The organism is Albimonas marina, from assembly GCF_029223255.1.
Lineage (GTDB): Bacteria > Pseudomonadota > Alphaproteobacteria > Rhodobacterales > Rhodobacteraceae > Albimonas.
Genome location: NZ_JARHUC010000006.1, coordinates 114,378 through 171,348 on the forward strand (window position 1 = coordinate 114,378; position 56,971 = coordinate 171,348).

Here is a 56,971-nt window from a genome sequence, read left to right on the forward strand (position 1 = left end):
CCCAGCGCGGCGAAGGTCTTCATCAGGCCGAAGGTGCCGCCGGTATCGGTGTTGAAGGTCCCGTCGAACAGGGTCAGCACCGAGGTGCTGAAGTCGCCCTCGACCGTCGAGACGTAGAACTGGACGTTCGTGCCCTCGGTCGCGTCGTAGAAGAACGAGTCGATGGTGACCCAGTAATCAAGGTCATAGGGCGACGGGGTGGCGCCGGTGTTGTCGAACTGCCAGCTGCGGAAGAACGGCGCGGTCAGACCCTCGGCGACGCTGCCGTAGTCGCTCGCGTCGAAATCCTGCGTCTCGTCGAGAATCGGCACCTGGTAGATCGCGGTCGGAGCGGCCGCGGCCAGAACCGGCGAAAGCGCCAGGAAAACAGCGATGAACGCTGAACGGATCGTCAAGGCCCCACTCCTTTTCGATGTGCGGGGTGATGATAGCAGCGTCGGATGACGTTAGGCAACCGTCATGCATCGACGCCGGGGTCGCGAAACCCCGACGGACGCGCGGCATCGCGCCCGCCGGGGCGGTCCTCACATCATGTAGTCTTCGCAGCTTTCGAGATCGAAGCCGATGATGAAGGCCTGACCGTTCTCCTCGCCGGCCGAGTCGACCGGAAGGAAGATCATGCCCTTCACGTCGGCGTCCGGGTTGTGCTGGTCGACCACGAAGCCGTCGTGCAGCAGCGCCTCGGTGTAGATCGCCTGGGCGCCCGCGCTGAGCTGCACGCCGGCCTGGCGCGGAAGCACGTCGACGCCGCCGGCGTCGTCGATCAGGGCCCAGATCGCCGACTGCACGTCGGTGAGCGAGTAGGTGCTCTCGAAGTCCTGGTTCAGGACCCAGTTCACCTCGTCGAGCATGTCGGGCTTGTCGACCAGCCCGGCCGGGAGCGAGCCCGGATCGGTCGAGTCGTACACCTGCGCGCCGGTCAGCAGCAGGTTCGCCGGGGTCGTGCGGTCGACGCAGTAGGCGTGGGTGTAGACGCCGTCGAGCCCGTCGAGCGCGCCCGAGAAGTCGAGCGTGACGATGTTGGTCAGCCGCCCGGTGATCGACGAGATCACCTGGTCGATGTCCATCGTGACCAGCGCCGGGTCGGCGTTGCCGATGGTGTCGACCAGGTTGAGGTTGCCGCCGATGGTGACGGTGACGTCCGCGAAGCCCGGCGCGCCGTCCGAATCGATCACCGCGTAGGTGAAGGTGTCGGTCGTGGTCGTGCCGACCAGCAGGTCGTCGAAGGCGCCGGCCGAGTCGTAGACCAGCTGGTCGCCCGAAAGGGTCACCCGCGCGCCGCTGGCGAGCGTGATCCACTCGCCCTCGACGAGGTTCACGGGCACGTCGTTGGCGTCGTAGACCGCGGTCAGGGTCAGGCCCCAGTTGTCCTCGGGGCCGAAGTCGGTCTCGCCCGGGTCGGTGTCGTTGGCCAGCACGTCGATCGTGGTGGTCTCGCCGGCGCAGACCATGCCCGCGTCGTCGAAGGGCACCGGGGACGATTCGTTGTTGAACGTGTCGCAATCCAGGTCGCCGGTCTCGCCGACGATCTTGATCGAGTCTTCGCGGGAGCCGCCCTCCTCGCCGACCGAGGTCAGGCGCGCGGCGACGTCCTGGTTGGCCAGGTCCGCGAGGCTGAGCGTGCCCGAGCCGTTGGCGAGGATGAAGCTGGTCGAGCGGATGTCGTCCTTGCCGATGCCGGAGGTCCCGAACTCGACGCCGACGTCGTAGCCGCCGCCCGGGCCCTTCACGTTCACGCCGTTGCCCAGGTCGTTCACGCTGCCGTGGCCGAACTTGGAATCCGTCACGTCGTCGCCGGAGTAGACGAACAGGTCGCCCTCGACGGAGTCGTCGACGTTGAAGAAGATGCCGCGCAGGTCGCCGATGCGGGCGCTGTCGTCGGCCACGGCGATGTCGAACTTCAGCGCGTTGTCGCCCATCTCGGTGACGGTGACGATCAGGGTCACGCCGCCCGAAGAGATGGTGAAGTGGCAGGAGGCGCCCTCCTCGCCGATCTCGACGCCGCCGCTGGGGGGCGTGTCGTCAGGGGCGCAGCCGCCCTTGGAGCCGCCCCAGCCCCAGTCCTTGGATCCGCCCCAGGAGTGGTCCTTCGAGCCGCCGTAGCCGCCCTTCGAGCCGCCCCAGCCGTACTCCTTCGACCCGCCGTAGCCGCCCTTGGAACCGCAGTAGTCGGAACCGCCCCAGCCGTAGTCCTTGGAGCCGCCCCAGGAATAGTCCTTGGACCCGCCCCAGCCGCCTTTCGACCCGCCGTAGCTCGACCCATGTCCGCCATAGCCGGAGCCATAGCCCGAGTAGGACCCGCAATAGCTTGAAGAAGACCCCCAGGAGGAGCCGTATGAATGATAGCCGTAGGTCACAGCAGATCCCCGTGATCGCTATGCCGCGCCGAGCGATTCAGACCATCAGCCAGCAGCGCAAGCATGTCCCCAGCCCCGACGGGACCCCCCCGACGGTGCGAACTCGACTCACTGACGCTGACGCTTGACACCCCACAGTCGACGCCTGGATCCAAACCTGCCCCAGTATGGATCGGGCGTCGCCGCGTTACTCGACAACACGACTAGGGCACCATTCATAGCCGCGATTAACAGAAAATGAAATGGCCTTCTGTTCCTGGACCGGGGCCGACGACGTTAACGGGGCCCCATTCGATGACGTTGGGGAAGCAATTGGCGCATTTCGGATCAAGGCCTTGCAGGCGCCGACGACCCATCGCCCGGAGCATTGCAAATAGATGACGACGTTGCGGCAGGAAACGTCTGGAAGGGGGGAATCCGCCCGGTCCGCGGGCCGTGTCGGGGGCTTCGGCGACTCGCCTGCGAGGCGTCGCCGCGGGCAGGGCGCGCGGTCCCGGCGTCGCCGGGGGCGCGGCCCTCGCGGGAATGCGATAAGGCGTCAGGAAGAATGCGCTTGCCGCGGCGCCGCGGACCGCGCTTGATTCGACCCCGCGCCGGGCGGAATCGCCGCCCGCGGCGCCCGTCTCCTCTCCGGACTTCGTGAATGGCCTCGATCGCAAGACAGCTCCTCGTTCTCGCCGTGCTCGCCGGCGGCGCAGGCTGGTTCATCCACCAGCAGTCGCAGCAGGAGCAGGCCGAGGCGCAGTCCCGCGCCCGGCCCGCCCCCGGCGTGGTGGTGGCCGAGGCGCAGGCCGGCGAGGTCGAGCGCGTGGTCTCGGCCGTCGGCACCGGGCGCGCGCTGCGCTCGGTCGAGCTGCGCTTCTCGGTCGGCGGGCGGGTCACCGCCATCCAGTTCCGCGACGGCGACCCGGTGGAGGCCGACGAGCCCCTCGCCACCCTCGACGACGGCTCCGAGCGCGCGGCGCTGGCCGTCGTGCAGGCCGAGCTCGCCGAGGCCCGCGCCGCCTTCGACCGCGCCGTGCAGCTGCAGGACCAGGGGCGCATCACCGCCTCGACCTACGACAGCGCCAAGGCCGAGATGCTGCGGGCCGAGGCGCGGCTCGACTCCGCGCGCGCCGACCTGGGCCACATGATCCTGCGCGCCCCCTTCGGCGGGGTGATCGGCTTCTCCGAGATCGAGGAGGGGGCCGTCGTCTCCTCCTCCACCCCCGTCGCCACGCTCGACGACATCTCCCAGCTCGACGTCGAGTTCATGGTGCCCGAGCGCTTCTTCGGCGACGTCCGCGCCGGCGCCCCGGTCCGCGCCCGCACCCGCATCTTCCCCGACGAGACCTTCGAGGGCGTGGTCGAGGCCATCGACCGCCGGGTGGACGAGGTCTCGCGCGCCTTCCTGGTGCGCGCGCGCTTCGACAACCCCGGCCTGCGCCTGCCGGCCGGCGTCTTCATGCAGGTCGACCTGGTCCTCGGATCCCGCCCCGGCGTGATCGCGCCGGAGGAGGCGCTGGTGACCGAGGCGGGCGAGGTCTACCTCTACGTGGTCGGCCCCGACGACAAGGTGCAGCGCCGGGCGGTCACGCTGGGCGGCCGCCGGGCGGGGGAGGCCGAGATCCTCGAGGGCCTCGTCGCCGGCGAGCGGGTGGTGGTGCGCGGCGTGCAGAAGGTGCGCGACGGCGCGCCCGTGCGGGTGCTGGGCGAGGCCCCGCGCACCGATGCCGGCCCCGCCGCGCCCGAGGCGCGCGCCGCCGATCCCACCTCCGCCGGCTGAGGGCGCGCCCATGTCCCTTCCCGGCTTCTTCATCCGCCGCCCGGTCTTCGCCGCGGTCCTGTCGCTGCTGGTGGTGGTGATCGGCCTCGTCTCGCTGACCCGCCTGCCGGTGCGCGAGCTGCCGGACGTGGACGCGGCCACCGTCACCATCTCGACCAACTGGCGCGGCGCCGCGCCCTCGGTCATCGACACCCAGATCACCGAGGTGATCGAGAGCGCGGTGGCGGGCGTCGCCGGCGTCGAGCGCATCGCCTCCTCGTCCGAGCGGGGCGACAGCCGCATCGTGGTGACCTTCGTCACCTCCCGCAACGTGGACGAGGCGGCCAACGACATCCGCGGGGCCGTGGGCCGGGTGATGAACCGCCTGCCGGAGGAGGCCGAGGAGCCGCGGATCTACAAGAACGACTCCGACGCCGACCCGGTGATGCGCCTGTCCATCGTCTCGGACCGGCACACGCCCCCGCAGATCACCGACTATGCCGAGCGCTACATCATCGACCGGCTGGCGACGCTGGACGGCGTCAGCTCGGTCAACATCTGGGGCAACCGGCGCTACGCGATGCGCGTGGCGCTCGACCCCACGGCGATGGCCGCCCGCCGCCTGACCGCGACCGAGATCGCCACCGCCCTGCGCACCAACAACGTCGAGCTTCCGGCAGGCGAAGTCGTCTCGATCTGGCGCCGGTTCCAGGTCCGCGCCGCCACCCGGCTGGAGACCCCGGACGAGTTCCGCCAGCTGGTCGTCGCCATGGTCGACGGCACGCCCGTGCGCCTGGGCGAGGTGGCCGAGGTCTCCGTCGGCTCCGAGAACGACGAGACGCTGGTCCGCTCCGAGGGGCGCAACGCCATCGGCCTGGGCGTCGCGCGCCAGAGCCAGGCGAACACCATCGCCATCTCCCAGGCCGTGCGCACGGAGCTGGAGCACATCCAGTCCACGCTGCCCGAGGGGATGGAGATCTTCGTCAGCTCCGACGACGCCGTCTTCATCCAGTCCTCGATCGAGGAGGTGCTGAAGACGCTGGCCATCGCCGTCGGGCTGGTCGTGCTGGTGATCTTCTTCTTCCTCGGCAGTCCCCGCGCCACGCTGGCGCCGGCCGTGGTAATCCCCGTGGCCCTGATCGGCGCGGTGGCGGGCATCTATGCCTTCGGCTTCTCGGTCAACATCCTGACCCTCTTCGCCCTGATCCTCGCCATCGGCATCGTGGTCGACGACGCCATCGTGGTGCTGGAGAACATCCAGCGCCGGGTGGAGCGCGGCGAGCCCCCGGCCGCCGCCGCGCTGCGCGGCTCCAACCAGGTGGTCTTCGCGGTCATCGCCACCTCGGTCACGCTGATCTCGGTCTTCGTGCCGATCTCCTTCCTCGACGGGCAGGTCGGGCGCCTGTTCACCGAGTTCGGCATCGTCATGGCGGTGGCGGTCGCCTTCTCGACCCTCGTCGCCCTGACGCTGACCCCGGTGCTCTGCCACCGCGTCCTGCGCCAGGGCTCCGGCGGGGCGCTGGAGCGGGGGGTGAACTGGCTGCTGGGCCGGACCGAGGCCGTCTACCGCGGCGCCCTGCGCGCGGTGCTGGGCTATCCGCTGGTGGTGGTGGCGCTGGCGCTCGCCATCGCCGGCTCGGCGGCCTGGTTCAGCGGCCAGGTGGCGCGCGAGCTCTCGCCCCGCGAGGACCGCGGCGTGTTCTTCGTCGCCGTCACCGCCCCCCAGGGCTCGACCGTCGCCTACACCGACCGCGAGGTGCGCGAGGTCGAGAAGCGCCTCCAGCCCCTGCTCGACAGCGGCGAGGCGACCCGCATCTTCTCCATCGTCGGCTTCCGGGGCGAGACCCACCGCGCCTTCGTCGTGGTGCGGCTGGCGGACTGGAAGAGCGGGCGGCGGTCCTCCCAAGATATCGTCTCCAGCCTGATCGGGCCGATGGTCTCGATCCCCGGCGCCCGCGCCTTCCCGATCCAGCCCTCCGGCCTCGGCCTGCGCGGTTCCCGCACGCCGTTGCAGGTGAAGGTGCTGGGGCCCGACTTCCTCTCCGTGCAGGAATGGAGCGCCACGCTGCTGGAGGCGATGCAGAACATCGAGGGCCTCGAGAACCTCGAGACCGACTACGAGGAGACCCAGCCGGAACTCCGCATCGAGGTCGACCGGGCGCTGGCCGACGACCTCGGCATCTCGATCGAGGACATCGGCGCCACGCTGCAGACCTTCTTCGCCGGCCGCGAGGTGACGGGCTGGATCGAGCGGGGCCGCGAATACCCGGTGATCCTGCAGGCGCGCGAGGACGTGCGCCGCACCGCCGAGGACCTGGGCTCGATGTACGTGCGTTCCGGCTCCACCGGCGCGCTGGTGCCGATCTCGGCCCTGGTGCGCTCGTCCGAGGGCGCGGCCTCGCCCGAGCTCGCCCGCTTCAACCGCCTGCCGGCCATCGAGATCTCCGGCTCGCTGGCCGAGGGCATGGACCTGGGCGCGGCCATCGACGCGGTGCAGGCCGCCGCCGCGCAGGTGCTGCCGCCCGAGGCCCAGATCGCCTTCGACGGCCAGAGCCGCGAGTACCAGGAGACCTCCGGCGGCGCGGTGTGGACCTTCGTCTTCGCGGTGCTGGTCGTCTACCTCGTGCTCGCCGCCCAGTTCGAGAGCTTCGTGGATCCGCTGGTGATCCTGATGACGGTGCCGCTGGGCCTGTCCGGGGCGCTCGCGACCCTGTGGCTGACCGACCAGTCGCTGAACATCTACACCCAGGTCGGATTGGTCTTGCTCGTAGGATTGATGGCCAAGAACGGCATCCTCATCGTCGAGTTCGCCAACCAGCTCCGCGACGAGGGCATGTCGGTGCGCGAGGCCGCGCTCGAGGGCGCGGTGGCCCGCCTGCGCCCGGTGATGATGACGGTGATCTCGACCCTGCTGGGCGCCCTGCCGCTGGTGGTCTCGACCGGCGCGGGGTCCGAGGCGCGCTCGGCCATCGGCTGGGTGATCATCGGCGGCTTCGGCGCGGCCTCGGTCCTGACCCTGTTCCTGACCCCGGTTCTCTACGACCTGCTGGTCCGCTTCACCCGCCCCCGCACCGCCGTGGCGCAGGAGCTGGAGGCGGCGCTGGCCCAAGACCCCCGCACCCCCGCCGAATAGGCGGGGGCGCCCCCTCGCGCCCGCCCCCGGTTTCGGCGCATCCTCCCCGCAAACGGGAGGACCGACATGACCATCACCACCCTGCGCGACGGCCCCGCGACCGTCATCGCCATCAACCGTCCGGAGCGGCGCAACGCCGTCGACGCCGCCACGGCGCTCGCCCTGCACGACGCCTTCGCGGCCTTCGAGGCGGACGAGACCGCCTCGGTCGCGATCCTCACGGGGGAGGGCAGCTGCTTCTGCGCGGGCGCCGACCTCAAGGCGCTGGCCGAGGGCGACCGGCGTGAGATGCGCGCCGACGGGCCCGGCCCGATGGGGCCCACGCGCATGACCCTCTCCAAGCCCGTGATCGCCGCGATCGAGGGGCCGGCGGTGGCGGGGGGGCTCGAGCTCGCCCTGTGGTGCGACCTGCGGGTGATGGCCTCGGACGCGGTGCTGGGCGTCTACTGCCGCCGCTTCGGGGTGCCGCTGATCGACGGGGGGACCTTCCGCCTGCCGCGGCTGATCGGCCACTCCCGCGCCATGGACCTGATCCTGACCGGCCGCCCCGTGCATGCGCCCGAGGCGAAGGAGATCGGCCTCGCCAACCGCGTCTGCGAGCCTGGCCGGGCCCTGCCCACGGCGCTGGCGCTCGCCCATGAGATCGCCGCCTTCCCCCAGGCCTGCCTGCGCGGCGACCGCGCCTCGGCGCTCGCGCAATGGGGGCTGGACGAGGCCGGCGCGCTGGCGCGCGAATTCGAGATCGGCCTCGCGACCATCGCCACCGGCGAGACCGTCGCCGGCGCCGGCCGCTTCGCCGGCGGCGAGGGGCGGCACGGAAAGTTCTGAGCCGCGCGGTCGCGAGCCTCGGGCGGGCGGCCGTCGGGCGCCCCAGTGGCGGGCCCGGCCGGGTCGCGCTCAGAACGGGCAGGGCGCCTCCAGCGTCAGGGGCGCGCCGCCCACCGGGTGGCGCAGCTCCAGCCGCCTCGCGTGCAGCATCAGGCGGGGGGCGGCGGCATAGGCGGCGTCGTCGGCATAGAGCGCGTCGCCCAGGATCGGGTGGCCCATCGCCAGCAGGTGCGCGCGAAGCTGGTGGCTGCGCCCGGTCAGCGGCCGCAGGGCGAGCCGCGCCGCGCCGCGCGGGGCGGCGTTCGGATCGCGCGCCAGCACCTCCCATTCGGTGATCGCCCGCCGCCCCTCGGGCGTCGGGCGCTGGCGCGGGCGCTCGGGCCAGTCGGTGGCGAGGGGCAGGTCGACGGTCCCCGCCTCCTGCGTCGGCAGGCCGGCGACGACCGCCTCGTAGAGCTTCGCCGCATGGCGCCGCTCGAACTGCAGGCCCAGGTGGCGCTGGGCCTCGGGCGTGCGGGCCAGCACCAGGACGCCGGAGGTGTCCATGTCCAGCCGGTGCACGATCCGCGCGCCGGGAAAGGCGGCCTCGGCCCGCGCCGCCACGCAGTCGGCGAGCGCCGCCTCCCGCCCCGGCACCGTCAGCAGGCCCGAGGGCTTGTCCACCGCCAGCAGGTGCGCGTCGACATGGATCACCGGCAGCCCCGGCGGCGGCGCATAGTCGAGCGGGCGCAGCGGCGGCAGGACGAAGCCGCTCACCGCGCGACCCGCCAGCGCGACTGCACGAGGCCGGAGGGGAAGGCCCGCGTGCCGAGATGCTCCAGCCGCACCTCCGCCCCCGGTCCGAGCAGCGGCCGCCCCGCGCCCAGCAGCACCGGGATGCGGGTCAGGACCAGGTCCTCGATCAGCCCCTCGGCCAGGAACGCCTGCACCAGCCGCCCGCCGTCCACATAGGCCCGCCGCCAGCCCTCGGCCGCGACCGCCTCCAGCGCCTCGCGCGGGGGCAGGGGCAGGAGCTCGACCCGACCCGCCAGCGCCGCGGGCAGGTCCGCCGGGCGCAGGCTGCGGGAAATCACGCGCACCGGCTTGGCGTAGGGCCAGGCGCCGAGGTCCGGGCCGCTGAAGCCCAGCACCGTGCGGAAGGTCTCGGCCCCCATCAGCAGGCCGTCGATCCCGGCCATGAACGCGTCGTAGCCATGGTCCTCCGCCTCCGCGCCCGGAACCTCCAGCCAGTCGACCGAGCCGTCGGGCCGGGCGATGAACCCGTCCAGGCTCGCGGCGACGAACACGTGGCCGGAGGCGCGGGGCGCGCGCGCGTCGGAGGCGGAAGGGACGGCGGACATCGGCGGATCCCGGGCGGGAGGGAGAGAGGGGGCGGCGATCGCCCCCTCTCTCCCTCCCGCGCCCCGCGGCCGTCAACCCTGCGCCCGGCCCCGGAACCCCGGAACCGGGTTCCCGCCTGCGGTTCGCGCGACGCGCCCCGCCGACCCTGCGGGGCGGACGCCCCGGCCGCCCTTCCTGCACGACGGCCGCCGCAGGCCCCGGTCGCCCCGTGCGCGCGGCCCGCCCTGCGCCGCGGGCGGAACCGGGCGGCCGGCGCGCGGCCCGACGCGGCGCCTCCCCGCCGGCGGCGTCCCCGCGGCGGCGGCGCCCGGCCGCCCTTGATCCCCGCCCGCCCCGTCGCCATTATCCGCCCTAGACAACATACGCGCGAGTATGCCGCGCGAGCCCCAGGGAGATCCTCATGTCCGCCATGAAGCGCATCGTGCTCGCCAGCCGCCCCAAGGGCTGGCCGACCACCGACAACTTCCGCCTCGAGGAAGCCGAGACCCCGACCCCCGGCGCCGGCGAGTTCCTCGCCCGCACCGTGTGGCTCTCGCTCGATCCCTACATGCGCGGGCGGATGGACGACGGCCCCTCCTACGCCAAGCCCGTCGAGATCGGCGGCACCATGGAAGGCGGCACCGTCTCCGAGGTCGTCGAGTCCAACCACCCCGACTACGCGCCCGGCGACATCGTCGTGGGCCGGCTCGGCTGGGCGACGCACGGGCTCTCGACCGGCGAGGGCGTGCGCAAGGTCGATCCCTCCATCGCGCCGATCTCCACCGCGCTGGGCGTGCTGGGGATGCCGGGCCACACCGCCTACGTCGGCCTCAACCGGATCCTCGCGGCCAAGCCGGGCGAAAGCCTCTGCGTCTCCGCCGCCTCGGGCGCCGTCGGCGCGCTGGTCACCCAGCTCGCCAAGATCAAGGGCATGACCGTGGTCGGCGTCGCCGGCGGGCCCGACAAATGCGCCTACGTGACCGAGGAGCTCGGCGCCGACGCCTGCATCGACCACCGCGCCGCCGCCGACGGCAAGGAGATGGCGAAGCTGCTGAAGGAGGCCGCGCCGAACGGCTTCGACTGCTATTTCGAGAACGTCGCCGGCAAGACGCTGGAGGGCGTGATCCCCAACATGCGCGAGTTCGGGCGCATCGCCATCTGCGGGATGATCTCGCTCTACTCCGGCAACACCATGGGCGACGAGAACCAGCTGCCGTGGATCTGGCGCTCGCTGCTGGTCAAGAAGATGCGCGCCCAGGGTTTCATCGTCACGGACCACATCGACATGCTGCCCGACTTCCTCGCCGAGGTCGGCCCGCTGGTGAAGTCCGGCAAGGTGAAGTTCCGCGAGACCGTCACCGACGGGCTCGAGAACGCGCCCGAGGCCTTCCTGGGCCTGCTGCGCGGCGAGAACTTCGGCAAGCAGCTGGTGCGCGTGGGCGCGGACCCCTCGTGATCGCGGCGCAGAGGGAGACCCGCGCATGAGCCACGTCTGGCTGATCCGCCACGGTCAGGCCTCCTTCGGGGCCGACGACTACGACAAGCTCTCCGACCACGGGATCCGCCAGGCGCGGATGCTGGGCGAGTGGCTGGCCGCCCGCGACCTCCGCCCGGTGCGGATGATGGTCGGCACGCTCAAGCGCCAGCGCGAGACCGCGGAGGCCCTCGCCGAGGGCCTCGGCGGCGCGCCGGAGCCGATCGTGCACTCGGGCTTCAACGAGAACGACGCCGACAGCCTGATCCGGGACTGGATCGAGCGCGGGAACCCCGCGCCCGACAAGGCCGACCGCAAGACCTACTACCGCACCATGGTCCAGGCGCTGATGGCCTGGCACCGCGGCGAGATCGACGGCTCGCAGTCCTTCAAGGACTACGAGGCCAACGTCGCCGACGCCCTGCGCCAGGCGGCGGAGGGCACGGACCGGCCGGTGTTCTGCGTCTCCTCGGGCGGCACCATCGGGCAGATGGTGCGCACGATCATGCACGCGCCCCCCGAGATGGCGGCGCGGCTGCAGATGCAGGTGAAGAACAGCTCCTACACGCGCCTCGCCGGACGGGCGGAGCGGCTGAGCCTGCTGAGCTTCAACGAGACGCCGCACCTGGACGACCAGCCGGACCTGATCACCTGGTCGTAAGGCCGGGGAGGCGGAGAGGAGGCGCCCTGCGGGCGGGCTTGGGCCTGTCGCAAAGGCGCGCTTTTCTTTCGAAGGGAGGGAGCCTCCGGCGGGCTCCTGACTCACCAAAGAACAGGGGCCCGCGCCTGTCCTCCGGATCCGTCTCTCGCTGTTGATGCCTGAGCGACTCGCCCGCCGGGGTCAAGGACAAGCCCCGCGCAGGCGCGGGGTCGCTTCGCGATCCCTGACCCCGGCGGACGAGTCGCTCTTTACGGCATCAGCGAGAGACGGCTCCGAAGAACAGGCGCTTCGCGACGGCCGCCGGCCGCGCGCCCGGGCGCGTGGGGCGGCCGGCGCGTCGGATGGCGAGGGGCACGGGGCGGCGGCGTCGGGGGGAGGCCCCATGCGCCGGCGCCGGGGCGCGCCGCGGGCGGGGCGGCGGCGACGGGCGCGAGGGGCGACGCGGCGCCTGCGCTCGGAGGCAGGCGCCGCGCGTGGGGGTCAGGCGAGGGCCGGCGGGGCCTGGCGGGTCCAGGTCGCCTCGGCCTCGAAGGCGGCGGCGGCGCGCAGGACCTCGAGGTCGCCGCGCGGGGCGCCCATCAGCTGCAGGCCTATCGGAAGGCCGGCGCCGGGGGAGCCCTCCGGGCCGAAGCCCGCCGGCACGCAGACCGCGGGGCGCCCGCCCAGCGAGGTGGGCAGCACGCACTCCATCCAGCGGTGGTAGGTGTCCATCTTCACGCCCGCCACCTCCTGCGGCCAGCGCTGGTCGGCCGGGAACGGCCAGACCTGGGCGGACGGCATCGCCAGCAGGTCCACGCTCTCGAAGATCTGCAGCAGCTTGCGGTGCCAGCGGGCGCGCTGGACCGTGGCGCGGTGCACGTCCATCGCCGAGAGCGCCAGGCCGTTCTCGATCTCCCAGATCGCCTCGGGCTTGAGCAGCTTGCGCCGCTCGGGGTTCTCGTATTCCGCGGCCGAGCGGGCGGCGACGCCCCAGTGGCGCAGGGTCTTCCAGCTGTCCCACATCTCCTCGCGGGAGTGGTCGGGGACCAGGGGGACCACTTCTGCGCCGAGGCGGGTGAAGACCTCGAGCGCCGCCTCGCAGGTCTCGAGGATGCCGGCCTCCATCGGCCAGCCGCCGTTCCAGTCGCCGATCCAGCCGATGCGCAGGCCCTTGGCCCAGTCGCGCGGCTCGTCCGCGGTCAGGCCCGGCACGAACACGTCGCGCTTGCCGTGGGAGAGCGGCGCCTCGGGCTGGTAGCCCGCCTGCACGTCCAGCAGCAGCGCCATGTCGGCGACCGAGCGGCCCATCGGCCCCTCGGTCGACAGCTGGTGGGCGTAGAGGTCGAAGCTGGAGTCGTTCGCCACCCGTCCCCAGGAGGGGCGGAAGCCGAAGACGTTGTTCCACCCCGCCGGGTTGCGCAGCGAGCCCATCTGGTCCGAGCCGTCGGCGATCGGCAGCATCCGCATCGCCAGCGCCACCGCCGCCCCGCCCGAGGAGCCGCCGGCCGAGCGGCTGCGGTCCCAGGGGTTCAGCGTCGTGCCGAAGATCGGGTTCATGGTGTGCGAGCCGAGCCCGAACTCCGGCGTGTTGGTCTTGCCGATGATCAGCGCCCCGGCGGCGCGGATGCGGGCGACCATCGGCGAGTCCGCCTCCGGCACCAGGTCGGCGTAGAGCGGCGAGCCCATCGTGGTCAGCAGGCCCTTGGTCGCCGTCAGGTCCTTGATCGCGATCGGCAGGCCGTGCAGCGGGCCCAGGGGCTCGCCGGCCGCGCGGGCGGCGTCGGCGGCGCGGGCCTCGGCGAGGCACGCCTCCGGGTCGCGCTGGGAGATGATCGCGGTCACGCCCTCGTTCACCGCGGCGATGCGGTCGAGATGGGCCTGCATCACCTCCACGGCGGAGATCTCGCCCGCCCGGATCATCGGGGCCAGCGCGGCGCCCCCCGCCTCGAGAATGTCGGTCATGTTTGTCCTGCCAAGGGTTCGTGGACCTGCGTCGCGGGCCTGAGTGCGGGCCCGCATCGGGGCCTGCGCGTCAGGCGCGCCGGACGAGGTTGATGATCACCAGAAGCGCCACCGCGCCCGCCGTGGCGGTGGCGAGCGCGCCGAAGAAGTCGTTGCCCAGGTCCACGCCCAGGACGCCGAACAGGTACGCGCCCAGGTAGGCGCCGACGACGCCCACGAGCAGGTTCGTCAGCAGGCCGTGATTGCGCTTCAGCACCTTCTCGGCGATCCAGCCGGCGGCGATGCCGACGATCAGGAAGGCGAACCAGCCGATGTCTCCCATGAGGGTCTCCTGCGCTTGCGCCGCCGCTCCGCCGGGTCGGGAGGGGGCGCCGGGCCGCCCCGCGCGACTGCGCGGCGGGCGTCCGGCGCCAAGACCATCCGTTCCGCCGCGGCCGGGGTCAAGGCGGCGCGGTCCCGAAAACGGACGGCGGGGGGCGGGGATGCAGGTCCGCCGCGCCGGCCTCATGATGCGTTAACCTTTTTCCGCGATGGTCCGTCCTGCAGGCGCGACATGGGCTGCGCCTGCACTCCTCCCTGTCGAACTGGCCGCGCCCTCGGGCGCGGCTTTTTTTCGGCCCCCGCGCCCGGGGGCGGGCCGGGGGGCGAAGGCGCCGAATCCGTTGACGGAAACTCGCTTTCCGTTAGCAACTTTCGCTACGTCAGGGCTTGCAACTAAAAGTTGCATTTGCTCTGGTTTCGCCATCCGAGGTGGATACCCATTTCGTTTCAAAGAAAACGCTGGCCTGCGAGAGGGAATCGCGCTAGACATAAATGAACGTCAGGTGAATTTCTGTCAGCGGCGACGCCGACGGGATCGTCTGGCGGCAGCGGACGGAACAGGATGATCGAGGCTGCGGACCCTGTCCGGCGCCTCGATCCTCGCACCGGAACGCCGGGCTTTCAGATCTCCGCCGTGGCGGCAAGACGGCGAAGCACTGAAGTTCGGCTCAGGTCCCGCGGGCTAGGGGAAGCCCGCGGGACCGCCTCCTTCCGACCGGACCCTGTTCGGGGCGCGGACGCCGGCGAGTATTTGGCGCCCCCCGGACCGGCGACGGTTCTCAGGACCGGATCATCGAGCCGGCGCGCGCCGCGTTCCAGGTGGAGCGCGGCGCGCGGGTTTTTGGGGCGTCTTCCCGAAGAGCTTCGTCCACGCCCGGGCCGCGCCCTCGACCCTCCCGCATCGTCCCGACAGGCGCGCCGGCGGCCGGCGCGCCAGGCCGGCTCAGACGCCGCGGTAGGGGGCCACGTACTGCAGCGCCATGTCCCAGGGGAAGAAGATCCAGGTGTCCTGGCTGACCTCGGTGATGAACGTGTCCACCATCGGCCGGCCCTTGGGCTTGGCGTAGACGGTGGCGAAATGGGCCTTGGGGTAGAGGCGCCGGCACAGCTCCAGCGTCTTGCCGCTGTCGACCAGGTCGTCGACCACCAGGATGCCCTCGCCGTCGCCCATCAGCTCGGCGTCGGGGGCCTTCAGGACCAGCGCGTCCATCTGGGCCTGGTGGTTGTAGGATTTGACCGAGATCGTGTCGACGATGCGGATGTCGAGCTCGCGGGCCACGATCATCGCCGGCGCCATGCCGCCGCGGGTGATCGCCACCACCGCCTTCCAGGCCCCGTCCTCGCCCGGGCCGCGCTTGTCCAGCCGCCAGGCCAGCGCCCGGCTGTCGCGGTGGATCTGGTCCCAGCTGACGTGGAACCCCTTCTCGTGGGGCAGGGGGCTGTGGGTCGGGCTCATGCGCGGATCTCCTGCGGGGCGGGCGATGCGCCGTCCCCTAGCGTCCTGCGCCGATGCGGGCAAGACGTGCGCGTCAGCGGAGGGGCGAGGACCGCCGGCCCGGGCGCCCGGACCCGGACGCGCAGGCGCCGCGCGACGCGCGCGCTTGCGTCGGGCGTCCGGCCCGCGGCGCCGGGCCGAGGTCGCGCCCCGGGCGGCGGCCGCCACGGAGCGCTCCGCCGGGACCGCGCCGCGGGCGCGACGGGCGCGACGGGCGGGCGCTTCGCGCGGCGCTTCCGTGCCGACGTCCGAAGATCCGAAACGAAGCGCGCCGGTCCGGGGGAGGCCGGGACCGGCGCGTGACTTCCGGAAACGCGAGGCGGATGCGCCTCAGTCGGCCGACTTGCGGCCCTGGGTGACGTCGATGTCCGGCGCGTCCTCGGCCTTCATGCCCACCACGTGGTAGCCGGCGTCGACGTGATGCGTCTCGCCCGTCACGCCCGAGCCGAGGTCCGACAGCAGGTAGAGGCCCGACTTGCCAACGTCCTCGATCGTCACGTTGCGGCGCAGGGGCGAGTTCAGCTCGTTCCACTTCAGGATGTAGCGGAAGTCGCCGATGCCCGAGGCCGCCAGCGTCTTGATCGGGCCCGCGGAGATCGCGTTCACCCGGATGTTCTTCGGCCCGAGGTCCATGGCCATGTAGCGCACTGAGGCCTCGAGCGCCGCCTTCGCCACGCCCATCACGTTGTAATGGGGCATCACCCGCTCGGCGCCGTAATAGGTCAGCGTCAGCATCGAGCCGCCGTCGGTCATCAGCTTCTCCGCCCGCTGCGCGACGGCGGTGAAGGAGTAGACCGAGACGTCCATGGTCAGCTTGAAGTTCTCGGGCGAGGTGTCGACGTAGCGCCCGCGCAGCTCCGACTTGTCCGAGAAGCCGATGGCGTGGACCAGGAAGTCCAGCTTGCCCCAGGTCTTCTCGATCTCGGCGAAGGTCGCGTCGATCGAGGCCGCGTCCGTCACGTCGCAGGGCATCGTCAGCGACGAGCCGACCGAGGCCGCCAGCGGCTCGACCCGCTTCTTCAACGCGTCGCCCTGGTAGGTGAAGGCCAGCTCGGCGCCCTGGTCGGCGCAGGCCTTCGAGATGCCCCAGGCGAGCGACTTGTCGTTCGCGACGCCCATGATCAGGCCGCGCTTGCCCTGCATCAGACCGCCCATGCCCCGCTCCTCGCACCGTCTCCTCGTCAGGCCGGAGCCTCTAAGCGAATTCCCATCCCGCGGCAAGGCGCGGTAGGTTTCAGAGTGTTACGGCAGGCCTTCGCGCAGGGCCCTGGGCGACCGCCCGGCGCCCCCGGCCGCGCCGCCGCGGAAAGCGCTGCGCAAGGCGGCTCCGGCGGGCGCGCCCGCCGCTCCCGGCGGTGCGCGAAGGTCGACCCCGCGCCGAGTTGACAGCTGTCAACTCGCGCCGCGCTTGCGGCCGAAGACCGCGCCCCGCCGGAGCCGCCCGCGCTCTGGCGACGGGCGGCGGCCGGCGCTAGGGTCCGCGCCAGGATCGCGATCGAGGACGTCCCCATGGCCCTATTCGACCTGGCGCAGCTCGAGGCCGCGGCCTCGCTGGTTCACGCCGTCATGCCGCCGACCCCGCAGTACGCCTGGCCGCTGCTCTGCGCGCGGGCGGGGACCGAGGTCTGGCTGAAGCACGAGAACCACACCCCCGCCGGCGCCTTCAAGGTGCGCGGCGGGCTGGTCTATCTCGACGATCTCGCCCGTGGCGGCGGCGCGCCGGGGATCGCCACCGCGACCCGCGGCAACCACGGCCAGTCGATCCCCTTCGCCGCCCGCCGCCACGGCATCCCGGTCAAGGTCTGGGTCCCGCACGGCAACTCGGTCGAGAAGAACGCGGCCATGCGCGCCTGGGGCGCCGAGGTGATCGAGCATGGCGAGGATTTCGAGGCCGCCCGCATCGAGGCGATGCGCGTCGCGGCCGCCGAGGGGCTGCACGCCATCGGCCCCTTCCACCCGCTGCTGGTCCGCGGCGTGGCGACCTATGCGCTGGAGCTGTTCACGGCCGTCCCCGACCTCGACGTGGTCTACGTGCCCGTGGGCATGGGCTCGGGCTGCTGCGGCCTGATCGAGACGCGCGACCGCCTCGGGCTGAAGACCGAGGTGGTGGGCGTGGTCGCCGAGGCCGCCCCCGCCTATGCGCTGAGCTTCGCGGCCGGGAAGGTCGTAGGCACCGGAACCGCGCCCACCTTCGCCGACGGCGTCGCCTGCCGCGCCCCCTCGCCCGAGGCGCTGGAGATCCTGCTGCGCGGCGCCGCGCGGGTGATCACGGTCGGCGAGGACGCGGTGGCCGAGGCCATGCGCGCCCTCTTCGCCGACACCCACAACGTGGCCGAGAGCGCCGGCGCGGTGGGCCTGGCGGGGCTGCTGGCGGAGTCGGAGCGGCTGGCGGGGAAGAAGGCCGCGGCGATCCTGACGGGGGGGAACGTGGACAGCGCGCAGTTCGCGCAGGTGCTGGCGGGGCGGACGCCGGTCGTCTGAGGCCGGCGGGGCAGACGCTTCAAGACTCACCAAAGAACAGGGCCCGCGCCTGTCCTTCGGATCCGTCTCTCGCTGAAGATGCCTGAGCGACTCGCCCGCCGGGGTCAAGGACAAGCCCCGCGCAAGCGCGGGGTCGCTTCGCGATCCTGGACCCCGACGGGCGAGTCGCTCTTTACGGCATCAGCGAGAGACGGCTCCGAAGAACAGGCGCTTTGCGAGGTCCGCGGGCGTTGCGCCGGGGCGCCTGGGGCGGGTCGGGGGGCGAGCGGGCGGAGGGAGCGCGCGGGCGCGGCGGGAGGCGTGGGCGCCGGGCGGGCGGCTGGTGCGCGCCGCGGGCGAGGGGGCGGCCCGGGGCGCGACGGAGGACGCGGCGCCTGCGCGGAGGCCGGGCGCGCGCGGCGGCCTTGACGGGGGGCGGGCGGAGGGCGACCTATGGGCCAGCCTGAGGAGAACGCCATGCCCGCCGACGCGCCCGTCGCTTCCAGCCCCTTCACCCTTGAGGAGACCGAGGTCCGCGAGGGCAAGTTCGCCGGGGACGATCCCTTCCGCCTGGCGCAGAGCTGGCTGGAGGAGGCCTTCGCCTCCGAGATCAACGACGGCAATGCGATGACGCTGGCCACCGTCGACGCCGATGGGATGCCGAACGCCCGCATGGTGCTGCTCAAGGAGATCGAGGGCGTGGACGCGCCCTCGGGCGGGGCCTTCGTCTTCTACACCAACTACGGCTCGGCCAAGGGCGGGGAACTCGCCGCCACCGGCAAGGCCGCGCTGCTGCTGCACTGGAAAAGCCTGCGCCGCCAGGTGCGCGTGCGCGGCGTGGTGGAGAAGGAGGAGGGGCCCCAGGCCGACGCCTACTACGCCTCGCGCGGGATCCAGTCGCGGCTGGGCGCCTGGGCCTCGGAGCAGTCGCGCCCGCTGAAGTCGCGCGCCCACCTGATGGCCGAGGTCGCCAAGGTCGCCGCCCGCCATCCGCTGAACCCGCCCCGCCCGCCGTTCTGGGGCGGCTTCCGGGTGCGCCCGGTGGAGATGGAGTTCTGGGCCGACGGCGCCCATCGCCTGCACGACCGCTTCCAGTGGCGCCGCGAGGGGCCGGACGCGAAGACCTGGACCGTGCGCCGCCTCAACCCGTAAGCGTCGCCCCCGGCGCCCGGGCCCCTGCGGCCGGGCGTGGGAGCGGCCGCCCCGTTCATCCGCCGCGGCCCCGGCCGCGGCGTTCCGGTCCCCGCGCCGGCGACGCGCCGCCGCGTCGGCCCCGGCAGGGGTTGCATCGGCGGCGCGGCGCCTGCGTGATCGGCCCGAGACATGCAGGGGCCGACTCGGCCCCGGGAGCCCGATCGACATGCCCGACCGCAAGACCCTGCTGCTGACCGGCGCCTCGCGCGGGATCGGCCACGCCACCGTGAAGCGCTTCGCCTCCGCCGGATGGCGGGTGATCACCTGCTCGCGCCATCCCTTCCCGGAGGACTGTCCGTGGGAGATGGGCGAGGAGGATCACATCCAGCTCGACCTCGCCGATCCGCAGTCCACCATGGACGCGGTCGAGCAGATCCGCTCCCGCCTGACCAACGGGCGGCTGGAGGCGCTGGTGAACAACGCCGGCATCTCGCCGAAAGGCCCGCAGGGGGAGCGGCTGAACACCCTGACCACGGACCTGCGGGACTGGGGAAAGGTGTTTCACGTCAACTTCTTCGCCCCCGTGGTGCTGGCCCGCGGCCTGCGCGCGGAGCTCGCCGCCGCCCAGGGCGCGATCGTCAACGTGACCTCGATCGCGGGCGCCCGCGTGCATCCCTTTGCCGGCGCGGCCTACGCCACCTCGAAGGCGGCGCTGGCGGGGCTGACGCGGGAGATGGCGCATGACTTCGGCCCGCTGGGCGTGCGCGTGAACGCCATCGCGCCGGGCGAGATCGAGACCGCGATCCTGAGCCCCGGCACCGAGAAGATGGCCGAGACCATCCCCCTGCGCCGCCTGGGCAAGCCCGAGGAGGTGGCGCGCACGATCTACTACCTGTGCACGGCCGAAAGCTCCTACGTCACCGGCGTCGAGATCGAGATCAACGGCGGCCAGCACGTCTGAGCCGCCGCCGCGCCGGCGCCGAAACGAGACAGGCCCCGCGGAAGCGCGGGGCCTGTCTCGTTCCGGGACGGGTGCGGCGCGGGGCCTACTCGGCGGCGCGGCTGCGCTCGGTCGCGCAGGATTCCTTCAGCGCCTCGACCATGTGGTCGATGAAGGCGCGCAGCTTGGGCTGCGGGAACCGGCCCTGGGGGTACACCGCGTAGACGCCCAGCGGGGGGCGGCGGGATTCGGGCACCAGCTCGACCAGCTGGCCGGTGGTGATCGCGTCGTCGACGATGAAGTCCGGCAGGAAGGCGATGCCCAGCCCGTCGAGCGCGGCCTGGCGCAGCGCGTCGCCGTTGTTGATCGTCAGCCGGCCCACCGCGCGCACCTGCCGCTCCTGCCCGCCGGGGCCCGACAGGCGCCAGACGTTGCCGGAGCTGAGGTTCGAGTAGTGCAGCAGGTTGTGGGAGGCGAGGTCCTGCACCGAGGTCGGCGTGCCGTGGGCCTCGAGGTAGGCCGGGCTCGCCACCACCAGGGCCTGCGCGTCGGCGAGCTTGCGCGCGCGCATCGAGGAATCCGGCAGGTCGCCGATGCGGATCGCGAGGTCGAACCCCTCGGCCACCAGCTCGACGAAGCGGTCGTCGAGCACCATGTGGACCGATATGTCCGGGTATTTCTTCAGGAAATCCGAGATCGCCGGCGCCAGCGCCCGGATCCCGAAGGAGAAGGGCGCCGAGATCCGCAGCTCCCCGCGCGGGGTGTCCTGCATGGTGGAGACCATGGCGTCGGCCTCCTCGGCCTCGGCCAGGACGCGGATCGCGCGGTCGTAGAAGGCCAGCCCGATCTCGGTCGGGCTGACGCGGCGGGTGGTGCGGTTGAGCAGGCGCGCGCCCAGCCGGTCCTCCAGCGAGGCGACATGCTTGGACACCGCCGATTTCGAAAGGCCCATCTTGCGCGCGGCGTCGGTGAATCCGCCGAGGTCCACGACCCGCACGAAGGCCTCCATCTCGCTCAGACGATCCATTCCACCTCCGCTGCAACGCAAACAGAATCGCGCCGATCGGGGCGTGCGTCAATCGTCTCGACGGGTGTGCGACCATAAACGACGGCGGCGAACTCATTTGAACATAAATGCTTTTTCGTTCATGTCGCGCCGCAATGATGAATACGGCGGCCGCGCGAGGCGAGAGTCGCTTTCCGCGAGAAAATAGCCGGAGGCGGGGTTGTGCGCCGCGGCAGGCGCATGTTTAGCTTGGGGAGCCGGCAAAGGGGCCCGTCAGTGGAGACCGCCGCAAGCGACAGGGAATACGCATGAACGACAGCAACGACGCCTTCGTCGAGTTCGATCGCGTGCAGAAGAGCTATGATGGCGAGACCCTCGTCGTCAAAGACCTGAACCTCGGCATCGGCAAGGGCGAGTTCCTGACCATGCTGGGCCCGTCGGGCTCCGGAAAGACCACCTGCCTGATGATGCTGGCCGGTTTCGAGACCGCCACGCACGGCGACATCCGCCTCGACGGCAAGCCGATCAACTCGGTCCCGCCGCACAAGCGGGGCATCGGGATGGTGTTCCAGAACTACGCGCTCTTCCCGCACATGACCGTGGCCGAGAACCTCGCGTTCCCGCTGCAGGTGCGCAAGCTGGGCCGCGACGAGATCGAGACGCGGGTGAAGCGCGCGCTCGACATGGTGCAGATGGGCGAGTTCGGCGGCCGTCGGCCCGCCCAGCTCTCGGGCGGCCAGCAGCAGCGCATCGCCGTGGCGCGCGCGCTGGTCTTCGACCCCGAGCTGGTGCTGATGGACGAGCCGCTGGGCGCGCTCGACAAGCAGCTGCGCGAGCAGATGCAGTTCGAGATCAAGCACATCCACGAGCAGCTGGGCGTGACGGTGGTCTACGTGACCCACGACCAGTCCGAGGCGCTGACGATGTCCGACCGCATCGCGGTGTTCAACGACGGCAAGATCCAGCAGCTCGCCCCGCCGCCCGACCTCTACGAGCGGCCGGAGAACAGCTTCGTCGCCCAGTTCATCGGCGAGAACAACACGCTGGACGCGATCGTGGACGAGCGCGACGGCGACTACGTGAAGGTGCGCTACAAGGACGGCACCACCTCGACCGCGCTGGCGGTGAACTGCGGCGGCGTGGGCGAGCCCACGCGGCTGAGCCTGCGCCCGGAGCGGGTCTCGATCGCCAACCCCGGCGAGTGGGGCGTGCCTGGAACGGTCAAGGAATTGATCTACCTCGGAGACCATATCCGCGTGCGGATGGAGGTCCTGGGCAACCCCGAGTTCGTGGTCAAGGTTCCCAACGCCTCTCGCCATGCGACCCTCTCGGTCGGCGAGCAGACGAACCTGTCCTGGGCCGCCGACGACTGCCGCGCGCTCGACGCGGCCTGAGCGCGGGGAAGGCGCGCCCGCCTGCCCGAAGGCGCGCCGCGAGAGAGAATCTCGGGCATTGCAACTGGGAGAACCTCAACATGAGCCTCAAGCTCAAGCTGATGATGGCCGGCGCGGGGATCGCCGCCGCGGCGGCGTCCGGCGCGGCTTTCGCCGCCGACGAGCTGCCCGCCTGCGAAGGCTGCGCCGATTCGATGACCGTCGTGTCCTGGGGCGGCGCCTACCAGAACTCGCAGCAGAAGGCCTATTCCGAGCCCTACGCCGCGGAGACCGGCGTCGAGTTCGTGTGGGACGAGTCCTCGAACGAGGCCGTCGCCAAGCTGCGCGCCATGGCCGAGGCCGGCAACATCACCTGGGACCTGGTCGACGTGGTCGCCTCGGACGCGATCCGTCTGTGCGACGAGGGCCTGGCCGAGGAGATCGACTTCGACTCCGAGCTCGCCTCCGCGCCTGACGGGACCTCGGCCTCCGAGGACTTCGGCGACATGATCGTGTCGGAGTGCTTCATTCCGCAGATCGTCTACTCGACCACCTTCGGCTACCGCACCGACGTCGCCGAGTGGAACGGCAAGGCCCCCGACGACATCTGCGACGTGTTCGATCTGGAGAACTTCCCCGGCAAGCGCAGCCTGGAGAAGCGTCCGATCAACAACATGGAGTGGGCGCTGCTCTGCGCGGGCGTCGCCAAGGAGGACGTCTACGACGTGCTCGAGACCGAGGAAGGCCAGGCCAAGGCCTTCGCCAAGCTCGACGAGATCAAGGACAACGTCGTGTGGTGGTCGGCCGGCGCCGAGACGCCGCAGCTGCTCGCCGACGGCGAGGTCGTGATGGGCTCCACCTACAACGGCCGCCTGTTCGCCCTGATCGAGGAGCAGAAGCAGCCCGTCGCCATGATGTGGGACGCGCAGGTGTTCGACCTCGACGGCTGGATCGTTCCGACCGGCCTGTCCGAGGAGCGCAAGGCCCGCGTGATGCACTTCCTGAACTACGCCACCGACACCCAGCGTCTGGCGGACCAGGCCAAGTACATCTCCTACGGCCCGGCGCGCGCCTCGTCGGCCCCGCTGGTCGGCGAGCATGAGGAGCTGGGCATCGCCATGGCCCCGCACATGCCGACCGATCCGGCCAACGCGAAGAACACCTTCCTCTACAACTACGAGTGGTGGGCGGACTATCGCGACGACCTGGACGCCAAGTTCCAGGCCTGGCTGCTGCGCTGAGGCTTCGCGACGCCCCGGGGCCTGACCGGCCCCGGGGCGGACGCGCCTGACGACCATCGGGCGGGCCGCCCGCGGCCCGCCCGTTCCAGTTCTCGACCCACATGACCGACGCTGCGAGGGGATACGCATGGCAGAGGCGACCGCGAACGAGGAGTTCGCCCCGGACGAGAACCGGAGCAGATCCGGCCAGCTTCTCGCCGCCGACGGCACGCCGCTGAAGGCCTCGATCCGCAGGTCCGAGCGTCGCGCCCGCCTGCGCGCCTTCCTGCTGGTGGCCCCGCTGCTGGCGTTCGTGCTGCTCTCATTCATCGCGCCCATCGCGGACATGCTGTTCCGCTCGGTCGAGAACGAGATCGTCGCCGAGACCCTGCCGTTGACCGTCGAGGCGCTGGAGGACTGGGACCCCGCGACCGGCGTGCCCGACGAGCCGGTGTTCAAGGCCTTCTACCAGGACATGCTGGCGGCCACCGACGCGAAGCTGCACACGCGCCTCGGCTCGCGCCTGAACTACGAAGCCTCGGGGATGTCGTCGCTGTTCCGCAAGACGAACGAGCGGCGCCTGGGGCGCATCGACGAGACGCAGCCGATCAAGCCGCAGATCATCGACATCGACAAGGACTGGGGCGACGTCGAGTCCTGGGAGATCATCAAGACCTTCGCCCCCCGCTACACCTGGGGCTATTTCCTTCAGGCCGCCGACATGCGCCTGACCCCCGACGGGGTGGAGCAGGCGCCGGAGTTCGAGCGGATCTACGTCAAGCTGTTCTGGCGCACGATCATCCTGTCGGTGACGATCACCGTGACGACGCTGCTGCTGGGCTATCCGGTCGCCTGGATCCTGGCGAACCTGCCCGCGCGCACCGCGAACCTGCTGATGATCCTGGTGCTGCTGCCGTTCTGGACCTCGCTGCTGGTGCGCACCTCCGCGTGGAAGGTGCTGCTGCAGGAGCAGGGGGTGATCAACGACATGCTGGTCTTCATCGGATTGATCTCGGACGACGGGCGCCTGGTGATGATCAACAACCAGCTGGGCACGGTCATCGCGATGACCCACATCCTGCTGCCCTTCATGGTGCTGCCGCTCTATTCGGTGATGAAGACGATCCCGCCCAGCTACCTGCGCGCCGCGAAATCGCTGGGCGCGACGGACTGGACGGCCTTCTGGCGGGTGTACTTCCCGCAGTCGGTGCCGGGCATCGGCGCGGGGGCGATCCTCGTCTTCATCCTGGCCATCGGCTACTACATCACGCCCGAACTGGTGGGCGGCACCGACGGCACCTTCATCTCGAACCGCATCGCCTTCCACATCTCCAGCTCGCTGAACTGGGGCCTGGCGGCGGCGCTCGGCTCGATGCTGCTGATCCTGGTGCTGGGACTCTACTGGCTCTACGACAAGATCGTGGGCATCGACAACGTGAAGCTGGGCTGAGGAGGACGAGACCATGGCGCTTCAGCCTTACGCGAGCACGGGTCAGCGGATCTGGTACTACACGTTCCGCGTGATCTGCGGGTTGATCTTCTTCTTCCTGATCTTCCCGATCCTGATCATCATCCCGCTCAGCTTCAACGCGCTGCCGTACTTCACCTTCACCCCCGGCATGCTGGCGCTGGAGGCGGACGCCTATTCGCTGGAGCACTACCGCGACTTCCTGAAGGTCACCGGCGAGAACTGGGAATCCGGCTGGTGGGTCCTGGGCCTCGTCGGCGCGATCCTGGTCGGCGGCCTGACCTGGCTGAGCGGCGGGCGCGCCGTGAAGCTGGTGGTGCTGACGCTGGTGGGCGCCGTCGTCGGCGCCGTCATCGGCCGGCTGGCGGGCGTCGAGGGGCCGTGGCTGTCGCCGCTGTCGAACTCGCTGGCCATCGCGCCGGCGGCGACGCTGCTGTCGGTCTCGCTCGGCACGCTGGCGGCCATCGGGCTCAGCTCGGGCAAGACGCCGTTCCGGGGCGCGATCATGGCGATCCTGATCTCGCCGATGATCGTGCCGCTGATCATCTCGGCGGCGGGGATGTATTTCTTCTACTCCCGCATCGGCCTGCAGGGGACCTACTGGGGCGTGGTGCTGGCGCATGCCGCGCTGGGCGTGCCCTTCGTGATCATCACCGTGACCGCGACGCTGGTGGGCTTCGACCGCTCGCTGACCCGGGCGGCGGCGAACATGGGGGCGGGGCCGGTGCGCACCTTCTTCAAGGTGCAGATGCCGCTGATCCTGCCGGGCGTGATCTCGGGCGGGCTGTTCGCCTTCATCACCTCCTTCGACGAGGTGGTGGTGGTTCTGTTCCTCGGCTCCGCGGGGCAGAAAACCTTGCCCTGGCAGATGTTCACCGGCTTGCGCGAGCAGATCAGCCCGACCATTCTGGCGGTGGCCACCCTTCTGGTGACCATGTCCGTGATCCTGCTGGCGACGCTCGAGATCCTGCGCCGCCGGTCCGAGCGCCTGCGTGGAATGAGCCCCGGCTGAGCATGTCCGACCCGCTTCCGGTCCGCCGGTCGACGTCTGCAAATCGAATGCGGCGAGGGCTTTGCGCCCTCGCCGTTCTGGCGTTGGCCGCGCCGCTGTCGGCGGCGGGCGGGGCCGCGCCCTCGGGCGAGGGGGTGCTGGCCGCGGCCTGCCAGGGGCCCGGCGCGCTCGACCTGCTGCTGATGCCGGAGGAGGCCTCGGCGCTCGACGCCGAGACCAACGCGCTGACCGTCACCGGCGCCTACACCGCCACCGACAAGCGCGACGAGACCAAGCCCAAGCCCGTGGGCCTGTTCCTGCACCGGGGCGAGGCGGTGAGCCTCGAGTTCGGGCGCATGGACGGAGTGCTGGTGGTCGAGGCCGACGGCCAGGCCCGCATCGCCGCCGCGCCGGCCGCGGAGGTGGCGGGCGCGACCCATGACCTGACCGGGCTCGAGGGACGGCGCGCCTTCGTGGCCGCGGCGCGGGCGGCCGGCGCCTCCGCCCTGCAGTCGCATCTGCTGATCCGCGATGGGGCGCTGGACCTGCGCCCGGTGGACGACGCGCCGCTGGCGATCCGCCGGATCCTGTTCCAGACCGCCGACGGCGCCCTGGCGATCTGGCAGAGCGGGGCGCGCGCCCTGACCCTGCACGCCGCGGCCGAGGAGCTGGCGCGGCTGCATGCGCCGGTGATGGCGATGAACCTCGACATGGGCAGCTACGATTTCTGCGAGCGGACCGGCGCCAAGGGCCCCGAGGGCAAGCTGGGCGCCTCCTACTCCTGCGGCTTCCTCGACCGCAGCGGGGCCGAGCGGCTGTCGAACCTGATCCGGCTGTTCCCCGGCGCCAACTGCGGCTGAGCGGGCGGCGCGCGCGCCGGCGATCCGGGGCGGCGTTGATCCGGGTCAAGGAACCGTTGCGCCCGGCCAATTAGATGTTGCGGCGCACCGTCCCCAGAGGAAGCCCCCCATGCACGAGAACCGCACCTACGACGAGATCCGGGTCGGCGACCGGGCCGAGATGCCGCGCCTGTGCGCGGCCGACGACCTGTTCGCCTTCGCCCATTGCTCGGGCAACCACAACCCGATGCACCTCGCCGACCGGGACGGCGACGGCGACGGGGTGAACGAGGCGCAGGCGCCGCAGATGTGGGTGGCCTCGCTGATCTCGGGCCTGCTGGGCTGGAAGCTGCCGGGGCCGGGCGTCGCGATGGAGGAGCTGTCGATCCGCTGGATGGGCGTGGCGCAGGCCGGCGACCAGCTGGTCGCCCGCGCCGAGGTGATCGCCAAGGAGGCCGGGAACCGCATCCGCCTGCGGGTCGAGGTCGACCGGGTCGAGGACGGCGTGGCCCTGATGGGCGGCGAGGCGGTGGTGCGCGCGCCCGAGCGCAAGATGAGCTTCGCCGACGAGGAGATCCCGGGCCTCGTCGTCCAGCGCCACCTGCATTTCGACCGCCTGATCGCCGAGGCCCGCGCGCTTGGCCCGGTGACCATGGCGGTGGCGGCGCCGGAGGACGCGGTGTCGCTCGGCGGGGCGCTGGAGGCGGCGGCGGCGGGACTGGCGACGCCGATCCTGGTGGGCGATCCCGCGAAGATCGCGGCGGCGGCGCAGGCGCTGGGCGCCTCGCTCGACGGGTTCGAGGTGGTCGAGGCGATGGGCCACGCCCAGGCCGCCGAGACCGCGTCGATGCTGGTGCGCGAGGGGCGGGCCTCGACCCTGATGAAGGGCGCGCTGCACACCGACGACCTGCTGCGCGCCGTGCTGGACCGCGACCGGGGCCTGCGGGCGGGGCGGCGGCTGACCCATGTCTTCGTGATGGACGTGCCGGGCCTGCCGCATCCGCTTCTGATCTCGGACGCCGCGATCAACATCGCCCCGGATCTCGAGACCAAGGCCGACATCGTTCGCAACGCCATCGACGTGGCCCGCGCCATCGGGATCGAGCTGCCCAAGGTCGGCGTGCTCTCGGCGGTCGAGGTGGTGAACCCGGCGATCCCCTCCTCGGTCGACGCGGCGCTGCTGTCGAAGATGGCCGAGCGGGGGCAGATCACCGGGGGGCTGGTGGACGGGCCGCTGGCGATGGACAACGCCGTGGACCTGGGGGCCGCGCGCACCAAGGGGATCAAGAGCCTCGTGGCCGGGCAGGCGGAGGTGCTGATCGCCCCGAACCTCGACGCCGGCAACATGATCGCCAAGGAGCTCAGCTACATCGCCCATGCCGAGGCCGCGGGCGTGGTGATGGGGGCGCGGGCGCCGATCGTGCTGACCTCGCGCGCCGACGGGCCCAAGGCGCGGCTCGCCTCCTGCGCCGTGGCGGCGCTGTGCCGGGCCTTCGCCGCGGGGGCGCGGTGAGGGCGGGGGCCGCGTAAACCCCGCGCAAAGGTTTGGCCGTCACCTTCGGGCCGCAGGACGACTCGTGCGGAGGAAGGCCTGCCATGCCCGGTCTGCGCCCAACGCCCTGCGCCGCGGCGCTGGCGGCGACGCTGATCGCCGGCGCCGCCGCGGGCGCGCCCCGGCCGGATGCGCCTGTCGATGCGTTCTTCGGAACCGGCGGCTGGACGGGCGCGGCGCGGACCGCCTCGGTCGATCCGGCGCGCGTGCCGGATCGGAAACCTGGAGCGATGGGGGCGGATTGGGGGGCGGCGCGGCCCCCGGGCGCGAACGCGGCGACCGCTGGGCCGGCGAAGATCCCGGCGGCGGAGACGGCGGGGGAGCCTGCTCAGGGGCGCTCAGAAGGCGGCGTTTCGGTTCCGCCTCATAAATGAACGTTGCTTCATCGTCACAATCAAACGCGCGATTGACGATTTCGTGAACACGCTGTTTCGCGCCGCTCCGGTTCTGGCCAATCCTTCGCCGCACGCGCGCGACTCGCGCGCGAGGGGCCGAAGAGAGGGGCGCGGCGGTGACCATCACGCATGCCGGGGGCGAGCCGACGCATTCCGGCCGGGCGCTGGTCGCCCTGCGCGCGCTTCTGGCCGCGGGCGTGGAGCGGCCGGACGGCCGCCTGCCCTCCGAAGCCGCCCTCGCCCGCCAGCTCGGCGTCGGCCGCCGGGCCCTGCGCCGCGCGCTGGAGGTGCTGGAGGCCGAGGGCCAGGTCTGGCGCAACCGCGCCGACGCGCTGTTCGTGAACCTGCCCGCCCATCGCGAACCCGCCCTGGACCTGGTGCGCGGCCTGCTGGAGGCGCGCCTGCGGCTGGAACCTGAGCTCGCCGCCCTCGCCGCCCTGCGCGCGCGCCCCGAGGACCTGCGCCGGATGCGGCTCTGCGCCCAGCGCGAGATCGCGGCCGGGGACGTGGACGCGGCCGAGCTGTGGGGCGGGGCCGTGCATCGCCAGATCGCGCTCGCCGCCGCCAACCCCGGCCTGCTGGCCGCCTTCGACGCGCTCGACGCCGCCCGCGCCGCCTCGACCTGGCGCGACGCGGTCGAGGCGGCGGACTGGCGCGACTTCGCCGGTCCGCACAGCGCCAGCGACCACGACGCGGTGATCGACGCCATCGCCAGCGGCGACGGCGAGGCGGCGGCGGCCGCGATGCGCGCCCACCTGCTGACCGTGGCCGAGCGGACCGAGATCGCCGAGGCGCCCGCGCCGCGCTGAGGCGTCCGCTTCCCTCGATCCCGGCAAGCCTGTAATCGGGTCTCCAGCCGGCGCCGCGCCGGCAGGAGACAGCCGCCGGCGCCGCGCCGGCGCCGGACCGCAGCCGCCCGCGCAGGAGCCCGCCCCATGAGCCTCGCCTTCCAAGACCCGGAGACGGTCGCCCCCCTCGCCGCGCGCATGCTGCTGGAGATCGAGGCGGTCAACTTCCGCGCCGACGAGCCCTTCATCTTCACCTCGGGCCTCGCCGCGCCGGTCTACGTCGACTGCCGCAAGCCGATCTCCTTCCCCCGCGTGCGCTCGGCCCTGATGGACATGGCCGCGGCCCGCGCGCTGACCGCGGGCGGGTTCGAGAAGTTCGACGCGGTGGCGGGCGGAGAGACCGCCGGCATCCCCTGGGCCGCGATGATCGCCGAGCGGCTGGGCCTGCCGATGCTCTACGTGCGCAAGAAGCCGAAGGGCTTCGGCCGCGGCGCCCAGATCGAGGGATATTTCGAGGAGGGCGCGAACGTCCTGCTGGTCGAGGATCTGACCACCGACGGCGGCTCGAAGTTCAAGTTCGCCGACGCGCTGCGCGCGGCGGGGGCCGCGTGCACCGACACGCTGGTGATCTTCTACTACGACATCTTCCCCGATGCGCGTGGCAAGCTGGCCGACCATGGCCTCGCCCTGCACCAGCTGACCACCTGGCGCGACGTGCTGGCGGTGGCCCGCACCGGCGACCACCTGGGTCGCCGCTTCGACGCCAAGACCCTCGACGCGGTCGAGGCCTTCCTGAACGACCCTTACGGGTGGTCCGCGGCCCACGGCGGCAAGGCGGGGCCGGACTGAGCGGGCGACGCGCGGGGCGGCCAGGTCCGCCCCGACCCGCCCGAGGGCGTGCGCGAGCCCGCCTGGCTCGCGACGCCGCCTCCGCCTGAGGCCGGCGAGCCTGTTGACGCCGGACGCGCGCGGAGATAACCCCTCGGACGGCTCGCGGGCATGGTGAAACGGTATCACACGAGCCTTCCAAGCTCTTGTTGCGGGTTCGATTCCCGCTGCCCGCTCCAGTCTCTCCTCCAGTCCAGCCCGACCCGACCGCGCCGCCGACCTCGCGGCGCAGCGTCATGACGTCCACTTGCAACTTGTTCGCAAGACAAGCGTGCTGTGCGCGGCCCATCCGGGGCCGGGAAGGCGGCGACGCGCATGAGCGGGATCGACGGCGAGACGGAGGCGAGGCGCCCGGCGGGCGGCGGGGCCGACAGGGCGCCTGCGGTCGGCGTCACGGGTCGGGCGCAGGCGGCGATGGCCGCGGCCCTGTCGGGGCGGCGGAGCGGGCCGCGGGCCTGGCTCGCCTTCGCGGGGCCGGCGGTGATCGCCTCGGTCGCCTACATGGATCCCGGCAACTACGCGACGAACATCCAGGCGGGCGCCGGCTACGGCTATTCGCTGCTGTGGGTGGTGGTGCTGGCCAACCTGATCGCGATGCTGTTCCAGGCGCTGTCGGCGCGGGTGGGGATCGTGACCGGATCGAACCTCGCCGAGCTGTGCCGCGACCACCTCCCCCGGCCGCTGGTGTGGATCATGTGGGCGGTCTCGGAGGTGGCGGCGATGGCGACCGACCTCGCCGAATTCCTGGGCGGCGCGATCGGCCTGGCGCTGCTGTTCGAGATGCCGCTGCTGGCGGGCATGGGCGTCACCGCGGTCGCCACCTACGCGCTGCTGATGCTCGAGGGGCGGGGCTTCCGGCCGATGGAGCTCGCCATCGGGGCGCTCGTGGGGGTGATCGGGGTCTGCTACCTGCTCGAGATGCTGATCGCGCCGGTGGACTGGGCGGCGGCGGGCCTGGGCATGGTCTCGCCCAGCCTGCCCGATGCGGCGGCGCTGACCATCGCGGTGGGGATCATCGGGGCGACGGTGATGCCGCACGCGATCTACCTGCATTCGGGCCTGACCCAGCGGCGGGTGACGGTTCGCACGGCGCAGGAGCGGGCGCGGGTGCTGCGCTTCTCCAACATCGAGGTGATCGCGGCGCTCTCGGTGGCGGGGCTGGTGAACATGGCGATGGTGATGATGGCGGCCTCGGCCTTCCACCGGGGCCATGCGGAGGTCGCCGAGATCGAGACGGCCTATCACACCCTGACGCCGCTGCTGGGCGCGGCGGCGGCGGGGGTGTTCCTGTGCTCGTTGATCGCCTCGGGGCTGTCGTCCTCGGCGGTGGGGACGATGGCGGGGCAGATGATCATGCAGGGGTTCCTGCGGGTGCATGTGCCGATCTGGGCGCGGCGGCTGGTGACGATGCTCCCGGCCTTCGCGGTGGTGGCGGCGGGCGTGAACGCGACCGAGGCGCTGGTGATGAGCCAGGTGGTCCTGTCGATCGCGCTGCCCGCCCCGATGCTGGCGCTGCTGTGGTTCACCTCGCGCCGCGAGATCATGGGCGAACATGCCGCCGGCCCGGTCCTGCGGATCCTGGCCGGCGCCGGGGCGGCGGTGGTGCTGTCGCTGAACGTCGTGCTGCTGGCGGAGGCGTTCGGGCTGGGCTCGGCCTTCTGAGGCCGCCTCAGGCGAAGGCGGCCTCGGGCCAGCGGTCGAGCAGGCCCGTGGCGGCCTCGAACAGGGCGGCCGCGCGCAGCAGGTGGGCGTCGCGGCGGAAATGGCCGACGATCTGGAGGCCGAGGGGCAGGCCCTCGGGGGAGAAGCCGCAGGGCAGGCTGATCGCGGGATGGCCGGTCAGGTTGAAGGGCATGCACCAGGGGAAGAAGTTGGGGCGCATGTCGGGGTACTCGATCCCGTCGATCTCGAGCGGGTCGAACAGGTCCTGTTCGATGCCCGGCGCGACGCGGGAGACGGTGGGGGTGACCAGGAAGTCGGCCCCCTCGAACAGGTCCTGCACCCGGCGGAACAGCGTCGCGCGGTCGAACATCGCTTGCTGGTAGTCCACCCCCGCCACGTCCTGGGCGAGCGCCAGCTGGCTCAGCAGGGAGGGGGTCATGCGGTCCCCGTCCTTTTCGGCCATCGGGCCGAAGCGGGCGCGCCAGGTGGTGTGGTTGATCGCCCGCCAGATCGGCTCGACGTCCAGCCCCTCGCCGTCGAAGGGGATCAACTCGGCCCCGAGGTCCGCCAGCCGGGCCAGCGAGGCGTCGAAGGCCGCCTGCATCGCCGCCGAGATCGGCTTGCCGGGAGGGGCGGCGCAGAACAGCATCCGCTTGCCCTTCAGGTCGCCCTCGGGGCGGGCCGCCGAGACATAGTCGAGGACCGGCACGCCCACGGACCAGGGGTCGGAGGGATGCTCGCCCGCCATCGCCTGGAACATCAGCGCGGTCGAGGCGACGTCGCGGGTCATCGGGGTCACGTAGGTGTAGTTGCCGAAGGCGTCGGGAACCTGGCTGTGGGCGATGGCGCCGAGGCTCTGCTTCAGCCCCACCACGCCGTTGCAGGCCGCGGGGATGCGGGTCGAGCCCCCGCCGTCGGTCGCGACCGCGATCGGACCGATGCCCAGCGCGGCGGCGACGGCCGAACCGCCGGAGGAGCCGCCCGAGGAATGCTCCAGGCTCCAGGCGTTGGGGGTCTTGCCGAAAAGGGGGGCGTCGGTCAGACACTTGGCGCCGAACTCGGGCGTGGTGGTCTTGCCGAAGATCACCGCGCCGGCGGCGCGCAGGCGGGCGGCGGCGACGGCGTCCTGCGCGGGCACGTTGTCGGCGTGGAGCAGCGAGCCGAAGGTGGTGCGCATCCCCGCCGTGTTCACGATGTCCTTCACCCCGCAGGGCAGGCCGTGCAGCAGGCCGGGTTCGTCGCCGCGGGCCAGCGCCTCGTCGGCCGCCTTCGCGCCGGCGAGGGCCGCCTCGGGCGCCAGCGTGATGAAGGCGTTGTGGGAGGGCTGAAGGCGCTCGGCCGCGGCGAGGACGGCCTGCATCAGCTCGACGGCCGAGATCTCCTTCCCGATCAGCATGGCGCGCAGGTCGACGGCGGTATGGCGACGGAGCTGGTCGAGGGACATGGGGCGGGGATCCTGCGTCGGGGGGCGTTTGTCCGCACAAGGCCACGCCGGGGGGCGGCTGTCGAGGTTCTCGCCGCCGCACGCAAGGCGCGCGACGCGCGGACGAGGTGCGCTAGGGTGGCGGGGAACCTGACAGGGAGGCCCGCCGATGTCCTGGAACCCCGCGCTCGACCCCGACTGCCCGACCGGAGACGCCGTCGACCGGATCGAGACGGTGATCGTCCCCCGCTCCCGCGACCTCGGCGGCTTCGAGGTGCGCCGGGCGCTGCCGGCGCCGAAGCGGCAGATGGTCGGGCCCTTCATCTTCTTCGACCAGGTCGGCCCGGCCGAGTTCCTGACCGGGCAGGGCATCGACGTGCGCCCGCATCCGCATATCGGGCTGGCGACGGTGACCTACCTGTTCTCGGGGTCCATGCACCACCGCGACTCCTTGGGCACCTCGGCCGAGATCACCGAGGGCGCGGTGAACTGGATGATCGCCGGGCGCGGCGTGACGCATTCGGAGCGGACGGGGGAGGCGGCGCGCTCCCGCCCCTCGGACCTCTTCGGCATCCAGACCTGGGTGGCGTTGCCCGACGCGCAGGAGGACATCGACCCCGGCTTCGAGCATGCCGCCAAGGCGGACCTGCCGTTCCTGGAGGCGGAGGGCAAGCGGGTGCGGCTGATCCTGGGTTCGGGATGGGGGGAGCGGGCGCCTGTCTCGACCTTCTCCGAGACGGTCTACGCCGATGCGCAGCTCGATGCGGGCGCGGTTCTGCCGTTCGATGCGGAGCATGAGGACCGCGGGATCTACGTCGTCTCCGGCGAGGTGGAGATCGCGGGGCAGCGGTTCGAGGCGGGACGGATGATGATCTTCCGGCCCGGCGACCGGATCTCGGTGAAGGCGGTCGCGCCCTCGCGGCTGATCCTGCTGGGGGGCGCGACGCTGAACGGGCCGCGCTACATCTGGTGGAACTTCGTGGCCTCCTCGAAGGAGCGGATCGAGGAGGCGAAGGAGGCCTGGCGCGCCGGCGACTGGGAGCATGGGCGCTTCCAGCTGCCCCCCGACGAGACCGAGTTCATGGAGGCGCCCCGGCGATAGGGGGCGGGGCCGCTCAGTTCCGCCAGAAGGCCGCGGTCAGCATCACGTAGACGGCCATCAGCTCCAGCCGGCCCAGCAGCATCCCCAGCGCGAGGATCCACTTCGCCGCGTCCGAGAGCGGGGCGAAGTTGCCCGCCGGGCCGATGATCGGGCCGAGGCCGGGGCCCACGTTCGCCAGCGCCGTCGCCGCCCCCGAGACGGAGGTGACGATGTCGTGCCCCAGCATCCCCAGCGCCACCGCCAGCACCGCCAGCGTCATGAAGAACAGGAACAGGAAGCTCATCACCGAGGAGATCACCTCCTCGTCCACCGGCCGCCCCGCCCAGCGGGTCTGGAACACCCCATGGGGGGAGTGGATGCGGCGCACCTGGCTGGCGATGGCCGCCAGCAGGATCTGGTAGCGGAAGATCTTCACCGAGCAGCAGGTCGAGCCGGCGCAGCCCCCCACCAGCCCCATCAGGAAGAAGGCGGCCGCCGCGAAGGGCCCCCATTCGTTGTAGTTCTCCGACGCGTAGCCTGTGCCGGTCAGGATCGAGACGGTGTTGAACAGCGTCTCGCGCAGGTGCTGCTCGAACCCCCAGGCGTGGGGGACGGGATCGGTCAGCATCCGGTAGAGCAGGACCGCCCCCGCGAAGCCGAAGATCACCGCCATGAAGCCGCGCACCTGGGGATCGCGCCAGATCGGGCGCGCCTCGCCCGAGGCGAGCTGCACCAGCCGCACGAAGGGCAGGGAGGCGAGCATCATGAACAGCGACGAGACGTATTCCACCACGCCCGAGAAGTGCCCCAGCGAGGCGTCGTAGTTGGCGAAGCCGCCCGTGGAGATGGTGGTCATCGCGTGCACCACGGCGTCGAAGACGCTCATCCCGCAGGCGGCGTAGGCGAGGATGCACAGCAGCGTCAGGCCCGCGTAGACCCAGGAGATCGACATGGCGATCTCGCCCGCCCGCGGCAGGATCTTGCCGAAGGTGTCGAAGGCCTCGGAGCGGAAGATCTGCATGCCGCCGACGCGCAGCGCCGGCAGGAAGGCCATCGCCATCACCACGATGCCCACGCCCCCGAACCACTGCAGCATCCCCCGCCACAGCAGGACGCCGCGGGGCATGTCGTCGAGCCCCACGAAGACGGTCGAGCCGGTGGTGGTCATGCCCGACATCGCCTCGAAATAGGCGTCGGTCAGGGTGGCGTCGGGGGCGCCGAGCACGAAGGGCAGGGCGCCGAAGACCGGCAGCAGCAGCCAGCACAGGGTGGTGAGCAGGAACGTCTCCTGCACCGAGAGCGCCTTGCGGTCCGACCCGCCCGAGGCCGCGAGGAGGGCGCCGGCGAGGACCGAGATGAAGCCCGCCAGCCCGAAGGCGCGCCAGTTCGGGTCGTCCTCGACGACGTCGGCCAGCATCGGCGCCGCCATGGTCGCGCCCAGGGCGGCGACCAGCAGGCCGATCAGGTGGAGGGCGGCGCGCAGATCCGGCATCGGGAAACTGCATCGCCCGCGCCCCCCCGCCTGTCAACGCGCCCCGACGCGCGCCCCGCGAATGCGTCCCCGGCCGTGCTCCGGGCGGGTCGGCGGCGAGCCGCGCCGCCCGTCGTCCCGCGCAGAGCGCTCCGCGTCGAGCCGGAGGCCCCGTAGGGCGCATTTCAATGCGCCATGCGCCATGCGCCATGCACCCTGCACCCTGCACCCTGCACCATGCGCCATGCCGCGCGCCGCTCCCGGTCCCGCCCCCCGAACGCGAACCGCCCCGGGCGGGGGCCCGGGGCGTTCTCGGTCGGCCTGCGTCGCGCCCCGGCTCAGTTCCGGCGCAGCGCCTGGTCGAGGTCGGCGGCGAGGTCCTCGGGCGCCTCCAGGCCGCAGGACAGGCGGATCAGCCCGCGGGAGATGCCCAGGGCCTGGCGCTGCTCCTCGCTCAGGCGCTGGTGGGTGGTGGTCGAGGGGTGGGTGATGATGCTCTTCGCGTCGCCCAGGTTGTTGGAGATCTTGATGATCTCCAGCGCGTCCTGCACGCGGTAGGCCGCCTCCTGCCCGCCCTCGATCTCGAAGGCGACCATCGTCCCGCCCGAGCTCATCTGGCGCTTCGCCAGCTCATGCTGCGGGTGGTCGGCGCGGCCGGGGTAGAGGACGCGGGTCACGCGGGGGTGCGCGGCCAGCCGGTCGGCGAGGAAGGCCGCCGTCTCGGCCTGGGCCCGGCAGCGCAGGTCCAGCGTCTCGAGCCCCTTGAGCATCACCCAGGCGTTGAACGGGCTCATCGCGCCGCCGGTGTGGCGCATGTAGCCCTCGAGCTCCTTGCGGATGAACTCTTCCGAGCCCAGCACGATGCCGCCCAGGCAGCGGCCCTGACCGTCGATGTGCTTGGTGGCGGAGTAGAGGACCACGTCCGCCCCCAGCTCCAGCGGGCGCTGGAACATCGGGGTCGCGAAGACGTTGTCGATCACCAGCCGGGCGCCGACCGAGTGCACGATCTCGGCCACCTCGGCGATGTCGATCAGCTCCAGAGTCGGGTTCGAGGGGCTTTCGAGGAAGGCCACCCTGGTCGTCGGGCGCAGGGCGGCGCGCCAGGCGTCGGGGTCCGTGCCCTCGACCAGCGTCACCTCCACCCCGAAGCGGGGCAGCAGCGTCTCGAGGATGTAGAGGCAGGAGCCGAACAGCGCCTTGGCCGCCACCACGTGGTCGCCGGCCTTGAGCTGGCTGAACAGGGCGGCGTTCACCGCGGCCATGCCCGAGGCGGTGGCGAAGGCGTCCTCGGCCCCCTCCAGGGCCATCATCCGCTCTTCGAACATGCGCACGGTCGGGTTGCCGTAGCGGGCGTAGATGAAGCCCTCGTCCTCGCCCAGGAAGCGCGCCTCGGCGGCGGCGGCGGTGTCGTAGACGAAGCCCTGGGTGAGGAACAGCGCCTCGGACATCTCGCCATGCTGGCTGCGCCAGGTTCCGGCGTGAACGAGGTTGGTGCGGGGCGAGAGCGCCCGCTTGGTCTTGTCGAGTTCGGTCATGCATATTCCGGGCGTCCCGCCCGGCCCCTTGCCGACTGCCCCGACCGGTGATCGGAAATCGGGGGCGCGGTGCGTGCGGCGTCGCCCGACCTCTTTAGCGGTTTCTTTAACGTGGCCCGCAATCCGGTCTGCCAAATCGCCACGCTCACGGCCTAGGCCCTGCGGGGAGGGGCGTCAAGGGCGATCCTTCGGTCCACAATCTTTCAGTGTGAAACCTGCCGGTTCCGGCCGGGGCGTTGCGCGCCCGCAGGGGGCGGCGCGCGCTGCGTCGCGCATCGGTCACGAAACGGAAACCGGGGTGTTGCACACTGCCTGTATCCGGCCGGCAACGCGGCGATCAGTCCGCACCCGGCCGAGCAGGATCCCGACATGACGCTGATGCACGTCACGGCGAGGGCTGAGGAGCTCCTGGTCCGGGATGCGCGCGGCCGGCCGGGGGCGCTCGACGCAGGCCTGGCGGCGGTTCCGCCGCACGCGCCGGTCGCGATCCTGGTGCATGGCTACAAGTACCGCCCCTTCGATCCCGTCCGCGACCCTCACGACTGGCTGTTCGGCCTGCCGGGGCGGGCGACGGGCGGGCCCGACTGGCCGGCGGCGCTGGGGTTCTCCCGGCTCGATCCCGCCGACGGGCTCTGCATCGGGTTCGGCTGGGACGCCTGGGCGGCGCATGGGCCCAGCTTCGCGCGGCACGGGCGCAACGGCTTCGCCGAGGTCTACGAGCGCGCCGGCGCGGCGGCGGAGCGGCTGGCGGCGCTGGTCGTCCACCTGGCCGCCCTGCGCCCGGACCTGGAGATCGACCTCTTCGCCCATTCGCTGGGCGCGCGGCTGGCGCTGGGGGCGCTGGCCGATCCGCGGGCCCGCCCGGCGCTGGGCCGGGTGCTGCTGCTGGGCGCGGCCGAGGACGCCTCCCTCGCCCGCGCGGCGATGACGGCGGGCGAGGCCGGGGGCGGGCGCGGCCCGCAGGTCTTCCACATCGCCGCCCGCCACAACGATCCCTACGACGCGCTGTTCGAGGCCGCGGCGCCGCGCCTCGCCGGGCGCAGGCGTCAGGCGCTGGGGCGGGCGGGGCTGGGGGCGCGGCGGGCGGACTGGATCGACCTGCAGCTCGACCGGCCCGAGTTCGCCGATTGGGCCCGCGCCCGCGGCGCGCCGCTGGCCGGCGCGGCGCCGCGGGTCTGTCACTGGAGCTTCTACGAGCGTCCCGGCGCCATGGACCTGCACCGCGCGATCCTGCGCGAGCGGGCCGCCTGGTCGATCGAGGCCCTGCGCGCGGCCGGCGCGCCGGAGGGGCTGGGGCCGCGCTGGTCCCGCCTCGCCCCGCCGCTGGCGCCGGGCGCCGCCCTGCGCGGGTGGAGCGCGCCCTGGCCGGTCCTGCGCCGGGCCGGGCGCGGCGGGCGGATGGCGCCGCCGGACCTCGCCGCCGGCGCCTGACCCGGCCAGCCGGTCCGCGCCCTCGCCGGGCCGGGCCGGGGCCCCCGCGCGCGGCTCCCCCCCGGGCGAGGCCGCCCGGAGCGAGCCCGCCTCGCGAGGCTCCCCCGCGAGGGGCGCGCGCTCAGCTCCGCAGGAAGAAGCTGGAGGTGGCGCGCACGCTCATCCGCCCCTCGGAGTCGACCAGGTCCCCCTCCAGGAACACGACCGAGCGGCCCATGCGGGTGACCCGGGCGGTCGCCGTCACCGGGCCGGGCTGGACGCCGCGCAGGTACTGGACGTTGAGGTCGATGGTCCCGCCGGGGCGGCCGGTCAGCGCCATCACCAGCGGGCCCATCGTGTCGTCGATCATCGCGGCGAGGAAGCCGCCCTGCACCACGCCCAGCGGGTTCACGAACGCCTCGCGCGCCTCGAAGCCCAGGCTCAGGGTCATCGCCTCGCGGTCGAAGGACACGAAGCGGTGGCCCAGGGTGGCGGCGGCGGGCGGCAGGGCGCGGCCCTCGAACGGGTTGGGGTCGGACATCGGCTCTCCTCGATTCGTCTCGCGCGCACTGTGGCCCGTCGCCGTCGGCGGCGTCATCTCGGCGGGGCGCGAGCTCATCGCCGCAGGGCGCGGAACGCCTCCGACGCGCCCCAGCCCGCCGCCAGCGCCACCGCCAGCGCCAGCAGGCCGTAGACCAGCGGCCGCTCGCGCGAGAGGGCGTAGAGCCAGCGCTCCAGCCCCACCTTGCGCACGCCCACGATGCTCTCCTGCACGTCCAGCACCTTCCGGTCGTGGAGCAGGAAGACCCGGGCCACGTAATCGCCCTCGACGATGTTGGCGGGCAGGGCCACGTGGGTCGCGAAGAGCGTGTCCTCGATCACGTCCACCTCGATCGGCGCCTCGACGTAGAGGCCCCGCTCCTCCCGCAGGCGGATGGCGGCCTGGCGGAAGGCCTCGGGGTCGGCGACCTCGGCCGCGGCGCCGATGGCGCGGACCTGGAGGTCGAGGCTGATGCGGTGGCGCAGGTTCTCGGTCGCCGACAGGATCTCGTCCAGCGGGCCGGTGGAGGCGACGGCGTAGAAGGCGGGGGCCGCGTCGATCACGGTGGCGTCGCGGTTGGCCCAGACGCCGAAGGCGCGCTCCTTGCGGCGCACGGTCACCGGGCCGGCGGGGCCGGAGATGGTGACGATCACGTCCGGCTGCACCGGCCGCGCGGGGCGCGAGCGCTTCACCGCGCCGAAGACGAAGATCTCCGATCCCGCGTAGGTCGTGGTGATCGAGACCTGGTTGTGGGAGAGGGCGGCCACCACCCGCTCGTCGTCGTCGGGGGTCTGGGGGGGCGAGTCGCGCCCCTCGGGCAGGATCACCACCTGGCCGCCGCCGGCGGTGGCGTCCGGGCCGCTCTGGCCGGGGGCGGCCTCGCCGGGCTGGTCGCCCGCGGGCGCCTCGCCGGGGGCGGTGCGCGGGGCGGAGGAGGGGGCGGGATCGGGGGCGCCGGGGCGCACCGCCTCCTGCGCGGTGCGCAGCGGCGGGTCGGCCGGCGCCTGCGCGAGGGCGGGCGCGCCCGCCAGCAGAACCGCCAGCAGCGCGGCCGCGAGGCGGCGGAGGAGGCGGAGGAGGCGGGGCCGCCGGTTCACGGCGCGCTCGCGGGGGCGAGGCTGAACAGCTCCGACGGCTCGACCACCAGGTCGAGGGCGATCTTCAGGCACACCGCCAGCACGATCAGCGCCAGCAGGATGCGCAGCTGCTCGGCCCGCAGGCGCATCCCCAGCCGCGCGCCGACCTGGGCGCCGACCACGCCGCCGACCAGCAGCAGCAGCGCCAGCAGCATGTCGACGGTGAAGGTCTGGGTGGCGTGCAGCAGCGTCGTCACCGCGGTGACGAACATGATCTGGAACAGCGAGGTCCCCACCACCACCGAGGTCGGCATCCCCAGCAGGTAGATCATCGCCGGCACCATGATGAAGCCGCCGCCGACCCCCATGATCGCCGAGAGGAACCCCACCAGCGCCCCGATCAGCGCCGGCGGGATGATCGAGATGTAGAGATGCGAGACCGGGAAGCGCATCTTCAGCGGCAGCTTGTGGGCCAGCGTCCGCTTGCGCTTGGGGATCCGCGGCGCGGCGCCCGAGCGGGCGCGCAGCAGGGCGCGCAGGCTCTCGACGAACATCAGCGCGCCGACCACGCCCAGGAACAGCACGTAGGTGAGCGAGACCATCAGCTCGACCTGGCCCACGCGGCTCAGCAGCTCGAACACCCAGACGCCGAGGAAGGAGCCGCCGACGCCGCCCGCCAGCAGGATCAGCCCCATGCGGGTGTCGAGCGTGCCGCGCCGCCAGTGCGCCAGCGCGCCCGAGAAGGAGGAGGCGCAGATCTGGTTCGCCCCAGTCGCCACCGCGACGGCCGGCGGGATGCCGATCAGCATCAGCAGCGGGGTCATCAGGAAGCCGCCCCCCACCCCGAACAGGCCCGAGAGCACGCCGATCACCCCGCCGAGCCCCAGGATCAGGAGCGCGTTCACGGAGACTTCGGCGATGGGCAGGTAGATGAGCATCGGGGCTCCAGGCCGCAGACCTGGATTAAGCCCCGGGCAGGGCGGGGATTGCAAGACGAAGGGCCGCGCCGCGGTCGGCCGGCCCCGTGTCCTGTTGGCGCGCCCCGCCAGGGGCGGAGGCGCCGAGCGCGTGCGAGGCGGGGGAGGAAGGTTGCGGGGCGGTCGTCACGACCGACGGCGCTGGCCTCGGCCGACGTCCGCATCCGCTCGACGGCCAAGCCGCGTCGGGCGCCGCGCGGGGGCGTCTCCGGGCGCCCCGCGCGGCCCCGGAGGCGTCAGTCCTGCGAGGCGGAGGGCGCGGCGTCGAAGATCCGCAGCAGCTTGTCGCCCTGGTGCAGGCTGTCGTGGGCCGAGCAGGAGGGGCAGAGCGCGTAGCCGGAGACGAAGAACTTCCGCTCGGGCCGCGCGTAGACGTCGTGCCAGGCGTCGCCCAGCTTGATCGCGTTGCAGATCGAGCAGCGCGGCGCGCCCCCGGCGGCGGCCAGTTCGACCTCCTTCGAGCCCTCGTCGCGCGCCTCGCGGCTGCGGATCAGCTCGTGGATCACGCGCAGCTCTCCGGGGTTGTCGCCCGGCTCGACGCGCATCTGGAACAGCCGCGCCATCCAGGGGGCGTCGCAGCGGTAGAGAAACGCGTGCGCCGTCTCCGCCTCGCGGCACAGCTGGAACAGCGACGAGAGGTAGAGCTGCGTTTCGAGCCCCGAGACGTATTCCTCGAGACTGCGCCCGACGATGTTCTCGACCGCGGCGCTGGGGGTGTCGTTCTCGGCGGCGAAGGCGTTCCAGTCGCCGCCCGCGGCGATGATGCGGTTCATCGCATCGAGGATGTACCAGGTGCTCATCTAATGCAGGCCTTTCTTGGAGACCCGCCCAGTTAAACGTCGACCGCGGCGGAAAAAAGGAATTGTTCAAAAATCAACCTAAATTGCCGGAAATTTGGTTCAGGTTGGAACGTCGTCCCGTCGTTCGGAAGAAATCGGGCGGAGACGCCCGGGCGACGGGGGCTTGTTCATGTTGGGTGACGTTGCGTTAGTGCAGGTTGAGCCGACCGAATCCGTCCCGCGGGCGCCCAAGCGCGTCCGCCGGCCGTCAGCCTTTGGGGGAGGCCGGACATGCCCGACGTGCTGTCGGTGGTCGCGACGAGCGACGCGCTGGGCTACCTCGCCGCCTTCGCGGTGTTCCTGACCTTCTGCATGCAGACGATGCTGGCGCTGCGGGTGATCGCGGTGCTCTCGAACCTGGCCTTCATCAGCTACGCGGTGGCCGAGGGGCTGATGCCGATCCTGGTGCTGCACGGGGCGCTGCTGCCGCTGAACCTGATGCGGCTGGCGCAGATGCGCCGGCTGCCGGCGAAGGTCGAGGCGGCGCGCCGGGGCGAGGGCGATTTCGCCTGGCTGGCCGGACTGGGCGAGCGGCGAAGGCTGGCGGCGGGTCAGCGGCTGTTCGCCAGGGGCGACCTGGCGCGCTCGCTCTTCGTGGTGGTCGAGGGCGAGATCGAGATCGAGGAGATCGGCGTGCGCCTGGGCCCGGGCGAGTGCTTCGGCGAGATCGGCCTGCTGGCCGAGGACGGCCGGCGCAGCGCCGGCGCCCGCGCGGTCGGCGAGGCCGTGGTCTCAGAGGTGACCGACTCCCGCTTCGCGCGGCTGCACTACGACAACCCCCGCTTCGCCTACGCGATGAGCCGCCTGGTGGCGAACCGCCTGCTGGAGAACGAGCGCCGGGCGTCCGAGGCCCTGCGCCAGGCCCTGGACGGCGAGCGCAAGGCCGGGGCGCTGGAGCCGATCCCCGTCCGCGCGGCCGGCGCCGCGGCGGACCGGGGCGCCGGCCGGGCCGGGCTCAGCGGCCGGTGATGGCGGCGGCGAGGGACGAGGGCTGCTGGCCGTCGTCCTCCTCGATCGCGCGGCGGGCGGCGGCGCCCACGGCGCGCTGCTCCTCGGGCGAGAGCGAGCGGTCGGGCAGGTCGGGCAGGCGCACGGTCACCTCGCGGTGGGCGAAGTGGATGCCCTGCTGCTCGAACAGCTCCCGGATGCGCTGGTAGACCAGCTTTCGGGTGGTCCACTGGTCGCCGGGCCGGGTCATGTACTTGACCCGGATGATCATCGCCGAGTCCTCCATCATGTAGACGCCCTGGCTCTTCAGCGGCTGCACGAACTTGTGGCCCTCGGTCGGGTGCTCCAGCAGCTCCTGGCCCAGCTTCTTGATCAGCTTGCGCACCTTCTCGACGTCGGTGTCGTAGGTCAGGCGCAGGGGCAGCTTCATCATCACCCAGTCGCGCGAGAAGTTGGTCAGGTGCTTGATCTCGCCGAAGGGGATCGTGTTCAGCGCGCCCAGGTGGTGGCGCAGCTGGAAGGAGCGGAGCGAGATCTTCTCGACCGTGCCCTTCACCTCGCCGACGTCGATGTACTCGCCCTTGCGGAAGGCGTCGTCGAGCAGGAAGAACATGCCCGAGAGGATGTCGCGCACCAGCGTCTGCGCGCCGAAGCCGATGGCGATGCCCACGATGCCGGCGCCGGCGAACAGGGGGGCCACGTTGACGCCCAGCTCGGTCGCCACGATCACCGCCACCGCGCCCCCGATCACGATCAGGATCCCGGCGCGGAACAGCGGCAGCAGCGTGCCCAGCCGCGAGGTCGCCGAGGCGCCGCCGCCCTCGTCCCCCGGCTCGGCCATCACGTCGTCGACGCCTTCCTCGGCGATCTTCTGGTCGAGCCAGATGCGCACCGCGTGGAAGGCGATGTAGCCGAGGAACAGCGTGTCGATGACGTCCTGGAAGTCGTCGAAGAACGAGCCGTCGGCGAACATCTCCTGCCCGCCCCAGATCAGGATCAGGACGTAGACGCCCGCGCCCAGCGAGAACAGGCTGACCACGCGCCGGGCCAGGTCCTCGAAGGTGCGCATGGTGGCGGTGCGGCGATAGCCGGGGACCTCGGCGGCCTCGGCCTCGGCGCGCTCGCCGGCGTGGGGGCGCACCTCTGGCGGCAGGTGCATCGGGCCGCCGCCCTCCTCGTCGCCGTCGTCCCCGTCTTCGCCGTCGTCGCCCGAGACCCCGGCGCGCGGAGCGTTCGAGATCAGCTCCATCGACTCGCCCGGCGCCGCGGGGCGCAGCGGCGTGGCGCCGGGCCGGGGCTCGGCGGCGCGCTCGGGCGCCGCGTCCCCGGCGGGAGCGGCGTCGGTCTCGGCCGCCGCGCGCGTCGCGGGCGCGTCGGGCAGGGGCGCCGGGTCGGGTGTGGCGTCGGCCTTCACCGTGGGCGGCGCGGCGCCGACCGACTCGGTCGAGAGGGCCGGCTTCGCCGGGGCGTCGCCGGCTGCGTCGGACGATGGCGCGGGGGCGAGCGGCGGGGGCGGCGCCCCCGGGGCGGGGGGCGTCGAGAGCGGCGCCTCGGGCTGCGCGTCTCCGGCGCCCTCGGCCGCGCCGCGCAGGGCGCGGCTGCGCGCGAAGATGCGCTCGACCGCGTAGAGGCCGGCGGCCTGCACCGCCAGCGCCACCAGCAGGGTGATGAAGGCGCCCGCCAGCAGCGACCACTGCGCCTCGAGCCCCATGACGATCCGGACGCTCTCCTCCATCCAGGCGACGAGGAAGTAGATCGTGATCAGCGGGGCCCAGATCCGCGCGCCGATGGCCGCGATCCAGGTGACTTCGCCGATCGGGCGGCCGTGGCGGATCGCCTGGCTGACGGTGGCGCGGTTGGTCCAGATCAGCGCCAGGATCAGGATCAGGATCAGCAGGTTGACGACGATGTGATTGAGCCGGATCAGCTCGACGTCGACCCCCATCTCGGTGAGCCACGTCGTGTAGAAACGCGAGATGACGGTGATCGCGGTCAGCGCCGACAGCCACAGATAGAGCCGCCGCGCCCCATGATCCCCGATCCGCGGGATCCGGTATTCGGGCAGGTAGGGGTTCAGGATCATCCGCCAGACGGTGTCGATCAGCCAGAACGAGCCGTAGGCCGCCATGATGACTCCGGCGGTCACCTGGGTGGGGACGTGATCCTCGACCAGGCCCAGGCCGAGGCCCGCGGCGACGGCGAGGTTGATGGCCATGCCCGCCACGGTCAGCAGCATCCGCAGGCCGATCACCGGCAGCTTGCCGGTCAGGCCCACGGGCGGGAAATGCCGCTGGGCCGAGACCATCATCGCCCGGAACACGTAGATGGCGAACAGCTGCAGCACCGCGCGCCCGATCAGGATCAGGATCACCGAAACCAGCGCCACGCCCGCGAACCAGCCGGGCCGCCCGTCGGGGGCGTTGACCGCCAGCCGGTCGCGCAGCTGGCCGAAGCCCGAGCTCGCCTCGCTCAGCATCCGCTCGAGCCGCTGGCGGAACAGCGACACGTTCTCCGAGGTCCGGCGCAGCATCGACAGGCGCGCGGCCGCGTCGTCGTCGTCGGACGGGCCGGTGGAGACCAGGCGCCCGTAGGCCGCGAGGTCCGGCGGGCGCGCGTGGACCGGCGCCTCCGGCGCGCCGCCGCCGGCGGCGGTTCCCGCCTCGGCCGCGGCGTCGGGGCCGCCCGAGCTCTTGGGCTGGGGGGCGAACAGGCTGCGCACGTCCAGCCCCTGCGCCTGCGCGGGCCCCGACAGGCCCAGCGGTCCGGGGGCGCCCGGCGCGCCGGTCCAGGCGAGCAGGGCCGCGAGCAGCAGGAGGCCCGCCACCCGCAAGACCGCCACCCGCAAGACCGTCCCGCGCAAGGCCGCGGCGCGCAGGCCCGACCGGCGCGGAGCGGCCGCGCGGCGCCGCGCCGGACGGCGGGCGTCCGCCTGCGGCGCGTCGGTCAGGCTGGGATCGCGGGCGTCGCGCATGACGCTCTCCTGCTGGGGACGGGCGGGGCGGACGCGCCGCCCCGGTCGGCCAATATACTCCGTGGGCGGGGGGGGCGTGCAAGGTCGCCCTGCGCCGCCCCCCGCCGACGATCCCGCGAGCGGCGGCGACGCGCCGTCAGCGGCGTGCCCACGCGACGCAGGCGCGCCGCACGGATCGCCGCTTTCGCCGGCACGTTCATGTGGTGTAGCGTGACCGCGACGGGAAGACGGGGCGCGCGTCCGCGGGCGCGGGCCGCCGCGTTTCCCGTTCCGCGACCCTTCCGGTTCCTCCGGCGCAGGCGCGGCACGAGGGACGGGCCCCCGCGCCCGCGACGGCCGCTCGGGCGCAGGCGCGCGGGGCGTCCTGCGCGACCGCGGCGGCCTGGCGGAAACCGGGAGCGCATCCAGCCCATGACGGCGCCCGCCCATGATGGATCCTTCCCCGGCGCCGTCTGGCCCGGGCGCGGTCGCCCCGACGGCGGCCGCCGCGTCCTGTTCTACAGCCACGACACCTTCGGCCTGGGCCACCTGCGGCGCGCGCGCACGCTGGCCTCGGCGCTGACCAGCCGCGACGAGTCGCTCAGCGCCCTGATCCTCACCGGCTCGCCCATCGCCGGGCGGTTCGACTTTCCCGACCGCGTCGACCACGTGCGCCTGCCGGGCGTGGTGAAGCTGGCGGACGGGGACTACGCCTCCCACAACCTCGGGATGCCGATCGACGAGACGGTGCGCCTGCGCGCGGCGATCATCGAGGCGACCGAGCAGGCCTTCGACCCCGAGCTGCTGATCGTCGACAAGGAGGCCTGGGGCTTCCGCAACGAGATGGCCGGCGCGCTGGCCGCCGCCCGCCGGCGCGGGGCGCGGATCGTGCTGGGGGTGCGCGACGTGCTCGACGACCCCCGCCACCTGGCCGAGGAGTGGCGCCGCAAGGGGCATGCCGAGGCGATCCGGCGCTATTTCGACGAGATCTGGGTCTACGGCCTGCCCGAGGTCTGCCGCCCGCTGGAGGGGCTGGACCTGGACTCCGACGTGCTCGACCGGGTGGTCTACACCGGCTACCTGCGCCGCGACGCGCCCGACTGGCCCTCGGACGTCGGCCTCGCGCCGCCCGACAAGCCCTATGTGCTGGTCACCACCGGCGGCGGCGGCGACGGCGAGGGGCTGGTCGACTGGACCCTGTCGGCCTACGAGGCGGACCTGACCCTCGCCCCCCACGCGGTGATCGTCTACGGCCCGTTCCTGCATGCCGAGAAGCGCGCCGAGTTCGACCGCCGCGCGCTGGCCCTGAAGGGAAGGGTGACCGCGCTGAGCTTCGACAGCCGCATCGAGCGCCTGCTGGCCGAGAGCGCGGGCATCATCGCCATGGGCGGCTACAACACGTTCTGCGAGATCCTGAGCCTCGACAAGCCGGCGGTGATCGCGCCCCGCACCCGTCCCCGGCTGGAGCAGTACATCCGCGCCGAGGCGGCCGAACGCCTGGGCCTGGCGCGGATGCTGCTGCCCGAGCGCGACGGCCGCGGGCCCGAGGCGATGGCCGCCGCGATCCGGGGCCTCGCCGACCAGCCGCCGCCCTCGGCGGTGCGCATCCCGGGGCTGCTCGACGGGCTCGAGGGCGTCGCGGAGCGGGCCGCGAAGGCCTTCGGCGCCGCCCGGCGCAACGCCGCGCGGCGCGCGGCGGGCTGATCCTCCTTCGTCTTCCGTCCGGGCGCCGTCCTCGCGCAGGCGCCGCGTCCCGGTCGCGCCCGGCCCCCGCCGTGCGCCCGCGGCGCGGGGCGCCGGGATCGCCCGGGGCGGCCGTCTCCCGCGGCGAGGCGCGCGCCCCTGTCCTTTCGCCCGCGCCCGGTCTAGACCTTCGGCGATGACCCAGACCGCCCGATCCGACGCGCCCGCCCCCTCGCCCGCCCCCCGGCTCGCGGTGGTCGTGAAGGGCTATCCGCGCCTGTCCGAGACCTTCGTGGCCCAGGAGCTGCTGGCGCTGGAGGCGCGCCGCTTCGGCTTCGAGATCTGGTCCCTGCGCCATCCCTACGACGACCGCACCCACCCGCTGCACGACCGCATCCGGGCGCGCCCGCGCTACCTGCCCGAATATCTCTACCAGGAGCCGCTGCGCGTGCTGCGCGGCTGGCGGCGGGCCCGGCGCCTGCCCGGCTATCGCGCGGCGCTGCGCGCCTGGCTGCGGGACTGGCGGCGCGACCCCACCCCCAACCGCGGCCGGCGCTTCGGCCAGGCGCTGGTGCTGGCCGCGGAGCTGCCGGAGGAGACCCGCGGCGTCTACGTGCATTTCCTGCACACGCCCGGCTCGGTCGCGCGCTACGCAGCGACGATGCGGGGGCTGCCCTGGGCGGTCTCTGCCCACGCCAAGGACATCTGGACCATTCCCGACTGGGAGAAGGCCGAGAAGCTGGCCGAGGCCGCCTTCGCGGTGACCTGCACCGGCTCGGGCGCCGCCGAGCTGCGCCGCCTCGCGCCCGCGCAGGAGCGGGTGGGGCTGGTCTACCACGGCCTCGACCTGACCCGCTTCCCCCCGCCGCCGGAGCGGACGCCGGGCGCCGGGCCGCTGCGGCTGCTCTCGGTCGGGCGGCTGGTGGCCAAGAAGGGCTACGACGACCTGCTCGACGCGCTTGCGCGCCTGCCGGCGGGCGTCGAGTGGCGCTTCGACCACATCGGGGGCGGGGACCTGAAGGCCCCGCTGGCCGAGCGGGCGAAGACGCTGGGCCTCGACGGGCGGATCCGCTGGCTGGGCAAGAAGGACCAGACCGAGGTGGTGGCGGCGATGCGGGAGGCGGACCTGTTCGTGCTGCCGTCCAAGATCGCCGACGACGGGGACCGCGACGGGCTGCCCAACGTGCTGATGGAGGCCGCCTCCCAGCGCCTGCCGATCCTGTCGACCGCCGTCTCGGCTATCCCGGAGTTCGTGCGCGACGGGCGCGAGGGGCGGCTGGTCCCGCCCGGCGATCCGGAGGCGCTGGCCGCGGCGATCGAGGCGATCGCGGCGGACCGCGCCGGGGCGCTCTCGATGGCCGAAGCGGCGCTCGCGCGCCTGCGCGCCGAGTTCGGGATGGAGGCGGGGATCGACGCGCTGTCCTCCCGGCTGGAGGCGATGGGCGTGGCGCCGGCCGCCGTCTCCGCCCCGAGCGCGGCCGCGGAATGACCGGGCCGGCGGGCGGGGGAGGGCCGCGCGTCGCCTTCCACGCGCCGATGAAGCCGCCCGAGCATCCCAACCCCTCGGGCGACCGGCGCATCGCCCGGCTGACCCTCCAGGCGCTGGAGCGGGCGGGCTTCGCGCCCTTCGTCGCCTCCAAGCTGCGCACGCTGGAGATGGAGGGGAGCGCGGAGGCCCAGGCGGCGCTGATGCGCGCCGCCGAGGCCGAGGCCGCGCGCCTGGTCGAGACCCTGCGCGCCGATCCCCCGGCCCTGTGGTTCACCTATCACTCCTACTGGAAGGCGCCCGACCTGATCGGCCCGCCGGTCTGCGCGGCGCTGGGCCTGCCTTACGTGATCTCGGAGCCGATCCACGCCGCGAAGCGCCGCGAGGGTCCCTGGGCGGGGTTCGCGGCCGCCGCCGAGCGCTCGCTCGCCGCCGCCGACCTGCTGTTGTGGTCCACCGCGCGGGACCTGCCGAGCCTGCGCCGCCTGCCGGGCGCGCGGCTGGAGGAGCTGGCGCCTTTCATCGACCTCGGCCCCGCGCCGGCGCCGCGGGAGATCGCGCAGGGGCCGCTGCGGCTGCTGGCGGTGGCGATGATGCGGCCGGGGGACAAGCGCGCCTCCTACGCCGCGCTCGCCGCCGCGTTGACCCGGCCGGAGGCCCCGCGGGCGGGGCTGGAGGTGATCGGCGACGGGGCGGAGCGCGCGGGCGTCGAGGCGATGTTCGCCCCGCTCGGCCCCCGCGTGCGCTTCCGGGGCGCCGAGACCGATCCCGCCCGCCTGCGTGCGGCGATGGAGGCCGCCGACCTGCTGGTCTGGCCCGGCGTCAACGAAGGCTTCGGGATGGTCTACCTCGAGGCGCTGGCCGCGGGCCTGCCGGCGCTGGCCGAGGATCGACCCGGCCCGCGCCATGTCCTGCCCGCGCCCCCCGACGGCCCGCCCCTGCCGCCCCCCGACGACCCCGCCGCCTTCGCCGCGGCGCTGGTCGCGCTGGATGCGGATCGGACGCGGTTGGCGGAGATGCGCGCGAGCGCCCGCGCCCATGCCGAGGCGCGCAACGGCCTCGACGCCGCCGCGGCCCGGCTGCGGGCCCTGCTGGGGCCGCTGATCGCGCGCTGAGGGGGGGCGCGCGGAGCCGCGGCGCCCCCATCGCGTCGCGCCTCCGGTCGCGCCCGGGCAGGGGCGATCAAGGCGAGGTCGTCCCTGCATGGGGCCCCCCGTGCCCCCCTGGCGCTTCCGCGGCCGAGGCCCGGTCGACGCGGGGCGGGGGGGCGGCTATGCAGGGGCGGCCCGGCGTCCTGCCGGGGGTCGCGGGCGCGCCCGCGATGCGCTCGACCCGAAGGACCGCCGTGCAGATCGCCCTCCTCCGCCATTTCCCCACCGACTGGAACGCCGAAGGGCGGCTGCAGGGGCGCACCGACGTGCCGCTCTCGGCCGAGGGGCGGGCGGAGCTGGCCCTGCGCCGCCTGCCGGAGGCCTGGCGCGACCGGCCGATCCTGTGCTCCCCCCTCTCCCGCGCGCGGGAGACGGCGGAGACCCTCGCCGAGGGGCGCGAGGTGCGCATCGACGAGCGGCTGCTGGAGATGGACATGGGCGAGTGGGAAGGGCGCCACGGCCCCGAGCTGATCGCCGATCCCGACTGCGCCTACGGCCCCGTCGAGGGCTGGGGCATGGAGTTCCGCGCCCCGGGCGGCGAGGGGCCGGCCGACATGTTCGCCCGCCTCGCGCCCCTCTTCGCCGAACTGCGCGAACCCACCCTGCTGGTCACCCACCGCGGCCTGATGCGCGCGGCCCTCGCGATGGCGACGGGCTGGCGCTACGAGGGGCCGGAGACCTTCCGCATCAAGCGCTTCGCCCTGCATCCGGTGACGCTGGAGGGCGGCCGCCCCGTCGCCGTGGGCACGCCCGAGAAGCTGCCCCTGCGATGAGCGCGCCCCGCATCGCCCTGCTGGTCACTCACCTGATGGGCTCGGGCCACCTGGTGCGCACGCTGACGCTGGCGCGCGCGCTGGCGGCGCAGGGGGCGGACCCGCTGGTGATCTCGGGCGGGCGGCCGCTGGGCCATGTCGAGGCGGGCGGCGTGCGGCTCGCGCAGCTTCCGCCGCTCAGCTCCAACGGGCTCGACTACCGCACCCTGCTGGACGACGCGGGCGCCCCCGCCTCCGACGCCTACCGGGCGGAGCGCGAGGCCCGGCTGGTCGAGTTGATCCGCGCCGAGACGCCGGCGGCGCTGGTGACCGAGCTTTATCCGCTGGGGCGGCGCAACCTGGAGGCCGAGTTCCGCGCCGCCATCGCGGCCCTGCCGCCGGGGGCGCGGCTGATCGGCTCGGTCCGCGACGTGATGGAGCCGCCCTCGAAGGCCAAGCGCGTGGCGCAGGGGCTGGAGCGGCTGGCGCCCTTCGACGCGCTGCTGGTGCATGGCGACCCGGAGGTGATCCCGCTGGCGGCGAGCTGGCCCGGCGACGGGACCTGGCCCGAGGCGCTGGCGCGCCGCGTGCGCTACGCGGGCTATGCGGTCGACCCGGCCCCCCCGCGCACGGCGGGGCCGGGCGAGGGCGAGGTGCTGGTCGCGACCGGCGGCGGCGCGATCGGGCGCCGGCTGCTGGAGGTCGCGGCGCGGGCCTCGGCCCTCTCGGACCTGCCCTGGCGGCTGCGCGTCGGGGGCGCCGACGCGGCCGGGGCGGTCGCGGCGCTGAGCGCGCTGGGCCCCGCGGCGGTGGAGCCCGCCGCCCCCGACTTCCGCGCCCGACTGTCGCGCGCCGCCGCGGCGGTCACGCTCTGCGGCTACAACACCGCCGTCGAGGCCGCGCTGTCGGGCACGCCCACCCTGCTGGTCCCGATGGAGGAGGGCGGGGAGCGCGAGCAGCTGATCCGGGCCGAGGCCTTCGCCCGCCTTCCGGAGATCGAGACCGCCCGCATCGGCGCGCTGACGCCCGAGGGGCTGGCGGAACGCGTCGCCGCGCTCGCCGCCCAGCCGCGCCGCGCGGCGCCGATCAAGGCCGACGGCGGCGCCGAGGCGGCGCGGATCGTGCTCGAGACGCTGGCGTAGGGCGCGCCCCGCCCCTTACGAGTAAGGATCCAGCGCGTCGCGCAGGCCGTCGCCCAGGAAGTTGAAGGCGAGCACCACCATGATCACCGGGATCATCGGGGCGAGCAGCCACGGGTAGATCTCGACCGCGGTCAGGTCGAGCGCGTCGTTCAGCATCAGCCCCCAGCTCACCGCCGGCGGACGCAGGCCCAGGCCCAGCAGCGACAGCGCCGTCTCGCCCAGGATCATCGTGGGGATCGAGAGCGTGGCCGAGGCGACCAGGTGGCTCATGAAGTTCGGCATCATGTGCGAGCCCACGATGCGGGTCGTCGAGGCGCCCATCAGCTCGGCCGCGCGCACGTAGTCCTCCTCGCGCAGGCTGAGGAACTTGGAGCGCACGGCGCGGGCGAGGCCGGGCCAGTCGAGCAGGCCGAGGATCACCGAGATCATGAAGAACACCGCGACCGGCCCCCAGTTGGCGGGGATCGCGGCGGAAAGGGCGAGCCAGATCGGCAGCTCGGGCATCGAGCGGATGATCTCGATCGAGCGTTGCACCACGGCGTCGAACCAGCCGCCGAAATAGCCCGCGAACCCGCCCAGCACCATGCCGATGCCGAAGCTGATCGCCACGCCGATCAGGCCCACGGTCAGCGAGAGCTGCGCGCCGAACATGATGCGGCTGTGGATGTCGCGGCCCAGCCGGTCGGAGCCCAGCAGGAACAGGTCCGCGCCCTCGGGCGGGCAGATCAGGCGGAAGCGGCTCTCGGCCAGGCCCAGCAGGGTCCAGGGATCGCCGCAGGTGGTCAGCCAGCGGATCGGCCGGGGATCGTCGTAGTCGCTTTCGAAATCGGGCTGGAAGGTCTCCATGTTGATGGTCGAGACCATCGGGTAGGTGACCGCGAGATGCCCGTTCACGAACCAGTCCACCTCCTGCGGGGGGGCGTAGATCGCGTCGGCGTTGCGGGTGGCGGGCGCATAGGGCGCGAGGAACCCCACGAAGGGCAGGGCGAGGTAGATCAGCAGCAGGTAGAGGCCCGAGATCACCGCCAGCCGGTGCCGGAAGAAGCGCCGGAAGATCAGCGTGGTGGTCGAGGCGTCGAGGTCCTTGCGCTCCAGCGCCTGCAGGTCGGCCTCGGCGTCCCAGGGCTCGTCCGAGACCCAGTGGCTGTCGAGGTCTCCGCCCGAGCGGCCCAGCGCATGCGGATCGCCCGCGTCGTGATCGTAGCCCTGGCGGCTCACCGGCGCCTCCCCGAAAAGCGGATGCGCGGATCGAGCACGGCCAGCAGCAGGTCGGAGACCAGCATCCCCACCAGGGTCAGGATCGAGACGAACAGCAGGATGAAGCCCGAGAGGAAATAGTCCTGGCTGCGCAGCGCCGAGAGCAGGATCGGACCGATGGTCTGCAGGCCCATGACCAGCGACACGAGGACCGAGCCGGAGACGAGGCTGGGCAGCAGGTTGCCGATGTCGGCCACGAACGGGTTCAGCGCCATGCGCAGCGGATAGCGGGTGATGGTCGTGACCTTGCCCACCCCCTTGGCCCGCGCGGTGGTGACGTAGGGCTTGCCGAGCTCGTCCAGCAGGTTCGCGCGCAGGCGGCGGACCATGGCGGCCATGCCCGAGGTCCCGATGACGATGATCGGCACGATCATGTGCAGCAGGATGTCGCCGAGCTTGGCGAAGCTCATCGGCTGGTCGACGTATTCCTTGCCCATCAGGCCGCCGACCGGGATCCCGAACCACTGCGCGCCCTTGTGATAGAGGATCAGCGCCAGCAGGAAGTTGGGCGTGGCGAGGCCGATGTAGCCCACGAAGGTGGCCGCGTAGTCGATCCAGGTGTTCGCGCGCACGGCGGCGATCGCGCCCAGCGGCAGGGCCACGATGTAGACGAAGAGGATCGTGAAGAAGTTCAGCGCGATCGTCATGTAGAGCGCTTCGCCCACGATCTCGGACACCGGCTTGTCGAGCTCGAAGCTCCAGCCCAGGTTGCCCTGCACGATGCCCGAGAAGCCGTTGGGCCCGGGCCAGAAGCCCATCCAGATCAGGTATTGCTCCCACATCGGGCGGTCGAGCGCGTATTCCTTCATCAGGAACTCGGCCTTGGCGACCGAGGCGCTTTCGCCCGAGGCGCGGAGCTGCTGGATCTGGTTCGACAGCACGTCGCCCGGCGGCAGGTTCACGATCCAGAAGATCAGGATCGAGACCAGCAGCAGGGTCCACAGCATGGTCCAGCAGCGGCGGACGAGGTAGCGCGCCATCTCAGCCCCCCTTCGCCGCGGGGACGGCGGGACGGACGCTCGCGCTGCGCGCGACGCCCCGCCCGCCATCCCCGGCGCCCCTCGCCGCACGCGGGCGGCGCAGGACGGGGGACCGTTCGGGCCGACGGGCGCGGGCGCGGGTCGGACAGGGAAGACCGGGGGCCAGGACCATCATTCGACGAAGAAGAACTCGTCCACGCGGTGCACGCCGAGGTGGGCGCCCGGCTCCCAGGCGTAGATCGCCTTCTGGGGCACGTTGCGCAGCCGGTTCGAGACGATGATCGGCTGCGGCGCGGCCGAGACCAGCCCGATGGCGAAGATCTGGTCGGCGTGGATGTCGAGCATCTCGTTCCAGGCGGCGGCCTGGCGTTCCTCGTCGGGGGAGGCCTGCCATTCCTTGTAGAGCTCCAGCAGGCGCTGGGCGGGCTCGATCTGCGGGGGCTCGCCGGCGGCGCCCTTGGTCTGCCAGTGCTGGCCCCACATCGGCCAGGAGAAGTTGGCCTGGTCCACGGGCGCGAGGTCGTCGGGCGGCGAGGAGGGCGTGGGGATGCCGTTGTTCCAGCCGTACCACACCGGCATCATCGAGGCGCCCTGGTAGGCGGAGTTGCGCAGGATGTCGCGATCCAGCGGGCGGAAGATCAGCTTCACGCCGATCAGCCGCCAGCTTTCGGCGACCAGCTCCAGCGCGTCGGATTCCTCGGTCCGCTCGCCCGCCGTCTCGACCACCAGCTCCAGCCGCCGGCCGTCGGGCAGCTTGCGGGTGCCGTCGCCGTCCTTCTGGTCGAGGCCCAGCGCGTCGAGCATCGCGTTGGCCTTGTCGACGTCGTGCTCGGCCCAGGCCTTGGCGCGCGCCTCGGTGAAGAAGGGGCTCTGCTCGAGGGGAGCGACGGCGCGCTCCTTCGCGAGGCCGTAGAACAGGCTCTTGTTGATCGCCCGGCGGTCGATCCCCAGCGACAGGGCGCGGCGGAAGTCGGCGGTGCGGAACAGCTCCTGGAAGGCCGGGTCCTCGTAGTTGAGGTTGGGGTAGAGCGCGATCTCGGAGGCGGCGCCGTTGGTCCACAGGTAGGTGGTGTAGTTCCCCGTCTTCTCGCCCTTCTTCAGCACCGGCGCGTCGGAGAAGGTGAGCGTGCGGATCTGCAGGTCGCTCTCGCCCAGGGTGACCTTGGAGGCGACGAGGCCCGCGGCCGCGATCTCGGCCTCGACCGTGTCGATGTAAGGCAGCTGCACGCCCTTCGCGTCGACCCGGTGGTAGTAGGGATTGCGCTCGAGCACGTAGCGCTGGCCGTTGGGCTCGGTCGTGTTCACCCAGGGCTGCAGGGTCGGCAGCTCCGGGTTGTCGAAATTGTACATGTTGTCCAGCTTGTTATGAAGCTGGGCCCAGTTGCGCGACCGGGTCTGGCGCAGCATCTGGGAAAGCTCTTCCTTGTCCGTGTAGGCCTCGTGGAACTTCTTCATGAAGTGCGAGGGACGGTAGATGAAGGGCGGGCGCGCCTGCGCCAGCGCCGGCAGGAAGCGGGGGTTGGGGCTCGCCCATTCGAAGCGGATCTCGGTCTCGGAGACCACGGTCACCCGGGGCGCCTGGCCGTCGACCAGCAGCAGGGCGGGCGGGCCCGCGGGGACCAGCTGCTCGTTGTTGGCCACGTCCTCCCACCAGTAGCGGAAATCCTCGGTGGTGAAGGGCGCGCCGTCGGACCACTTGTGACCCTTGCGCAGATGCAGGGTGAAGATCCGCCCGTCCTCGACCACCACGTCGCGCAGGATGTCGGGGGTGAGGTTGTAGTCGTGGTCGAAGCCCACCAGCCGGGCGTAGCCGTAGACCACCATGTAGCGGATGTCGCGCGCGCGGGTGAAGATCGTGCGCAGCGTGCCGCCCGCCTTGCCGAACTCTCGGCCCTTCTCGGCGAGGTCGACGACCAGCGGCTCCTGCGGCAGGCGCTCGTTCACCGGGGGCAGCTCGCCGGCGGCCACGCGCTCCTTGAACAGGGCGGGCTCGATCGCGTCGAGCGCCCGCGCCGGTCCCGCGGCCAGCGCGAAGATCGAGGCGGCGGCGGCGGCCAGCCCCTCGCGGCGCGTCAGTCGGAGCTCGGGGAAGCGGGTCCGGCGTCGGGTCATGCGGCGCACCTTACGAAATGTCCGGGCTCAACTTCCTGGAGGCCGGGCGCCTGGTCGTCCGAGCCGTAGCCGAAAGGCTCCGGCCAGGTGTCGGGCGCGCCGGCGCCGCGCGCGACGGCGGCGAGGTCGAGACGGCGGGAGAGGTCGGGTTCAGGCGACGCCGCGAT

46 protein-coding genes, 1 tRNA gene and 1 riboswitch (2 of these 48 only partly in view) are annotated in these 56,971 nt (G+C 72.7%); of the genes, 26 read left to right on the forward strand and 21 right to left on the reverse strand.

The features are described 5' to 3' along the window. Together P2H44_RS17020 and P2H44_RS17025 are read right to left on the reverse strand one after the other, a co-directional pair. On the reverse strand, window positions 1-395 hold the 5' portion of the coding sequence (locus P2H44_RS17020; protein WP_275765259.1) for a VPLPA-CTERM sorting domain-containing protein. Its footprint begins 166 nt before the window's first position; only the first 395 of its 561 coding nucleotides appear in the window; its start codon is at window positions 393-395; its stop codon lies off the left edge, out of view. A gap of 129 nt (window positions 396-524) precedes the next feature. Further along, the gene (locus P2H44_RS17025) at window positions 525-2,357 is read right to left on the reverse strand and encodes a hypothetical protein (RefSeq protein ID WP_275765260.1); all 1,833 of its coding nucleotides are present in this window, start codon (window positions 2,355-2,357) and stop codon (window positions 525-527) included. A gap of 643 nt (window positions 2,358-3,000) precedes the next feature. Between P2H44_RS17025 and P2H44_RS17030 the strand changes: the two genes are divergently transcribed. The 3 genes from P2H44_RS17030 to P2H44_RS17040 all read left to right on the forward strand — a co-directional run bounded on the left by P2H44_RS17030 (window position 3,001) and on the right by P2H44_RS17040 (window position 8,062). Further along, window positions 3,001-4,122 (forward strand): efflux RND transporter periplasmic adaptor subunit, encoded by a 1,122-nt coding sequence (locus tag P2H44_RS17030; RefSeq protein WP_275765261.1) that lies wholly within the window; start codon window positions 3,001-3,003, stop codon window positions 4,120-4,122. 10 nt (window positions 4,123-4,132) lie between these two features. Next, window positions 4,133-7,234: an efflux RND transporter permease subunit gene (locus P2H44_RS17035; protein ID WP_275765262.1), complete on the forward strand. Its 3,102-nt coding sequence runs from the start codon at window positions 4,133-4,135 to the stop codon at window positions 7,232-7,234. Window positions 7,235-7,300: 66 nt separating this feature from the next. Next, on the forward strand, window positions 7,301-8,062 hold the full coding sequence (locus P2H44_RS17040; protein WP_275765263.1) for a crotonase/enoyl-CoA hydratase family protein: 762 nt from the start codon (window positions 7,301-7,303) through the stop codon (window positions 8,060-8,062). 69 nt (window positions 8,063-8,131) lie between these two features. On the opposite strand, the gene P2H44_RS17045 is transcribed toward P2H44_RS17040, so the two are convergent. Together P2H44_RS17045 and P2H44_RS17050 are read right to left on the reverse strand one after the other, a co-directional pair. Further along, window positions 8,132-8,818 (reverse strand): RluA family pseudouridine synthase, encoded by a 687-nt coding sequence (locus P2H44_RS17045; RefSeq protein ID WP_275765264.1) that lies wholly within the window; start codon window positions 8,816-8,818, stop codon window positions 8,132-8,134. Then, window positions 8,815-9,402: a dihydrofolate reductase family protein gene (locus P2H44_RS17050; protein WP_275765266.1), complete on the reverse strand. Its 588-nt coding sequence runs from the start codon at window positions 9,400-9,402 to the stop codon at window positions 8,815-8,817. The genes P2H44_RS17045 and P2H44_RS17050 overlap by 4 nt, the downstream gene beginning before the upstream one ends. A 401-nt stretch (window positions 9,403-9,803) precedes the next feature. On the opposite strand from P2H44_RS17050, the gene P2H44_RS17055 reads away from it, so the two are divergent. Then, a complete protein-coding gene (locus P2H44_RS17055) occupies window positions 9,804-10,838 on the forward strand; it encodes an NADP-dependent oxidoreductase (RefSeq protein ID WP_275765267.1) in 1,035 nt (344 codons plus the stop codon). Between the two features lie 25 nt (window positions 10,839-10,863). Then, window positions 10,864-11,517 carry a histidine phosphatase family protein gene (locus tag P2H44_RS17060; protein ID WP_275765268.1) on the forward strand — a complete coding sequence of 218 codons (654 nt, stop codon included), beginning with the start codon at window positions 10,864-10,866 and terminating at the stop codon, window positions 11,515-11,517. A gap of 480 nt (window positions 11,518-11,997) precedes the next feature. Here P2H44_RS17060 and P2H44_RS17065 read toward each other — a convergent pair whose 3' ends face one another. The 4 genes from P2H44_RS17065 to fabI all read right to left on the reverse strand — a co-directional run bounded on the left by P2H44_RS17065 (window position 11,998) and on the right by fabI (window position 16,429). Next, window positions 11,998-13,458 carry an amidase gene (locus P2H44_RS17065; RefSeq protein ID WP_275765269.1) on the reverse strand — a complete coding sequence of 487 codons (1,461 nt, stop codon included), beginning with the start codon at window positions 13,456-13,458 and terminating at the stop codon, window positions 11,998-12,000. A gap of 70 nt (window positions 13,459-13,528) precedes the next feature. Beyond that, the gene (locus tag P2H44_RS17070) at window positions 13,529-13,780 is read right to left on the reverse strand and encodes a GlsB/YeaQ/YmgE family stress response membrane protein (RefSeq protein ID WP_275765271.1); all 252 of its coding nucleotides are present in this window, start codon (window positions 13,778-13,780) and stop codon (window positions 13,529-13,531) included. A gap of 942 nt (window positions 13,781-14,722) precedes the next feature. Next, window positions 14,723-15,235: a xanthine phosphoribosyltransferase gene (gene gpt / locus P2H44_RS17075; protein ID WP_275765272.1), complete on the reverse strand. Its 513-nt coding sequence runs from the start codon at window positions 15,233-15,235 to the stop codon at window positions 14,723-14,725. A 369-nt stretch (window positions 15,236-15,604) separates the two neighbouring features. Continuing rightward, a complete protein-coding gene (fabI, locus tag P2H44_RS17080; protein ID WP_275765273.1) occupies window positions 15,605-16,429 on the reverse strand; it encodes an enoyl-ACP reductase FabI in 825 nt (274 codons plus the stop codon). A 354-nt stretch (window positions 16,430-16,783) separates the two neighbouring features. Between fabI and P2H44_RS17085 the strand changes: the two genes are divergently transcribed. From P2H44_RS17085 to P2H44_RS17095, 3 genes are all read left to right on the forward strand, one after another. Further along, window positions 16,784-17,755: a threonine dehydratase gene (locus P2H44_RS17085; RefSeq protein WP_275765275.1), complete on the forward strand. Its 972-nt coding sequence runs from the start codon at window positions 16,784-16,786 to the stop codon at window positions 17,753-17,755. Between the two features lie 456 nt (window positions 17,756-18,211). Beyond that, window positions 18,212-18,886, forward strand: coding sequence for a pyridoxamine 5'-phosphate oxidase (gene pdxH, locus P2H44_RS17090; protein ID WP_275765276.1), 675 nt, complete (start codon window positions 18,212-18,214; stop codon window positions 18,884-18,886). A gap of 208 nt (window positions 18,887-19,094) precedes the next feature. Further along, a complete protein-coding gene (locus tag P2H44_RS17095; protein WP_275765277.1) occupies window positions 19,095-19,829 on the forward strand; it encodes an SDR family NAD(P)-dependent oxidoreductase in 735 nt (244 codons plus the stop codon). A gap of 85 nt (window positions 19,830-19,914) precedes the next feature. Here the strand turns inward: P2H44_RS17095 and P2H44_RS17100 are convergent, their stop codons facing one another. After that, window positions 19,915-20,835: a LysR family transcriptional regulator gene (locus P2H44_RS17100; protein ID WP_275765278.1), complete on the reverse strand. Its 921-nt coding sequence runs from the start codon at window positions 20,833-20,835 to the stop codon at window positions 19,915-19,917. A 287-nt stretch (window positions 20,836-21,122) separates the two neighbouring features. Between P2H44_RS17100 and P2H44_RS17105 the strand changes: the two genes are divergently transcribed. The 10 genes from P2H44_RS17105 (at window position 21,123) to P2H44_RS17150 (ending at window position 31,990) form a co-directional block, all read left to right on the forward strand. Continuing rightward, complete coding sequence (locus P2H44_RS17105; RefSeq protein ID WP_275765280.1) at window positions 21,123-22,208, forward strand: ABC transporter ATP-binding protein; 1,086 nt, start codon at window positions 21,123-21,125, stop codon at window positions 22,206-22,208. A 104-nt stretch (window positions 22,209-22,312) separates the two neighbouring features. Further along, window positions 22,313-23,428 carry an extracellular solute-binding protein gene (locus tag P2H44_RS17110; protein ID WP_462976305.1) on the forward strand — a complete coding sequence of 372 codons (1,116 nt, stop codon included), beginning with the start codon at window positions 22,313-22,315 and terminating at the stop codon, window positions 23,426-23,428. Between the two features lie 127 nt (window positions 23,429-23,555). Beyond that, window positions 23,556-24,857: an ABC transporter permease gene (locus tag P2H44_RS17115; RefSeq protein WP_275765283.1), complete on the forward strand. Its 1,302-nt coding sequence runs from the start codon at window positions 23,556-23,558 to the stop codon at window positions 24,855-24,857. Between the two features lie 13 nt (window positions 24,858-24,870). After that, entirely contained in the window at window positions 24,871-25,887 is a 1,017-nt protein-coding gene (locus P2H44_RS17120) for an ABC transporter permease (protein ID WP_275765284.1), read from the forward strand. A 47-nt stretch (window positions 25,888-25,934) separates the two neighbouring features. Further along, window positions 25,935-26,726 (forward strand): hypothetical protein, encoded by a 792-nt coding sequence (locus P2H44_RS17125; protein WP_275765285.1) that lies wholly within the window; start codon window positions 25,935-25,937, stop codon window positions 26,724-26,726. 109 nt (window positions 26,727-26,835) lie between these two features. Next, entirely contained in the window at window positions 26,836-28,218 is a 1,383-nt protein-coding gene (locus P2H44_RS17130) for a bifunctional enoyl-CoA hydratase/phosphate acetyltransferase (RefSeq protein WP_275765287.1), read from the forward strand. Window positions 28,219-28,768: 550 nt separating this feature from the next. Further along, entirely contained in the window at window positions 28,769-29,461 is a 693-nt protein-coding gene (locus tag P2H44_RS17135) for a FadR/GntR family transcriptional regulator (RefSeq protein WP_275765289.1), read from the forward strand. Between the two features lie 126 nt (window positions 29,462-29,587). Beyond that, window positions 29,588-30,289 carry an orotate phosphoribosyltransferase gene (locus P2H44_RS17140; RefSeq protein WP_275765291.1) on the forward strand — a complete coding sequence of 234 codons (702 nt, stop codon included), beginning with the start codon at window positions 29,588-29,590 and terminating at the stop codon, window positions 30,287-30,289. A gap of 144 nt (window positions 30,290-30,433) precedes the next feature. Then, window positions 30,434-30,507: transfer RNA gene (locus tag P2H44_RS17145), tRNA-Gly, on the forward strand. Between the two features lie 235 nt (window positions 30,508-30,742). Next, window positions 30,743-31,990, forward strand: a complete 1,248-nt coding sequence (locus P2H44_RS17150; protein WP_275765680.1) for an Nramp family divalent metal transporter — start codon at window positions 30,743-30,745, stop codon at window positions 31,988-31,990. Window positions 31,991-31,997: 7 nt separating this feature from the next. Here the strand turns inward: P2H44_RS17150 and P2H44_RS17155 are convergent, their stop codons facing one another. Further along, window positions 31,998-33,434, reverse strand: coding sequence for an amidase (locus P2H44_RS17155; protein WP_275765292.1), 1,437 nt, complete (start codon window positions 33,432-33,434; stop codon window positions 31,998-32,000). Window positions 33,435-33,582: 148 nt separating this feature from the next. Here P2H44_RS17155 and P2H44_RS17160 point away from each other — a divergent pair, with 148 nt between their 5' ends. Next, window positions 33,583-34,515 (forward strand): pirin family protein, encoded by a 933-nt coding sequence (locus P2H44_RS17160; RefSeq protein ID WP_275765293.1) that lies wholly within the window; start codon window positions 33,583-33,585, stop codon window positions 34,513-34,515. Window positions 34,516-34,528: 13 nt separating this feature from the next. Here P2H44_RS17160 and P2H44_RS17165 read toward each other — a convergent pair whose 3' ends face one another. Together P2H44_RS17165 and metZ are read right to left on the reverse strand one after the other, a co-directional pair. Beyond that, on the reverse strand, window positions 34,529-35,986 hold the full coding sequence (locus tag P2H44_RS17165; protein WP_275765295.1) for a TrkH family potassium uptake protein: 1,458 nt from the start codon (window positions 35,984-35,986) through the stop codon (window positions 34,529-34,531). 317 nt (window positions 35,987-36,303) lie between these two features. After that, complete coding sequence (gene metZ, locus P2H44_RS17170; RefSeq protein WP_275765297.1) at window positions 36,304-37,500, reverse strand: O-succinylhomoserine sulfhydrylase; 1,197 nt, start codon at window positions 37,498-37,500, stop codon at window positions 36,304-36,306. A 73-nt stretch (window positions 37,501-37,573) separates the two neighbouring features. Beyond that, window positions 37,574-37,653, reverse strand: a riboswitch (SAM riboswitch). A gap of 216 nt (window positions 37,654-37,869) precedes the next feature. Here metZ and P2H44_RS17175 point away from each other — a divergent pair. Beyond that, the gene (locus P2H44_RS17175) at window positions 37,870-38,931 is read left to right on the forward strand and encodes a hypothetical protein (protein WP_275765298.1); all 1,062 of its coding nucleotides are present in this window, start codon (window positions 37,870-37,872) and stop codon (window positions 38,929-38,931) included. 121 nt (window positions 38,932-39,052) lie between these two features. Here the strand turns inward: P2H44_RS17175 and P2H44_RS17180 are convergent, their stop codons facing one another. The 4 genes from P2H44_RS17180 to P2H44_RS17195 form a co-directional block, all read right to left on the reverse strand. Further along, entirely contained in the window at window positions 39,053-39,451 is a 399-nt protein-coding gene (locus tag P2H44_RS17180; protein WP_275765299.1) for a PaaI family thioesterase, read from the reverse strand. A 74-nt stretch (window positions 39,452-39,525) separates the two neighbouring features. Beyond that, a complete protein-coding gene (locus P2H44_RS17185) occupies window positions 39,526-40,548 on the reverse strand; it encodes a TIGR02186 family protein (RefSeq protein ID WP_345799005.1) in 1,023 nt (340 codons plus the stop codon). Then, entirely contained in the window at window positions 40,545-41,465 is a 921-nt protein-coding gene (locus P2H44_RS17190) for a sulfite exporter TauE/SafE family protein (protein ID WP_275765301.1), read from the reverse strand. Before P2H44_RS17190 ends, P2H44_RS17185 begins: the two co-directional genes overlap by 4 nt. Window positions 41,466-41,740: 275 nt before the next feature. Further along, window positions 41,741-42,304, reverse strand: a complete 564-nt coding sequence (locus P2H44_RS17195; RefSeq protein ID WP_275765302.1) for a hypothetical protein — start codon at window positions 42,302-42,304, stop codon at window positions 41,741-41,743. A 270-nt stretch (window positions 42,305-42,574) separates the two neighbouring features. Here P2H44_RS17195 and P2H44_RS17200 point away from each other — a divergent pair, with 270 nt between their 5' ends. After that, window positions 42,575-43,312 carry a cyclic nucleotide-binding domain-containing protein gene (locus P2H44_RS17200; RefSeq protein WP_275765304.1) on the forward strand — a complete coding sequence of 246 codons (738 nt, stop codon included), beginning with the start codon at window positions 42,575-42,577 and terminating at the stop codon, window positions 43,310-43,312. Here the strand turns inward: P2H44_RS17200 and P2H44_RS17205 are convergent. Next, window positions 43,299-46,262: a mechanosensitive ion channel family protein gene (locus tag P2H44_RS17205; RefSeq protein ID WP_275765305.1), complete on the reverse strand. Its 2,964-nt coding sequence runs from the start codon at window positions 46,260-46,262 to the stop codon at window positions 43,299-43,301. The genes P2H44_RS17200 and P2H44_RS17205 overlap by 14 nt on opposite strands. A gap of 411 nt (window positions 46,263-46,673) precedes the next feature. Here P2H44_RS17205 and P2H44_RS17210 point away from each other — a divergent pair, with 411 nt between their 5' ends. From P2H44_RS17210 to P2H44_RS17230, 5 genes are all read left to right on the forward strand, one after another. Next, the gene (locus P2H44_RS17210; RefSeq protein ID WP_345799006.1) at window positions 46,674-47,945 is read left to right on the forward strand and encodes a glycosyltransferase family protein; all 1,272 of its coding nucleotides are present in this window, start codon (window positions 46,674-46,676) and stop codon (window positions 47,943-47,945) included. Window positions 47,946-48,120: 175 nt separating this feature from the next. Next, window positions 48,121-49,413 carry a glycosyltransferase gene (locus tag P2H44_RS17215; protein WP_275765306.1) on the forward strand — a complete coding sequence of 431 codons (1,293 nt, stop codon included), beginning with the start codon at window positions 48,121-48,123 and terminating at the stop codon, window positions 49,411-49,413. Further along, on the forward strand, window positions 49,410-50,525 hold the full coding sequence (locus tag P2H44_RS17220) for a glycosyltransferase (protein ID WP_275765307.1): 1,116 nt from the start codon (window positions 49,410-49,412) through the stop codon (window positions 50,523-50,525). The genes P2H44_RS17215 and P2H44_RS17220 overlap by 4 nt, the downstream gene beginning before the upstream one ends. Before the next feature lie 230 nt (window positions 50,526-50,755). Next, on the forward strand, window positions 50,756-51,334 hold the full coding sequence (locus tag P2H44_RS17225; RefSeq protein WP_275765308.1) for a histidine phosphatase family protein: 579 nt from the start codon (window positions 50,756-50,758) through the stop codon (window positions 51,332-51,334). Beyond that, window positions 51,331-52,455 (forward strand): glycosyltransferase family protein, encoded by a 1,125-nt coding sequence (locus P2H44_RS17230; protein ID WP_275765309.1) that lies wholly within the window; start codon window positions 51,331-51,333, stop codon window positions 52,453-52,455. The genes P2H44_RS17225 and P2H44_RS17230 overlap by 4 nt, the downstream gene beginning before the upstream one ends. 15 nt (window positions 52,456-52,470) lie before the next feature. Here P2H44_RS17230 and P2H44_RS17235 read toward each other — a convergent pair whose 3' ends face one another. The 4 genes from P2H44_RS17235 to P2H44_RS17250 all read right to left on the reverse strand — a co-directional run. Continuing rightward, the gene (locus P2H44_RS17235) at window positions 52,471-53,628 is read right to left on the reverse strand and encodes an ABC transporter permease (protein ID WP_275765684.1); all 1,158 of its coding nucleotides are present in this window, start codon (window positions 53,626-53,628) and stop codon (window positions 52,471-52,473) included. A gap of 41 nt (window positions 53,629-53,669) precedes the next feature. Beyond that, entirely contained in the window at window positions 53,670-54,692 is a 1,023-nt protein-coding gene (locus tag P2H44_RS17240; RefSeq protein ID WP_275765311.1) for an ABC transporter permease, read from the reverse strand. 171 nt (window positions 54,693-54,863) lie between these two features. Next, a complete protein-coding gene (locus P2H44_RS17245; protein WP_275765313.1) occupies window positions 54,864-56,804 on the reverse strand; it encodes an ABC transporter substrate-binding protein in 1,941 nt (646 codons plus the stop codon). Continuing rightward, on the reverse strand, window positions 56,801-56,971 hold the 3' end of the coding sequence (locus tag P2H44_RS17250) for an ABC transporter ATP-binding protein (RefSeq protein ID WP_275765315.1). The gene runs 1,710 nt beyond the window's last position; only the last 171 of its 1,881 coding nucleotides appear in the window; the start codon falls outside the window, past its right edge; the stop codon is at window positions 56,801-56,803. Before P2H44_RS17250 ends, P2H44_RS17245 begins: the two co-directional genes overlap by 4 nt.

Coding starts and splice junctions, on each gene's coding strand:
- P2H44_RS17200 (WP_275765304.1), top strand. CDS start 42,575: ATGCCCGACGTGCTGTCGGTGGTCGCGACGAGCGACGCGCTGGGCTAC.
- P2H44_RS17190 (WP_275765301.1), bottom strand. CDS start 41,465: ATGCTCATCTACCTGCCCATCGCCGAAGTCTCCGTGAACGCGCTCCTG.
- P2H44_RS17180 (WP_275765299.1), bottom strand. CDS start 39,451: ATGTCCGACCCCAACCCGTTCGAGGGCCGCGCCCTGCCGCCCGCCGCC.
- P2H44_RS17115 (WP_275765283.1), top strand. CDS start 23,556: ATGGCAGAGGCGACCGCGAACGAGGAGTTCGCCCCGGACGAGAACCGG.
- P2H44_RS17155 (WP_275765292.1), bottom strand. CDS start 33,434: ATGTCCCTCGACCAGCTCCGTCGCCATACCGCCGTCGACCTGCGCGCC.
- P2H44_RS17060 (WP_275765268.1), top strand. CDS start 10,864: ATGAGCCACGTCTGGCTGATCCGCCACGGTCAGGCCTCCTTCGGGGCC.
- P2H44_RS17205 (WP_275765305.1), bottom strand. CDS start 46,262: ATGCGCGACGCCCGCGATCCCAGCCTGACCGACGCGCCGCAGGCGGAC.
- P2H44_RS17095 (WP_275765277.1), top strand. CDS start 19,095: ATGCCCGACCGCAAGACCCTGCTGCTGACCGGCGCCTCGCGCGGGATC.
- P2H44_RS17245 (WP_275765313.1), bottom strand. CDS start 56,804: ATGACCCGACGCCGGACCCGCTTCCCCGAGCTCCGACTGACGCGCCGC.
- fabI (WP_275765273.1), bottom strand. CDS start 16,429: ATGGGCGGTCTGATGCAGGGCAAGCGCGGCCTGATCATGGGCGTCGCG.
- P2H44_RS17175 (WP_275765298.1), top strand. CDS start 37,870: ATGACGCTGATGCACGTCACGGCGAGGGCTGAGGAGCTCCTGGTCCGG.
- P2H44_RS17050 (WP_275765266.1), bottom strand. CDS start 9,402: ATGTCCGCCGTCCCTTCCGCCTCCGACGCGCGCGCGCCCCGCGCCTCC.
- metZ (WP_275765297.1), bottom strand. CDS start 37,500: ATGACCGAACTCGACAAGACCAAGCGGGCGCTCTCGCCCCGCACCAAC.
- P2H44_RS17030 (WP_275765261.1), top strand. CDS start 3,001: ATGGCCTCGATCGCAAGACAGCTCCTCGTTCTCGCCGTGCTCGCCGGC.
- P2H44_RS17195 (WP_275765302.1), bottom strand. CDS start 42,304: ATGAGCACCTGGTACATCCTCGATGCGATGAACCGCATCATCGCCGCG.
- P2H44_RS17220 (WP_275765307.1), top strand. CDS start 49,410: ATGACCGGGCCGGCGGGCGGGGGAGGGCCGCGCGTCGCCTTCCACGCG.
- pdxH (WP_275765276.1), top strand. CDS start 18,212: ATGCCCGCCGACGCGCCCGTCGCTTCCAGCCCCTTCACCCTTGAGGAG.
- P2H44_RS17070 (WP_275765271.1), bottom strand. CDS start 13,780: ATGGGAGACATCGGCTGGTTCGCCTTCCTGATCGTCGGCATCGCCGCC.
- P2H44_RS17110 (WP_462976305.1), top strand. CDS start 22,313: ATGGCCGGCGCGGGGATCGCCGCCGCGGCGGCGTCCGGCGCGGCTTTC.
- P2H44_RS17120 (WP_275765284.1), top strand. CDS start 24,871: ATGGCGCTTCAGCCTTACGCGAGCACGGGTCAGCGGATCTGGTACTAC.
- P2H44_RS17055 (WP_275765267.1), top strand. CDS start 9,804: ATGTCCGCCATGAAGCGCATCGTGCTCGCCAGCCGCCCCAAGGGCTGG.
- P2H44_RS17100 (WP_275765278.1), bottom strand. CDS start 20,835: ATGGATCGTCTGAGCGAGATGGAGGCCTTCGTGCGGGTCGTGGACCTC.
- P2H44_RS17165 (WP_275765295.1), bottom strand. CDS start 35,986: ATGCCGGATCTGCGCGCCGCCCTCCACCTGATCGGCCTGCTGGTCGCC.
- P2H44_RS17035 (WP_275765262.1), top strand. CDS start 4,133: ATGTCCCTTCCCGGCTTCTTCATCCGCCGCCCGGTCTTCGCCGCGGTC.
- P2H44_RS17210 (WP_345799006.1), top strand. CDS start 46,674: ATGACGGCGCCCGCCCATGATGGATCCTTCCCCGGCGCCGTCTGGCCC.
- P2H44_RS17215 (WP_275765306.1), top strand. CDS start 48,121: ATGACCCAGACCGCCCGATCCGACGCGCCCGCCCCCTCGCCCGCCCCC.
- P2H44_RS17085 (WP_275765275.1), top strand. CDS start 16,784: ATGGCCCTATTCGACCTGGCGCAGCTCGAGGCCGCGGCCTCGCTGGTT.
- gpt (WP_275765272.1), bottom strand. CDS start 15,235: ATGAGCCCGACCCACAGCCCCCTGCCCCACGAGAAGGGGTTCCACGTC.
- P2H44_RS17125 (WP_275765285.1), top strand. CDS start 25,935: ATGCGGCGAGGGCTTTGCGCCCTCGCCGTTCTGGCGTTGGCCGCGCCG.
- P2H44_RS17150 (WP_275765680.1), top strand. CDS start 30,743: ATGGCCGCGGCCCTGTCGGGGCGGCGGAGCGGGCCGCGGGCCTGGCTC.
- P2H44_RS17140 (WP_275765291.1), top strand. CDS start 29,588: ATGAGCCTCGCCTTCCAAGACCCGGAGACGGTCGCCCCCCTCGCCGCG.
- P2H44_RS17040 (WP_275765263.1), top strand. CDS start 7,301: ATGACCATCACCACCCTGCGCGACGGCCCCGCGACCGTCATCGCCATC.
- P2H44_RS17130 (WP_275765287.1), top strand. CDS start 26,836: ATGCACGAGAACCGCACCTACGACGAGATCCGGGTCGGCGACCGGGCC.
- P2H44_RS17065 (WP_275765269.1), bottom strand. CDS start 13,458: ATGACCGACATTCTCGAGGCGGGGGGCGCCGCGCTGGCCCCGATGATC.
- P2H44_RS17160 (WP_275765293.1), top strand. CDS start 33,583: ATGTCCTGGAACCCCGCGCTCGACCCCGACTGCCCGACCGGAGACGCC.
- P2H44_RS17230 (WP_275765309.1), top strand. CDS start 51,331: ATGAGCGCGCCCCGCATCGCCCTGCTGGTCACTCACCTGATGGGCTCG.
- P2H44_RS17240 (WP_275765311.1), bottom strand. CDS start 54,692: ATGGCGCGCTACCTCGTCCGCCGCTGCTGGACCATGCTGTGGACCCTG.
- P2H44_RS17105 (WP_275765280.1), top strand. CDS start 21,123: ATGAACGACAGCAACGACGCCTTCGTCGAGTTCGATCGCGTGCAGAAG.